Raw genomic sequence first — 57271 nt, forward strand, 5'->3', positions numbered from 1 at the left:
GTTTTGCGATACCGAGCTAAGCTCCGTCAGGCGCGCCATCACCGCAAACTGTGTCGGCGTCAGGTCCTGGACCTTCTCTGAAAACAAAACCGCGTTGCGCTGGTAGGCTTTGCGCAACAGATAGCCGATCTGGTCATCCAGGACATATTTCTCGTCCTGAGTCACATCCGACCCGGTTGCCGGATCGGATCGGGTGACAGTCTCTGGTTTTTTCTCAGCCTGATCGCTCAATTTCAAGTTCCCGGATGCGCTCACGTCTTGCGGGCGTAGCTTGCCCGTGCCTCACGTTTCCCTCGGCTCTTTTGCAGCTTCCGGTCGGTCTTGTCGAGGGCGAGCTTTGGTTCGGCGCGCCGGTGTTCTCACCGGTGTTAGATGGAGAGATAGGCGTCGCGAACCTCCGGCTGCTGCTCCAGGGCGTCAAAACTGTCATCAAACTTCTTTTGTCCACCTTCAATGATGACTGCCCGGTCGGCGACGATCTTCGCGAAATGGAGGTTCTGCTCCGAGATGATCACCGTGAGACCCTGGGATTTGAACTTCAGAATTGTTTGCGCCATCTCTTCGACGATGACCGGCGCGATGCCTTCGGAGGGTTCATCCAGCAGAAGCAGGCTCGGATTGCCCATGAGCGTCCTGGCGATGGTCAGCATTTGCTGTTCACCGCCTGAAAGGGCCTTGCCACGGTTGGCGCGGCGTTCAGACAGGTTCGGGAACAGGTCGAAAAGGGCCTCAACGGTCCAAACGGGTGCTCCCTCCCGCGGCTTTTGACGGCCTACCTCGAGGTTTTCAAGGATTGTCAGGTCGGTGAAGATCCTGCGCTCCTCAGGGACATAGCCAAGGCCGAGTTGGGCGACCTTATGGGGCGAGACGCCGGTGATATCCTTGCCGTTGAAGAGGACGGTTCCTGAGCGGGGGCGAACCAGCTGCATGATTGACTTCATGGTTGTGGTCTTGCCGGCGCCATTTCGTCCGAGAAGGGCGACAACCTCTCCCTTGCCAACGGAAAAGCTCAAGTCATTGAGGATGTGCGCTTTGCCATAGAAGCTGTTGACAGCATCGATCTCAAGCATCTTCAGTCTCCGCGGCATAAAGGGTGCCACCGCCCAGGTAGACCTCCTGGACGCGCTCGTTTTCGCGCACTTCTGCAGCTGTGCCTTCGGCGATCAATTCGCCGCGATTGAGCACCATGATGTGGTGTGCATGGGCAAAGACCACATCCATATCATGTTCCGTAAAGAGGACACTGATGCCTCGGTCGCGGACGATGTCGGCTGTCAACTGCATGAGGTTGATACGTTCCTTGGGGGCCATGCCCGCTGTTGGTTCATCCATCAGCAAGAGCTTCGGGTCGTGGCTGAGAGCAATTGCGAGCTCAAGTCGCTTCAGGTCGCCATAGGCAAGAATCGCGCAGGCGCGGTCTGCCTGCTCTGCCATTCCGACGACATCCAGCAGTGCCAGTGCTTCCTCGCGATAAAGCGTATGCGCGTAGGGCAACAACGAGAACAAGCGGCGATTATGGGAAATCAGTGCCATCTGAACGTTCTCTGCCACCGTCATGCTTTGATATGTGCCGGTGATCTGGAAGGTTCGCCCGACACCTCTGCGCCAAATCTTGCGCGGCGGCACGCCGGTGATCTTTTCCCCTTGCAGGCGAACGGTGCCCGATGTGGGCTCCAGCTGGCCCATCAACATGTTGAAACATGTGGACTTGCCGGCGCCGTTCGGACCGATCAGGGCTTTCAGCTCTCCGGGTGCAACGTCGAAGCTTACGCCATTGACGGCCTTGATGCCGCCAAAGGATTTTGAAAGGTCTCGGACCTCCAGGATCGCGGTCATTGCATGCTCTCCTGTTCTTTCACAAGGCCGACCCGTTCGCCGAACTTCCGCAAGGAGCCGACAATACCTTCTGGTGCGATGATCACGACTGCGATGATCAGCAGGCCGAGGATCAGGCGCCAGTATTCCAGACGGGTCAGCCAGTCCTTGACGCTTTCCAGGAAGACGGCCCCAACGACGCCGCCAGAAAGGGTTTTGACGCCCCCAAGGAAAACAACAATCAGGGCGTCGAAGCTCTTGGCAATTTCGAGTTCATTCGGGAAGATCGATCCCTTTGAGAAAACGAACAGGCCACCGGCAAGGCCGGCCATTGCGCCTGCAAGCGCGAAGGCAAGCCATTGAACCTTCTTGACGTCAATGCCGGTCGCTTCCGCCTGACGTGCGCTGTCGCGTGTCGCACGCAATGTATATCCAAACGGAGAGTGAATGATGTGGCGAAGGACGAGTATCCCGCCGACCCCGAGTGCCAGAGTGAAGTAATAGTAGGCTGTGGTGCCCGACAGCCACTCAGATGGCCAGATGTTGACCAGGCCGTCGTCACCACCGGTGACCGAGCCCCACTGGAACACAAGCGACCAGACTAACTGGCTAAACGCCAGTGTGAGCATGGCGAAATAGACACCGCTCAGGCGAATGCAGAACCAGCCGATGCCCAGAGCCAGCAATCCTGCGCCTAGTGGTGCGAGCAGGAAGGCGACTTCCATCGGCGTTTCGGAATAAGTGACGAGCAGCGCCGAAACATAGGCACCGCCGCCAAAGAACACGGCGTGGCCAAAGCTGACCAGGCCGCCGGAGCTGAGGATGAACTGAAGTGAGGCTGCGAACAGACAGAAGATCACGATATCGGTGATCAGAACCTGCATGAAGGTCGACGCGAAAAACGGCACCAGAGCCAGTACTGCCAAGAGTGCAACAACCAGACTACGGCCGACCAGACCTGCAGGCCGGATGGGGCGTTCAACTTCGCCGACCTGGCCATGTTCACCAGCTTTTTCCTCGCGTCCGAGAAGGCCGTAAGGTTTGACCATGAGAACGACTGCCATGACCACATACATTAGTACCAGGGTGCTTTGAGGCACATAGGCGACGCCAAAGACGTTGAGAACAGAGATGAGGACTGCCGCGATGAAAGCGCCGGGAATGGAGCCCATGCCGCCAACCACTACCACCACGAAGACGGCGGAAATGATGTTCAGATCCATCAACAGGTCTGCACCGCCCTTGGGCAGCTGAATTGCGCCGCCAAGGCCGGCAAGGGCGGAGCCCAGAAAGAAAACACCGGTAAAGAGCCAGGACTGGTTTACGCCAAGAGCCCCGACCATTTCACGGTCCTGGGTAGCGGCACGGACCAGAATGCCGGTGCGGGTCTTGGCGATGAACCACCACAAGCCAAACAGAATGAAGGGGGTGATCGCGATCAGGGCCAGATCATACTGGGGGACAGGCTCGCCAAGAATTCTGACAACGGACCGCAAACCAGGCGCGCGCGGCCCTAGTCGGTCTTCCGCGCCCCAGATCATGAGTGCCAGGTCCTGGATCACAAGGATGACGCCGAAGGTGGCGACAAGCTGGAACAGCTCGGGTGCCCGATAGACCGGACGCAGGACACATACCTCAATCACGACACCAATCAGGCCGACGATCAGACCTGCCAGGACGATCGATCCCCAAAAGCCGAAGTGCCCCGGCAAGTGGTTCATCAGCGTTAGGCCGACGTAGGCTCCCAGCATGTAGAGGGAACCGTGTGCGAAGTTCACGATCCGGGTAACCCCGAAGATCAGCGACAATCCGGAGGCAACCAGAAACAGCGCTGCCGCATTTGCAAGCCCGGTCAGGAGCTGCGCCACAAATAGGCCCATAGCTTAAAAACGTCCGATAGAGCAGGGAAGTCTGCTCCATCGCTGCGCAGTTTATGTGCAAGCGATGGAGCGTTTGACGTTTGGAACGATCAGTCGGCTGGCCGCATGGCCTTGACCTCATCGTCGCTTGGCATGTAGGCGGCCGGATCCTTGTAGGACCAGTCAACCATCACGCCCTTGCCATTTTCAAGGGCCGTGGTGCCGACATATGCGCCCATCGTGGACTGGTGATCGAGGGCACGATAGGTGATCTCGCCCATTGGCGTGTCGACCTTGAGGTCCTTGAACGCGGCCAGCAACGCATCGGTTTCCGTGGAGCCTGCATCGGTGATCAATGTGGCAATGCTCTTGGCGGTCATGTAGCCGACGAGGCTGCCGATCTTTGGCGTTTCGTCCGGGAATGCCGCGATATAGGCATCTACGAATTCCTTTTCAGGACCGGACGTGAAACCGTACCAAGGATAACCGGTAACGAACCAGCCTTCTGGCGCTTCGTCCTTGAGCGGCTCAAGGTACTCCGGCTCACCTGTCAGAAGGCCATAGACCTTGCGGCCTTCAAAGACGCCACGGGTGGTGCCTTCGCGCACGAATTTCGCCAGATCAGGGCCGAATGTGACGTTGTAGATGGCGTCAGGCTTTGCAGATTCGATGGCCTGAACTTCGGATCCGGCATCGATCTTGAAGAGTGCCGGCCACTGCTCGGTGACGAACTCGACCTCCGGCTTGAGCTTCTTCAGATTGACTTTGAAAGCCTCTACAGCAGCTGTGCCATAGGCATAGTTGGGAGCGATTGTTGCATAGCGGATGGCATCGGTCTTGGCAGCTTCCTCGGCCAGCATGGCTGCCTGAACCCACGTCGAGGTGCGCAGACGGAAAGTGTATGGATTGCCGGAGGTCCAGACCAGGGCATCTGCCAGCGGTTCAGCTGCCAGGTAGATGTAGCCCTTCTCGGCGGCAAAGGACGAGATCGCAAGACCGACGTTGGACAGGATTGTGCCGGTCAGCATGACAGCGCCGTCGCGTGTCATCAGCTCTTCAGCGATCTTGACCGCTTCGCCTGGTTTGCCCTGGTCATCGCGGAAGATGAACTCGAGATCCTTTCCCAGAACCCCGCCGGACTCATTGATCTCGCTCAGGGCAAGCTCGACACCCTTCTTGTAGGGTTCTGCGAATGCAGCGAGCCGCTTGTAGTGGTTGATCTCGCCGATCTTTATTGTGTCTGCGGCGTAAGCCGATGAACCGAGAACGGCAATCGCCGCCGCGGCCAAGAGTGTTTTTACCTGTTTCATTTGTCCCTCATCTGGTTGGAAGCTTGGCCGACTTTGCCGGTCCATTTTATTCAATTAAGCCTTTGGCAGCTCTTGTTATTCAGTCGTGATAAACGAAAGCGGGACTTGGATCGGAGGCAACATCATGCGTGCGTTCCAACTCCAGCATTTCGTTGATGCGTTTGCGGTAGACCATCGGTCCCTTGTCGATGGCAATGCGGATCGGTCGCCGTTTCGCCGGCCGCTCCTCTTCTTTTTGCACAGCCTCCAGAATGGCCCTGTCCTCATCGAATGCGATTCGGAACATGGCGTCCATATTCTCGGCAGCTTCGTCGTCGCCCAGAGCTGTATTGCGCAGATGCATCCAGCGGTCGATCGTGTAGCCGCCGGTCACAGGGGTCATGAAATGCAAGGCAAAGATCCGCACGCCCTTGTTGCGGTCGTCCTCGGCAATCGCGTCTTCGGTCGGTGCGCTGCCAAAGTCGATAACGGCGGTGCAGGGCAGGTGCAGATAGTAGTAGTGCCACCGATCGACGTTGCCATTGAAATCACCGAATTTCTTGAAGAAACCGATCGGTTCGGAATCGCGGATCCAACGCCAGGCCACAATGGCCTTGCCCTCTGTGGAAACATGAACAGGCACGTTTTCCGAAGCCGAGTTACCCAGTGTCGTGGGGTGAACGAAAGAAACGTGGGCAGGATCTACGAGGTTTTCAGCGACATTCAGGTAATTGGATTTCAGATGCAGCGCGTCACCCTGATGGGCTTCCCAGGCCGGATCGGAAAACTCGGCGAGATCAAAGATGTCAGTGGGGTCGGCCTTGTCCTGATCGCCCATCCAGATCCAGACAATGTTGTGGCGTTCTACGGTCTTGAAGGCATCGACATAGGCGGAGGCGGGGAGGTTATTCTGGCCAGGGACACGAACGCATTTGCCGCTGCAGTCGAAGGTCAGACCATGATAGCCGCACTGGATGTTGTCGCCGACGCGTTTTCCCAGCGAAAGGGGCAGCAAGCGATGCGGGCAGCGATCCTCGAGAGCCACGACATCGCCATCCGCCTTGCGGTAGATGACAATGTTCTCTTCAAGGATCGTGAAACGTCGCAATTCCTGATCAATCTCGGAAGACCAGCCAGCGACGTACCAGGCATTTCGTATGAATTCCATCTTGGCTCTCCCTCGTTGTAAGCCCAGATTCAAGACACCTATCTCAAACCATCGTCGCCCTTTGCTGTCTCATGGGTCAATCCACCAATCCTTGGCAATGGTCTGCCACCTGTCGCCAAAGCAACGGCGATGACAATTTCATCTGCATGGGGTGCGTCCGTGCAGTGCAACTCCATCGCATCGAAATGCGAACGCACATAGGCCGCGTCCTTGTGGCCCAACGGCACGTCAATCGTCTGACCCGGGGCGGCCATCTTTTTGGATGATGGAACCAGTGCCTTGCCGCCACCCATAACGTTGCGCATGGGCGCTCCCAGCCGCGGGTGCAAAAGAGCAGCTGCGTGTTCCAGTTCACCGTTTTCGCCCACTGCTGCAGCCTTGCCGAAACTTTGGACAACAGATGGCTCGCAGCCCAGTGCTTCGATTCCGCGCCGGGTCAAAAGATCGCCGAGCTCTGCGCCAATGGTCATCAATTCGTCGAGATCCGCAACAAACCGCCCCGCATATGGATTTGCGATGACTGCCGCAGACATGACGCGCCTGACAGGTGGTGAAATCTCCTGGCCCATTTCGAGCCGGAGTTCTTCCTCAGCGGTCATGAGTTTGCGGATCCTGGCGATCATCTAAGGCCGTCCTCTCCCTTTATTTCGGATGCCTTCAGGCCACCAACGCGAGCGTGGATACGTGATCCGGTCGTCATCACTAGAACCAAGAGTATTTCATCAGCCTTTGGAGCGTCGTTAAGGCCGACTTCCATGGCGTCGAAGTGGGAGCGAACGTAGGACGCATTGCAATGCGTGATCGGCACATCCAATCGTGTGCCGGGTCCGCCAATTTTCTTGGTGGAGGGAACGATGGCCGCCGAGGAAGGCAGGATTTCGCGCATGGAATAGCCGCCTGGCACGTGCCAGAGTGCTCCGTGCTCCAGTTCCCCAGCTGCGCCGACGATTGCGCCCTTGCCATATCCTTCAACCACGCTGGCGTCACCACCGAGTGCCTGGACAAGAACCCTCGCCATTTCAATGCCGAGGGGCTTTAGATCATCCATGAAGCCTTCGATGTCGGCGACATACTGACCGGAGAAGGGGTTCTTGATCACGACAAGTGCGGCCGCCCGGCGCAGAGGCTGCTCCGCGACGGGGCCGCCTTCGTGGAAGATCTCTTCCACAATCATCGCCTTTTTGCGAACGATTGGTTCAGGCATGGGCTAGGTTCCTCGAAATTTCTGATTGTTGTGTTTGTGCACTTGAGACCCGGCGTTCACCGGCCAGCGAAAGATAGGCAGCCTTGATTACCCCAGAGCGGCGAAGGCTGTCAGCCTTGGCGAGGCCTGCGCCCAGCGCCTCAAGTGTTTCGGCAGGAGAAAGGCTCCCAACGTCTATCGTCACAAGCCGGTCAGCAAGATCGCTGTCAGGCGACAGCGAGTTTGCTGGCGCACGGCGTACCTTTGAAGACTTGGGCAGATCAACTGCATTGGCAATCATGGTTGCTGCCGCATCCGCAGCAGCGGCAGAACCCGCCAGAACGGTGACCGCATCGGCAATTCCGAGTGAATGAGACCGCCCGCGCCAACCGCTTGTGGCGATGCCACCGACCTCATCGCCGTGCTGAATGTCAATCACGCCGCCTGCCGTCCCGGTTACCGGATCGTCGCAGATTCCGATGCGAAAGCTGTCTTCTTCCAGATGCAGCGCAATGTCACCGCCATTGTTGACATAGGCTCGCGTTAGATTGCGGCCCTTGATCAGATGCGCCAACATGTGATCGGCCACGCTTCCTGCGACTGCCGCCATCGGTGTAATGAACTCAGGTCCATAAACACGCGTGGTGTCATACATGCGCTGCGCTACCGCCCCTCTGGGCCGCGCAGCATTCGGGGATTTCAGGCCGGGCAGTTCTGCGACCAGATCTGTCAAAACCGCCCCAAATGCATCGCGGGCCTGATCAAAGGCCTGCCGAATGTCCTCGGGAGCACCGGTCACGCCAATGATCAGATCGATCGGTCCATGCTGCAAATGCAGCCTTTCACCGTCCGGCAGCAGGGCGGCCGCGGGCCACCATGACGCTTTTTGATCTGAATGTTGGCGGGGCGCGCTCATGGGTTGGCTTTTCTCCAGGGATAATTGTCCGACCCGGCAGGCCATGGGTTCCCTGACGAAGACGTCACGGCTCTGCGACCTTTCAGAAGGTGATCATTCTGGCGGCCTGTCTTGCCCTCGACAGCCTCTGCGAGTGGAACCACGTAATCCATATGACCGCCCAAGGCACGATAGTCATCTGCGCGCATTGTGAACTCAAGAGGTGCAACAAGCGCTGGCGTTGGAACATAGCCGAAAGCGTTTTGAGGCAGGCGGGTAACATCAGCCATAAAGGTGATTCCACCGCCCGGCCAGGTGTAGACGGGCGCTCCACCGCAACTGACGTAAGTCAGGGAATTCTGGACTGAACGGGTTAGGCCCACCGGATGTTCTGTAACGCCGGAACGCAATGATCCACCTGCGCCGGCCATAAACAGAACCGAAGTCAGGGCGGGTTCGCAATTCTCTTCAATCCGGCGCACCGAGGGAAGGAGCCGCTCTGGCATCTCCTGCTGAACCGGAAGCAGCTCGTCGTCGAGTTCGAAATAGGCGGCATGTTCGCCAGTGGTCGAGACCATAAGGATCGACAGGCCCGGGCGCGCGGTTTTGGCGTCGAACTTGCTGATAATGGCAAGCGGATCGGTCAGATTGGTACCGCCCCAACCGGTCCCAGGTTCGGCCACCTGGAAATAGCGCCCTGGCGTAGAACGGCGGCCGTTGATCTTGATCCCGGTTGGCTCCCAGCCGATGACTTTACCAGCCTGGTGCTCAGACATGACGCCAGTGATATGATCATCAACCACGACCACTTCGTCGACGAGGCCCTTCCACTGGGCGGCGAACATGCCAACCGTTGCGGAGCCACAGCCAACCCGCATTCGTTCTTCCAGCGCGCCGTTGATCGTAGGTGCCTTGCCTGCCTGAACTGTCAGCTCTGCGCCACCATCGATCGTCAGGTCAGCGGTTTCGCCATTGCAGAGCGCAAGCATGGTCGAGCAGGTGAGCCTGCCTTCCTTTTTTGACCCGCCGGTCAGATGATGTACTCCGCCCAGCGACAGCATCTGGCTGCCATACTCGGACGTGGTGACATGACCGATGACCTCGCCCGCAGAGCGGACGAGCGCGCATTCGTCGCCCAGATGCCGGTCGGTGTCGATTTTCAGTTTTACACCGCAGTAGCTGAAAATCCCTTCGGTGACGACGGTCACCATGTCCACACCGTCGACTTCCGAGGCCACTATAAAGGGCGCTGGCTTGTAGTCGGGATAGGTTGTTCCCGCGCCGATGGCGGTCACGAAGGTCTCAGGGCCTGCGACTATGTCGCCATTCCATTCCCGCTCCAGGAACGGCACGACATTGGTGTCGGTGTTTTCGCGGTTCTCGAGAATGGTCAGAGGATCCAGACGGATCAGATTGCCGTTGTCGTTGGCGTAGCGATCACAGGCTCCAGAGCGTCCCTCGGCGATGTAGCACATCACCGGACACGCGTCGCAGCGGATCTTTTCGGGCTTGCCATCGGTTGCAGTCAACGTCCGAGCTCCTCATATGCTGATTGCGCATCAGCAATTGTTAGTATGCAAACATGTTTAGCGAAAATCTGTCAACTTGGTTGGCGTATCAGTTTCGCTGAATTGATATGCAGGCTTGGTGAATTTCCATGCATCGAAACAGCCCACGCGGGCGTTAGTCGACAAATGCACGTTCAACGACAAATTCGCCGGGCTTGTTGTTCGCGCCTTCGGTCAGCCCGTGTTTGATGCATAGTTCCTTGGTGTCGCGCAGCATCGCCATAGAGCCACATATCATGGCGCGGTCCTCCTCAGGCCCCATGCGTGCCAACCCGAGATCATCGAACAGCTTGCCCGAGGAAATCAGGTCGGTGACCCGGCCCTGGCGGTCAAAATCTTCGCGAGTCACCGTGGTGTAGTGGAACAGGTGGCCGTCTACCATCTCGCCAATCAAGGGGTCGTTCCTGAGAGAGGCAACAAGATCCTCGCCGTATTTCAACTCTGCCACTGTACGGCAGCCGTGAACCAAAACGATGGTCTCGAACTTTTCGTAGGTATCCGGATCGCGGATCAGGCTCGCAAAGGGTGCGAGGCCGGTGCCCGTCGAGAACATCCAGACCCGCTTTCCAGGCAGAAGGGCGTCATTTACCAGCGTGCCCGTCGGCTTTTTGCGCATCAGCACAGTGTCGCCGGGCTGAATCTTCTGAAGATGTTCGGTCAAGGGTCCGTCCGGCACCTTGATGGAGTAAAACTCGATCTCTTCGTCCCATGACGGACTTGCAACCGAATAGGCGCGGAAGACCGGCTTATCTGCATTCGGCAGACCGATCATGACGAATTCGCCAGAGCGGAATCTGAACTCCTGAGGTCGAGTGATGCGGAACCGGAACAGGCTGTCCGTATAGTGCTGGACCTCTGTTACAGTCAGACCGAAGCAGCCTTTTGGCATGTCGAACGGAGAGGGCGAACCGCCCAGGATAAGGGGTTCAATGGCAGTCGTGTCCGACATTCTGGTCTCCTTCGTGAAATCCCGAATGAGGTTACGCTGGCAGAAAAGTCGTTAGTATACAAATGAAAAATGCGGCGTGATGATAATTTGATATGCATGGCGTAAATTTACGCAAGTCACCGAACAGGGGCTGCTTGACAGTGGCGTCAAATTGGCTTCAACTTCGTTAGTATGCAAATGAAATGCATTGAGGACGCCGATGCAATTCCACCGACCTGAAACTTTGGATGATGCGCTTTCGCTTTTGAGCGGAGAGGGTGCGCGGCTGCTTGCTGGTGGCACAGATTTCTATCCTTCATTGATGGACGCACCCGCGTCCGGACCAATCCTGGACTTGCGCCAAGTGGCAGCGCTGCGCGGAATACGGCGTGAAGGCGATGTTTGGCGCATAGGCGCGACGACGACTTGGCGCGAGATCGCCAAAGCGGATCTGCCACCTCTGTTCGACGGTTTGAAACAGGCTGCCAGAGAAGTTGGATCGCTCCAGATTCAAAACGCGGGGACGATTGCAGGCAATCTTTGCAATGCATCTCCTGCCGCCGACGGTGTTCCGCCGCTTCTGACACTTGATGCTTCGGTCGAGATTGCGGGGCCTCACGGTCTTCGCCAGTTGCCGCTCTGTGATTTTATCACCGGCGTGCGCCGAACTGCTCTGGCCTCTGACGAGATTGTCACGGCGATCCTAGTGCCAAACCGAACCTCTGCGACCTCCAGCTTTTTGAAACTGGGAGCGCGCCGGTACCTGGTGATTTCGATCACTATGGTGGCGGCGCAAATCTCAATTGATGAAAGCGGTGTCATTTCGGATGTGCGTCTTGCCGTTGGAGCATGTTCTGCAGTCGCTCAGCGCTTGCCGGACATCGAAGCACTGCTCATCGGAGTCGTTCCAGGTGACGACGAGATCAGGGCACGGATTGGCGGTGCTGAACTTCTCGGTCTGGCGCCGTTGAGTGATGTGCGCGGCAGCGCTGACTACCGGCTCGAAGCAGCTCGCGAGCTGATTGTCCGGGCAATTCTTTTGGCTGCTCAAGGGCAGGAGGGATAACCATGGCTCTTTTAGATGTTGATGACTTGCCCGGAATTTCCTTTCAGCTGAATGGGTACGCGGTGACCCTTCAGGCGCCGCCGGCTGAGCGGTTGTCGAGCGCATTGAGGGAGCGCGCGGGCGCGCGGGACGTCAAGGTCGGCTGTAATGCGGGTGACTGCGGTGCCTGTACGGTGCTGGTGGATGGTCTGGCTGTCTGCGCCTGTACGACCGCCGTTGGCCAGGTCGCGGGCGGGACTGTTGAGACCCTGTCGGGTCTGGTCGAAGCAGATCCTCATGCGAAGGCGCTGGTGAGTTCGTTTCAGAAATACCAGGCCGCTCAATGCGGGATTTGCACTCCGGGCATGATGGTTTCCGCGGTTGCCTTGCTGCGCGAAGACGAGGCGCCGGATGAGGCCGAAGTCCAAGATGCGCTTGGTGGTGTGCTTTGCCGGTGCACGGGCTATCGCAAGATCATCGATGCCGTAATGGACGCGGGTGTTACCGGGCTGCCCGAAAGTGGCGGCGTCGGCACGGCTATGGCGCGGATTGACGGCCTTGCGAAGGTCACCGGCCGCGAATTGTTTGGCGATGATGTTGCCCCGGCGGACGCCTTGGCGCTGCGTGTCATTCGCTCGCCCCATCACCGCGCAGGGTTCAGCTTCGGTGATTTGGAAGGCTTCAAGATAAAACACGGTCTCGACCTTATCCTGACATCCGCAGATGTGCCTGGAGAGAATGTTTTCGGTGTTATCCCGGGTTTCGAGGATCAACCGATGTTCGCGCAAGACGAAGCCAGGTTTCGCGGCGAGGCCATCGCCGCGGTGGTCGGTGATTCAGAGCTCGTCAACGCGATTGACTTGACCGATTTCCCTGTGACCTGGTCGCCGCTGGCCGAAGCGCTCGTTCCAGCAGATGCCGTCTCCATCGATGATCTTCACGAGCGTCGGGATGGCAACATCATGTGCCGTGGTTTCGTGCGTAGAGGCGAACCCGAAGAGGCTCTTCGAGATGCTTCGGTGGTCGTTGAAGGTGATTTTTCGACCGGTTTCATTGAACATGGCTATATCGAGCCGGAGGCTGCCTTCGCTGAACGCGTCGGGGACCGTTTGGAAGTCCATTGCTGCACCCAGGCACCCTATATGAACAGGGATGGCCTTGCCCGGCTTCTCGGTCTGCCGACGTCATCGATCCGGATTGTGCCAACGGCGACGGGCGGGGGCTTTGGATCGAAACTGGATCTCACCACCCAGCCGTATGTTGCGCTCGCATCCTGGAAGCTGAACAAACCAGTGCGGGTGACTTACACGCGGACTGAGTCCCTGGCATCCACCACCAAGCGCCACCCATCTGAAATCAAAATGAGAATTGGTGCAGATTCAGATGGAAATATCGTAGGCGCGGTGTTCGACGGCGTGTTCAACACTGGCGCCTATGCAAGCTGGGGTCCTACGGTCGCGAACCGGGTCCCTATTCATGCGTCCGGTCCTTACAGGACGCCGAATTACGTTGCTCGCAGCGCCGGGGTTCATACCAATTGTCCTCCTTCTGGTGCGTTCCGAGGTTTTGGCGTTCCGCAATCTGCCCTGGCGCAGGAGCCGCTCTACGATGATCTGGCGAATGCACTTGGTATCGATCGCCTCGAATTCCGGCGCAAGAACGCCTTGCGCAACAGCGACTCAACGGTGACCGGCCAAGTCTTTGAGACGGGAATGGGGATCGTTGAGTGTTTCGAAAGTCTCGAGCCGCATTGGCGCCGTGCACTTGAAGATATCGCGGAATTTAATGCCTCCAGCACATCTGTGAAGAGAGGCGCTGGCATAGCGGGGGGATGGTATGGCTGTGGCAACACGTCCATGTCGAACCCGTCGACAATCAGAGCCGGCGTCACGGCTGATGGACGTGTGGTTCTGCATCAGGGCGCGGTTGATATCGGCCAGGGTTCTAATACGGTTATCTCGCAGATTTTTGCGACCGCCCTTGGTATCTCCATCGACAAGATAGAGATTGTTGGTGCCGACACGGATCTGACACCGGACGCGGGCAAAACCTCCGCGAGCCGTCAGACTTTCATTACAGGTAATGCTGCCCGGCTCTGCGGGGATAGCCTGCGCGCCAAGATCCTGCGTTTGGGCAATGTCTCCGATGCGGCGCAAATCGATATCCTCGATGACGCAATTCACCTTCGCGAGGAGGGTGAGCAAAGGGTGGTTGCGCTTTCTGAGCTGGGCGGCGGAGAGTACGTTGTCGAGGCCACCGAAAGCTATGACCCGCCAACGCTGCCTCTTGATGAAAATGGTCAGGGCGATCCCTACGCTGTTTTCGGAACGACCGCCCAGATGGCGGAAGTCGAGGTTGATCTGGCGCTCGGGACAGTGAAACTGCTCAAGATCACCGCTGCTCATGATGTCGGCAAAGCCATCAATCCGCTTCTTGTTGAGGGGCAGGTACATGGAGGTGTCGCGCAGGGCATTGGGCTGGCCATGATGGAGCAGTTTTTGCCCGGACGGACGGAAAACCTGCATGACTATCTGATCCCGACCATCGGCGATGTGCCTCCGATCGAGACCATCATCATCGAAAGCGGCGATGCCCACGGACCCTATGGGGCCAAGGGGCTTGGGGAACATTGTCTGATCCCCACGGCTCCGGCGATCCTGAATGCGATCAAGCATGCGACCGGTGCGCGGGTCAGCGATTTACCGGCAACGCCGGACAAGGTTCGCGCCGCCATCCGGTCTCTTGAGGCCAAGTGATGCCTGCACCTACTTCTTTCGTGCATAGCTATAAAACAGTCAGCGAGACGTGATTTCCATGAATGCTCCCCATTCCGGCCCAGTTGTTTCGGAAACCGCCGCCGCGGCAGACAGTCTGGTGGCAGGTGTCGATGTGGGCGGTACCTTTACCGACCTGGTGTTGTTTGATGCCGGCGCGCGAAAGGTCCGTCTCGCCAAGACGCCGACCACGCTGGACAATCAGGCTTCAGGCGTTTTGAACGCGCTACACGCTGCCGAGGCGGACCTCGCAGCCATAGATCTGATCGTCCATGGGACGACGACGACCACGAACGCGGTTCTTGAACGGAATCTCTGCAAAACCGGGCTGATCACGACGCAGGGCTTCCGGGATGTTCTGGAGCTTGGCCGGCGCACACGGCCGCAGCCCTATGGAATGAAAGGCGAATTCAAGCCGGTCATCCCGAGAGATTTGAGATTGGAAGTGCCGGAAAGGTTCAATGCTCTTGGCGAAGAGCTCGTGCCACTCGACGAAAAGGCTCTGCGAGCTGCTTTGCAGACGCTGATTGACGCCGGCTGCGAGGCGTTGGTGATTCACTTCCTGCATTCTTATGCAAATCCGGGGCATGAGCTTCGCGCTGGAGAAATCGCTGCAGAGATGTGGCCGAATGAAAACATCACGCTTGGCCATGCGCTTTTGTCTGAAAGCCGCGAATTCGAGCGCGGCGTGACGGCGGCGATCAATGCCTCGGTTCAGCCGCTCTTGCGCCGCTATGTCGAGCGGTTGGCTGACCAGTTGGCCGGCGAAGGCTACCGACATGACGTGCTGGTGATGAACGGTAATGGTGGCATGGTTTCGGCCCGGCGGGTCGCGATTGAAGCCGCCAAGACGGTGATGTCCGGCCCGGCGTCCGGTGTTATGGCTGCTGCCTATACCGGGCGGCGCGCGGGCATCCCAAACCTTCTCACCTATGACATGGGCGGAACATCGACGGACGTGGCGCTCATACGCGATGCGGAACCGGCGGTCTCCAATGAGATCGAGATCGAATATGCCATGCCGATCCATGTGCCCATGGTTGACGTGCGCACGGTTGGTGCAGGCGGTGGATCTATTGCGCGTGTTACCGATGCCGGTCTTCTTCAAGTCGGGCCAGAGAGCGCCGGATCGTCTCCTGGGCCGATCTGCTATGGCCGAGGCGGAACACAGCCGACGATTTCAGACGCCAATCTGCTGCTTGGCCGTATGAACCCTGACAAGCTAAACTCTGTGGCGAACAAGATCTCCCTGAAAGACATTGAAGTGATCTTTGCCGAGACGCTAGGCCAGCCGCTCAAGGTTTCAGCGATTGAAGCTGCATCTGCGGTTCTGCGGATCGCCAATGCCAGAATGGCCGACGCTGTCCGTATGGTTTCGGTCAGCCTTGGTGAAGACCCGAGAGACTTTGCGCTCTTTGCCTTTGGCGGCGCTGGTCCCTTGCACGCGACAGCGATTGCCCGCGAGCTGGGCGTACCTCGTGTTCTGGTTCCCTCGCGTCCAGGCATCACCAATGCCCTTGGATGCGTGGTTGCAGATCTGAGACATGACTTCGTAAATACGGTGAACAGACCGCTGGATCATGTTGATATCGAAGCCGTTCATTCGCTTTTCGATCAACAGTCTCTCGATGGAACAACCTTGATCGAAAAGGAAGCCGTGCCAATCGAGGAGGTCAAGGAGATCCGGTCTGTCGACATGCAATTCATTGGACAGACACATCTCTTGCGGGTTCCGCTGGAGCATCCGCGTCCAACGAGAGAAGAGCTGCAGCGCCTGTTTGAGGAAGCCTACTTCAATCGCTTCCACGTAGAACTTCCGGAAATCAAGGCGAGCCTTGTCAACGTAAATACCTCGGTGATTGGCCGACGGCAGGAGATCGACCTGTCCATGCTGATCGACCCTGAAGGGCGTAAAGCCTCAGTTGAAGAGGCCGTTACTGGGCATCGCCAGGTTTGGTTCGACGGATGGAGCGAAACGCCAATCTACTGGCGCGATCACCTGCCGCTGGATGCAGTGCTTCAGGGACCAGCCATCATTGAGCAGATGGACACCACGGTGGTCATCGAACCGGGCGATACTGCGTCGCAGGATCAGGATGGCAACATTATCATTACCCTAGGCAGGACCTCTCAGGGAGCAGGCGCATGAGCATTGACCCGATCACCCTCAGCGTCATTCAATCCGGGCTGCAACAGGTCTGCGACGAGATGGACCTGAGCTTTTCACGAGCTGCCTTTTCTCCCGTGATTGCGGAAGCAAACGACCGTTCGGATGGCATCTATTCGGCGGAAGACGGTTCTCTGATCGCCCAGGGCGCAGGCGGTCTGCCGGTGTTTGTCGGGACGATGCAGTACTCGACACGCACGCTGATCGAGATGATTGCTGCGGGCACCGCCGCGGCGCCCAAGCCCGGCGATATCTATATCGTCAACGATCCATACCTAGGCGGCACGCACCTGATGGATGTGCGTTTTGCGATGCCGTTCTACCGGGATGGCGAGATATATTGCTGGCTTTCCAATACGGGGCACTGGCCGGATACCGGCGGTGCCGTGCCTGGCGGCTTTTCCGCGTCGGCCACATCTGTGGAACAGGAAGGTCTGCGTCTGCCGCCGGTCCGTCTGTTCAAGGAGGGGGTGCTTGATACTGAAATCTATTCGATCATTTGCTCGAACATTCGCGTTTCTGAACAGCGCATAGGCGATGTGAAGGCTCAAGCGGCTGCCTTGCTTGTCGGGCAAGAGCGTCTCAATCGCATTCTGGATCGCTATGGCGATTATGTGGTGAGCGAGGCGATCGCCGAGCTGCGCCGTCGTGCCAGCGATCAAATGCGGGCCAACATCGCCTTGATCCCGGATGGAACCTATACATCGACCGCCTATGTGGACAGCGACGGTGTCGTGGATGAGCCGCTTGAGATCAGGCTGGCGGTTACAGCTCGTGAAGGCGAACTCACATTCGATTTCAGTGGGTCGTCCGAGCCTTGCATGGGGCCGATGAATTCCGTTCTCGCGACTACACTTTCCTCTGTCTACCTGGCGATGAGGCATATCTTCCCAGACGTGCCGATCAGCGCCGGTGCCTTTGAACCGCTGAATGTGAAGACGCCGGAAGGCACTTTTCTGGATGCCCATTATCCGCGACCTGTTTCCGGTTGCGCGGCCGAGGTCAGTCAACGGATCGCTGAGGCTGTCTTTGCAGCGCTTGTAGAGGCCTTGCCGGATCGTGTAACGGCAGCTCCTGCCGGCAGCTCAGGCAACTTCGCGCTTGGAGGTCATGACCCCGAGCGGGATCGGAACTTTGTCATGTATCAGATCTCCGGCGGTGGCTATGGCGGCAACAGCGATCATGATGGTTTGGTCAACGGCTGCTCGACCATCGGCATTTCCAAGGCGCCTCCGGTCGAGATCATGGAACAGCAGTTCCCCGTGCTCTATCACCGCTATGCCCTTCGGGAAGGTTCGGGAGGTGCAGGCAAGCAGCGCGGCGGGTTCGGCCTCGACTACGAGATTGAGCTTCTGCGCGGCCATGCAACCGCCAGCTTCGTCATGGATCACGGCCGCTTCGGGCCTCAGGGCGCACTCGGCGGAGAAGACGGCATGCCCAATTCGGTCGTCGTCTGGCAGGGGGGCAAGGCGATTGTTCCCGAGCACCTCTCCAAGGCGCAGGACATTCCCCTGAAACCTGGCGACCGCGTTCGTGTTGGCACACCGGGTGGCGGTGGCTATGGCGATCCGACGGAAAGAGATCCCAAGCTCATCGCTGAAGATGTTCGGCTCGGACGCTATAGCGCAGCACAGGCCGCAGAGCTTTTTGGTGTGTCTTCTTCCGAACTTCCAGGCGACTGAGTTGGGGTTCGTCTCACTTTCCTTGTCGGCGAGGAAATGAGGATCACGGCCTGAGCCAGGTAACGTCGAGAGTAGCAATCAAAAAAGCCCGCTTCCTAAGGAGCGGGCTTTCTCGTTTCAACAAGTTCTTCGATGTTCAATCGGTCTTGGGACCAAGCGCGCCTGATCCGAAGGCGTTGCCAAAAGGTGAGGGGCTCTTTTTCACCGTGGTCCCGGTTTCCGTCGCTCCTGCGGCTTCCTTTTGCGCCTTGATACGCTGGCGCTGTTCCTCAAGGAGCTGCCTCTGGCGCGCGCGCTTTTCATCCAGCACCTGGTGCTTGCACACCGACGCGTCAATTTGGCTGCCTTGATAGGTCAGGAAGCCAATGGAACCGATCAGGATGGCAAAGACGCAGAGTGGATGAACAACGACCCGCAACACCGGGTTGCCATAGATCCTGGAGCGGGCCGCAGACCCGTCGCGCAGCGCCTGGCGGCGGCGTGTGTGTGCCTCATGGACCATCGCGCCAACCAGTGTGATCGCGATGATGATCACCGCGAGCGCGGACAAGGATGGATCCGTGCCGTGACGCACTTTGGAGGCGAGGGTTGTGGTGAACGTATTGCCCGAGAGGATCGTGAAGACCGTGGTGTTGTAGTTCTCAAAAGAGGCAAGGAATGTCAGAAAGGCTGCTGATCCGATCGCCGGGCTCAGGAACGGCAGCAGGATCTTGCGGAAAGCCTGACCGGGCGATGCACCCAGATCAAGAGCGGCTTCCGTCAATGTCGGATCGAAGCGTTGCAGCCGCGCCAGGAAGACAAGCATCGCGTAGGCCGAGACGAAGGTGACCTGACCGGCAAGTGTCAGGAACATGCCGTCGTAAAAGATCGAACCGTAGTCAGCTCCAACGCCCCGTCCAAGTGCGCCCCAAAAGACGATTGTCGAGATGCCGAGCACGACACCGGGAATAAGGATCGGTGTGATCAGGACCGTGTAGAGGGCGGCTCTGAGGCGTGGCCCCATTTCTGACAATGCGAGCGCACCAGCCAGGCCGATGGGCACGGAGATGAGCACCACGCCCACCCCGATGAACAGACTGTTGGCGAGGCCATTCATCAGGCGATCATTGCCGATTAGAACCGCAAACCATTCGGTCGTGAAACACTCCCAGGGTGTGATCCTGGGAAAGGACGAGGAGTTGAAGGCCGTGATCACCATGATGATCAGCGGTCCGAAAAGGAAGCTGAAGAAAAGCAGGGAGAACCCCGCCGCGATCACGCCGCCGCCAGTGCCCTTGTTCATCGGCCGATCTCCCCGATGGAAACCTTGAAGATGCGCATCATCATAGTCACGAAGCCGATGCAAACGAGGAGCAGGATCACGGCATAGGCCGATCCGCGCTGCCAATTGGCCGATTCATTGAACCACTGATAGATCAGCTGGGTGAACCAGAGGTTGGAGGGCCCGCCAAGGATCTGCGGAGCGGCCAGGGCGCCTGCAGTCAGCATGAAGACCATGGTTGCGCCTGAGGCAATGCCGGGTTTGGCGATGGGCAGGACGACGCGCCAGTGAACGCGCCACCAGCTGGCTCCCATGTCGCGAGCGGCTTCTATCTGATTGCGGTCAAGGGCCTCCACCGCGTTGAAGATCGGGAAGACCATCAGCAGGATATAGGCGTAGGTCAGACCCGAGTAGAGCGCGATATCGGCTCGAATAAAGTCAATCGGCGTATCCCACAGACCGATTTCCATGCCGATGCCGTTGATCATGCCGGTCGCGCCGAAAAGAATGCGGAAGGCGAAGGCCCTCAGGATTTCGTTGACCCAGAAGGGAACGATCAGCCCGATCACCATGAGTCGTGCTGCGACGCCGGTTGCCGAATGGGCGAGGATGTAGGCGATCGGATAGCAGATCATGATGTCGATGACGGTCACAAACACCGCAGCCACGAGCGTCTTGAACAGGATGCCGACATCCAGTGCGTTGAAGCCGCCATCATTGCCGCTGAAGAAATAGGTATAGTTCTCAAGCGTATAGACGTCGCTTGGCCCGCCGATTTCTGCGCGAGGCAGATTGAACCGAAAGGAGTAGTCCAGCATTGCGATCTGGGGCAATGCGATCAGGAAAAGCGCCCAGAAGAACACGGCGAAGCCGATGAAGCATGCGACGCCCAAGCCGTGCTTGTTCCTGAATGTGTCAAATATGGTGCGCAGAGCCAGCATGGGTCAGGCTCCCGCCAGAGCGCTGTGCGGCAGGACAATGGCGTTGGCCGGGTCGAAACCGACATGAACAGCCGTGCCGGCGAGATCTGCCGGACGTTCGCCCGTGTTGATCCGGGTGAGGCGCAGATCGATGCCATTTGCGCCCAGGAACAGAAGGCGGGCGTTGCCTTCGAATTCTGCCTTGACGGCTTGTGTCGTGAAGGCGTTCTCACCTGCGGGGTTATCTCGCAGTTCAAGCTGCTCCGGACGGATGAAAATATAGCAATTGTCGCCTGCCTTGTATTTTCTGCCGCCGGCGGCCGTCCCTTTGAGCGGACCTAGTGGTGTGTCGAGAACCACAAGTTCGCCTGTCTGCGCGGTAACCTTGCCTTCGATCGCGTTGGTTTCGCCAACGAAGGAGGCCACAAAGGCGGTCTTGGGGCGGTTGTATATGGCCTCTGGATCGCCGATTTGTTCGATCACACCTGCATTCATGACCGCAATGCGGTCGGACATGGTCAAGGCTTCGCCCTGATCGTGCGTTATGTAGATAAAAGTCAGCCCGACCCGCTGCTGGATGGTGCGCAATTCGGTGCGCATATGATGGCGCAGCTTGAGATCAAGTGCGGACAGGGGCTCATCAAGCAACAGAATATCCGGCTCAACCGCAAGCGCTCTTGCGATTGCAACGCGCTGGCGCTGACCGCCGGAGAGCTCATGGACTTTTTTCTCGCCGACGCCGGGCAAGGCGATCATATCCAGAAGTTCGTCTGCCTTCTTGCGTCTGTCTTTCTTGCCGACGCCCCTCACTTCGAGCGGAAAGGCGATGTTTTCAGCAACTGACATCAAAGGGAAAAGAGCAAGGTTTTGAAATATCAGTGCAGTTGGACGTTTGTTTGGGCCGACGCCCCTCATGTCCTTGCCACCGATGAGGACACGTCCTTCGGTCGGCTCGCTGAAACCGGAGACGCAGCGCAGCATTGTGGTCTTGCCACAGCCAGACGGCCCGAGAAAGGAGAAGAACTCGCCACCGTTGATGGTGAGATGTGCATTGTCGACCGCAGTGTAGGATCCAAAGCGGATCGAAACGTGGTCAAGCACGATATCTTTGGTGGTCATGGAGTTCTCATGCAGCTGGAGCCGTGCGGTGCGCCGGACAATCTCTGACTGAAGCCCGGGCGAAGTTCGCCCGGGTTCCGTTTCCTGTTTGCCTGGTGGGTTTAGGCAGCCAGGAACTTGTTGGTGAATTCGGAGCGTTTTTCCGAATACCAAGGTGCTTCCGCCGGCCAGGCATTGAGATTTGCCAGAGCCTCGCCCGGATAAGCGTCTGCGAAGTTCTGGGCGTAGACGTCGCCGCCGAACTCGGCCGCGCCGATGACCGGAGAGTTGTAGCCGTGGGTCTTGATGGCTTCACCGGCAAGCTTGGCGTCATAAGCTGCTTCGATGAAGGCGTAGATCTGGTCGATGTTTTTCGCACCGGTCGGCATGGACATGCCATCGACCCAGGCCATGGCGCCTTCTTTCGGTGCACGATACATGACCGGCTCGCCTGCGGACTTGAGGGCGATCGGAGGACCATCCCAAGTCTGACCGACAATAACGCCTTCGTTCAGAAGGCCGTTTTTCTGGGCATCGGCATCGTTCCAGATCAGCTTGATGTTCGGCTTCTTGGAGATGGCGATGTCGACGAGCTTGGACCAGACTTCGTCCATTTTCTCAGGCGTTTCATAAGCAGCCCACATGGAGCCTGCATCCATCTCGCCGCGGCCTTCGAGGCCAAGGCCAAGACCGAGCAACATGGAGTGGCCACGGCCCATGGTCTTGCCAGCGTTTGCTTCGTCCCAGACGTCGTAATAGCTCGGGAACTCACCTGCTGGGGTGAAAGCATCCGTGCGCCAGGCAATGCCTTCCGTGCCCCAGATGTGAGGCAGCCAAAACACGCCCTTGCCACCGAAGTTCCAATGGGTTTCACCCAGAGCCATGGCCGGGTTGACCTTGTCCAGCTGGACCTTGGACATGTCGAAAGGCTGCAGGAGGCCGAGGTCGGCCCAGAGCAGGTTGCGGTTGACGGTCGGAGACACAATGTCGAAGCCTTCGCCGTTGGTGGCTTTGAGCTTGTTGATGATCTCGTCGTTGGAGCCGATGCCGGTGAAGTTGATCTTGATGCCGGTCTTGTCGGTGAAGCCGCTTACGAAGCTTTCAGGAAGGTAATCCGACCACATCATGATGTTGATTTCGCCGGAAGACGCCAGCACGCTGTTGCTGACGATGGCCGGCATGGCAAGACCAGCGCCTGCTGCAGCTGTCGTCTTCAGGAAATCCCGCCGGGTTGCATTCATGCCCTTGGAATTTTTCATAGTATCATTCCCCTCTGTCGTCCGGTCTTCCGGACGGAAAAATCTGGAACGATGTCGGCCACAATTATGGTCTGGGTCTTGAAACGCCCACGGATCTGACAACGTCGGGAACAAAGACTATTGCGGTGCAAAATAGCCTATTAGAGCCAGAGGGATAAAACTATGGGGCCAGTCCGGTGATTTGCCTATGAATTCAGCGGTAATAGCGCGATGATTGCGCTATGTGAGATGGCTCGTTGTCGTTACGATCGGATTGGCAAAACAGCATGTTAGAAACCTATTTTGACAAACCATTCGATCCGGCACGTCGGCTTCAGCACCAGATTCAGGAGCGGTTGATCGAGGCGATACTGGCAGGTGTCTGGCCGTTGCATGATCCTCTTCCGGCAACCCGCAACCTGGCCGAAGCAATCAATGTTTCCCGAAACACGGTATCGCTCGTCTATGAGCGCCTCGCCGAGGATGGGTACCTGACACCAGTCAATCGTCGCGGGTATTTCATCAATGAGCGCACCATCCGGGAACAGCTCAATATTCGTCAGGATGCAAAGCTCAAGGCGGGCTTGCCCTCCCAGGCGAGGCCCTTCGATTTGCAGCAGCGTTTGAAGTACAGTTACGCCGGTCAGCGCAATATCAACAAGCCGTCAGATTGGCGGTCTTATGACTTTCCATTTGTCTACGGTCAGATTTTACCGGACAAGATTTCTGTCGCAAGATGGCGTGACTGCGTAAGGCTGGCCGGGACGGCGCAACATGCGCCTAGCTGGATCTCTGACCTTGTTGACGACGATGACCCCATGCTGGTGGATCAGATCATCCGCCGGATCTTGCCGCAACGGGGATTTCGTGCCGATCCGGACAGCATTCTGCTGACGGTTGGCGCCCAGAACGGGATCTATCTTGCGGCGACGCTGTTCTGTCACGAGGGCATGCGTGTCGACGTCGAGGACCCTGGGTATGTCGACGCGAGGAACATCTTTGAATCTCTTGGGGCAACATTGACAGATCATCGGGTCGATGCGAATGGCATGCGCGTGAGCGATGACCTTGAAGGCGCAAGTCTTGTCTATGTGACGCCTGGGCACCAGTCGCCGACCAGTGTGACCATGTCGATGGAGCGCAGGCTGGCACTGATCGCTGCCTCGGAGAAGCATGACTTTGTTATTCTTGAAGACAATTACGAGCACGAGCTGAACTTCGTCGGTGCGCAGAGGCCTGCGTTGAAGTGCTTCGACCGATCAGGGCGGGTCGTTCACATCGGCAGTCTGTCAAAGCCGCTCTTTCCGGGGCTACGTGCCGGCTTTATCGCTGCGAGCCCCGAGATCATCAGCGAATTGCGCGCGCTGCGCCGTTTGATGTATCGCCACCCGCCTGCGCAGGAGCAGAGGGCGCTGGCTCTGTTTCTCGCCGAGGGGCACTATGACGCCCACATCCGCCGTCAACGCAAGGTGTTGTCGCAGAAATGGAAAGCGGCGTTTCGTGCGCTCGAGCGCCAACTGCCAATGTGCGATGTCACCCAAACGACTGGCGGATCGGCGATCTGGCTGGAACTGCCGGACAAGGTTGATGCGCGCGAACTGCAGGCCAAGGCGGCAGAGCAGAGTATCCTGATTGAGCCCGGAGACGTGCATTATTTGAACGGCAAGGCCCCGGGCAATTGTATCCGCCTCGGATTTGGTGCCGTGGGTCCTGAGCAGATTGCGGAGGGATTTGAGCGTCTGGGCCAACTTGTCCGGCAGCTCGACAGGTCGACATAACGAACTGCCTGCCTGTTTGTGCTGCCGAACTCAATGTTGTTTTCAGTTTATGCAAGTTCCGCGTCACCGAGGGTCTTTTGCAGGATCGCTGTCATCTGCGTCAGGTCTTCTTCCGTTGAGACCAGCGCAGGGGCGAAGATGACCGCATCGCCCGTTGCCTTTACATGCAATCCTTCGTCAAAGAGGCGGCGCTGGACAATCGAGCCTTTTGCGCCCGGCGTTGCGCCGGGCTTCAATTGTATGCCCGACATCATGCCATAGCCTCGCAAGTCGGCGACCTGAGGCAGGTTGCGCAATGAAAACACTAGGTCCAGAAAGGTGTCTGAGAGGGCTTTGCCGCGCTCGAACAGCTGGTCGTCCTCATAGATCTTCAAGGTTGCCAATGCGGCCGCACATGCGACGGGATGGGCCGAATAGGTGTATCCGTGCATCAGCTCTGGCCGGTCGGCGGTGATAGACTGAATTACCCGATCCTGGATTTCAGTCTTGACTGCGACAGCGCTCATGGGAATTGCGCCGTTGGTCAGTGCCTTTGCCATGGTCATGACGTCAGGGGTCACGCCGAACTCCTGGCTTGCGAAGGCTGAGCCGGTCCTTCCGAAACCGGTGATGACCTCATCAAAGACCAGCAGGATGCCGTATTTGTCCGCTATCTCGCGCAGTCGCTTCAAGTAGCCAACCGGCGGTACGACGGTGCCGATGGAGCCGGCAATTGGCTCGACAAAGACGGCCGCGATGGTTTCTCCACCGTAGGTCTGGCAGATCTCTTCCAGGTCGTCCGCAAGGTGAGCGCCATCTTCGGGCTGGCCGCGCGTGTATCTCTGGTCTTCGTTCCAGGTGTGGCGCATATGGACGACGTCGCAGGTGATCCCGCCGAAATCCCGGCGGTTGCCGACCATCCCCGCGAGTGATGTGCCGCCAAGGTTTACACCGTGATAGCCCCAGGCGCGGGAGACCAGCTTGGTGCGCTGAGGGTCGCCATTTGCCTTGTGATAAGCGAGGCAAATCTTGATCGCGCTGTCGACTGCTTCCGATCCCGATGAGGCGAAGAAGATACGATCCAGGCCCTCTGGCAGCAGGTCGCTGAGTTTTTCCGCAAGTTCAAACGAGATTGGCGCAGCGCGCTGGAAATGGGGCGTATAGTCGAGCTTCTGGATCTGCTCATAGACCGCTTCGGCGATCTCGCTGCGACCATGACCGGCGGCACAGGTGAAAAGCCCGGAAGAGCCATCCAGAACGTCACGGCCCTCCGGTGTCCAATATTTCACGCCCTTTGCGCTCTCGAACATCTGGGGTTCGGCATGGAACAGGCGGTTGTTGGAAAACGGCAACCAGTGGTGATCCATGTTGATGGGCATCTGGGTCATGGCGGGTATCCTTTGAACAACACTCTTTGCCCCAGTTAGAACTCTCTGGTCTGTCGACTTTAGATCCAGAAGACAGATTCATAAGGGCCAGAACGCGTGTCGAGACTTTTGGGTATTGTCTGCATTGGCGTCGGGACTAAGGTGCGACAAACTTTGCAACCACGCAGGAGCTTCGCCATGACTGGCACTATTCTCATCACGGGCACCACATCCGGTTTTGGTGCGGCCACGGCGCGGCTCTTCGCGCAAAATGGCTGGCAGGTGATCGGGACGGGACGCCGGGCGGAGCGCTTGGACGAATTGAAGGCTGAGCTGGGTGAGAGCTTTTACGGCCTCGTCTTCGACATCACAGACGAAGACGCGACCAAGGCTGCGCTTGAAAGTCTGCCTGACGCGTTCAAGGAGATTGATGTTCTCGTCAACAACGCCGGCCTTGCGCTTGGAACAGCATCTGCACCGGAGACCAAGCTTTCGGACTGGAAGACCATGGTCGACACGAATGTCACCGGCCTTTTGACGATCACGGACCTGATGTTGCCGATGCTTATCGCGCGCAAGGGAATGATCGTGAACCTATCTTCTATTGCCGCCACCTGGCCCTATCCGGGAGGGAACGTCTATGCAGGCACCAAGGCATTCCTGCGTCAGTTTTCTCTTGGTCTGCGGTCGGACCTGCATGGCAAAGGTGTGCGCGTGACCTCGATTGAACCGGGGCTCTGCGAAAGCGAGTTCACGATGATCCGCACGGGAGGCAACAAGGAAGCTTATGACGCGCTTTATGGCGGTGCACATGCGATCCAGCCTGAAGACATCGCCAACACGATCTATTGGGTTGCGACCCAGCCCAAGCACATCAACATCAACTCGCTTGAAGTGATGCCGGTCAGCCAGTCCTGGGGTGGATGGCAAATTGCCCGCGACCCAAATTAGCGCCCACTGACCCATGGGCTGATGACAAGGTTTCGCGTCAGCCCTGGATGTTTGACAATTGTTCGCAATCTAAAACGCTCGGTTTCGTGAATTGTTGAAACTTTTGGCAAAATAGAATGGAAGCTGCACAGTTTGTGATCGTACGTTCGGGCTTGAATGCAATTCTACCCGCACCAGCTTCACCAACAAAATGGTGCTAAGCTTTGATCTTACTGCGTTAAATTGGCGCAAGTCGAGATCTGGCACAGTTATTGCTTTTATCAAACCGTGCAGCGCGCCTAGGGATCCGGTTTGTTCTTCAACTGTTAGAAGATCATGCATAGGACCGAGAGGTGCACGCCGGACATTTGATCTTAGATCACTCATAGTCTGGTGACACGGCGGGACAAAAACCCGGGAGACCACTGCACAGGTTTGCGCGCGCAGACCTTCTCCCGGATGTGCGCGAAAGCCTCTTTCAACGGCTGCCCGATGAGGCGGCCAAGACAGGAGACGCGTACAGCCATGATCCGGACTTTCGCCAAATCCCTCTGCCTTGCCGCGGCAGTCGCCATGCCGCTTGCCACGCCATCCGCCCTTGCTGCGGAAAAGACCGAGTTTTCGGTCTGCTGGTCCATTTATGTCGGCTGGATGCCCTGGGGCTATCTTCAGGACAGCGGCATCATGAAAAAATGGGCCGATAAATACGATATCTCCGTCGATATCGTCCAAATCAACGATTATGTGGAATCGATCAACCAGTACACGGCCGGTCAATATGACGGCTGCTCCATGACCAACATGGATGCGTTGTCCATTCCTGCCGGCGGTGGTGTCGACACAACGGCGCTGATCGTGGGCGACTATTCCAACGGCAACGACGGCATCATCCTGAAAGACAAGACGGAACTTGCCGAGATCAAGGGCCAGACCGTCAACCTCGTTGAGCTTTCGGTGTCTCACTATTTGCTCGCTCGTGCGCTCGATACCGTCGGGCTGAGTGAGAAAGACCTGACCGTCGTCAACACGTCCGACGCGGACATGATCGCGGCCTATGCGACGGATGATGTGACGTCGGTTGTGACCTGGAACCCGCTGCTTTCCGAAATTGAAGCGGAAGCCAATGCGACCAAGGTCTTCGACAGTGCCGGTATTCCAGGTGAGATCATCGACGTCATGATGGTCAATACCGAGACGCTTGCGGACAATCCGGCGTTCGGCAAGGCGCTCACCGGCGCCTGGTATGAGCTTATGACCCTGATGTCTTCAGACAGCGACGATGGAGCGGCTGCACGGACCGCCATGGCCGAAGCGTCTGGCACTGACTTGCCAGGTTATGACGCGCAGCTGGCGACAACCAAGATGTTCTATGCGCCTGCCGAGGCCGTCGACTTTACTGAATCCGCCGAGTTGCCGGACACAATGAAGTTCGTCGCCGAATTCCTCTTCGACAAGGGGATCCTCGGTGAGGGGGCTCCGAGCCCTGAGTTCGTCGGCGTGGCTTTCCCGGACGGATCGGTCTTCGGCGACGAGGGCAACGTCAAACTGCGGTTCGATACATCCTTCATGAAGATGGCTGCTGACGGCAGCCTCTAAGCCCATTCCATGAAACCGGTACCCGGCTTGGCGCCACAGCGCTGAGCCGGGTCAACGGAAAGGCTTTCTCATGCGGATCATCAATCTGAGACCCGGTCGGCTGACGTCTCTTGCGCTCGGCATTGTGCCTTTCGCGGGCGTGATCATTGCCTATGCGGTAGCGAGCCACTATCGACGCCTGGAAAATCCGGCAGACAAGCTGCTGCCGTCGCTGGAGAAGATGGGCGAAGCCTTCTGGCGAATGGCCTTTGTGCCGGACCGGCGCTCAGGTGATCTGCTTTTGTGGGTCGACACGATCGACAGTCTTTGGCGGCTCGGCATGGGGATCGCGATATCAACCGGCCTCGCCATCTTCCTGGGGATCGCCTTCGGCTTCATTCCGCACGTGCGCCGGTCGCTTGCGCCGTTCTTCGCCACGTTCTCGTTGATTCCGCCGATCACGGTTTTGCCAATTCTCTTTATCGTCTTCGGTCTCGGCGAAGTTGCCAAGATTGCCCTGATTGTTGTCGGCACTGCGCCTGTCATGATCCGTTCCACGGCGCAGGCGGTCATCGACATTCCACGTGAGATGATCATCAAGGCTGAGACACTTGGTGCATCTGTCTGGCAGATGATCACACGTCTTGTTCTGCCGCAGGTCCTGCCGAAGCTGGTCACTGCGATCCGGTTAGGGCTTGTTCCAGCCTGGATTTTCCTGATTTCCGCGGAGGCGATTGCCTCTACATCCGGCCTTGGTTACCGGATTTTTCTGGTGCGTCGCTACCTGGCCATGGATGTGATCCTGCCGTACGTGTTTTGGATCACGTTGCTTGCGTTTCTTCTGGACCGGCTTCTTCTCGCGCTGTCGAAACGCGCTTTCTCCTGGAACCATCTGGAAGGAGACAGCCTGTGACCCAAGAGCCTAAGCTGTCCGTCCAGAATTTGTTCATGAACTACGACGGCGTTCCGATCCTCGAACGGGTGAGCCTCGATGTCAGCGAAGGCAGCTTTTGCACCATCGTTGGTGCATCCGGCTGCGGCAAGTCGACCTTTTTGAGACTGTTGCTTTCGCAGGAAAGGGCCTCTCGCGGGACGATCCTCCTCGATGGTACGCCATTGCCGGAGGAGCCGACACCTGACCGGGGTATCGTCTTTCAGCGCTATTCCGTGTTTCCGCATCTGTCGGTCGCAGAAAACCTGATTTTGGCGAGCGAGTTCGAGGCCTCTCCGTTGACGGGACGACTGTTCGGTTCAGCCCGGAAAGACAAGTTGCGCGAAATCGAACCTTTGCTTGAGCGCATCGGTCTTAGCCAGGCGGCCAGTCGCTATCCGGCGCAGCTTTCCGGGGGCATGCAACAGCGTCTCGCAATCGCCCAGGCACTCATCAAACGTCCGAAAGTCCTGCTTCTGGATGAACCCTTCGGCGCGCTCGACCCGGGCATTCGCGCCGACATGCACGAGCTTCTTCATGATCTCTGGAATGAGCTCTCTATGACGATTTTCATGGTGACGCACGACATCCATGAAGCTTTCAAACTCGGAACCAGGCTTCTGGTCTTCGACAAGATACGCCACGACCCGCAGGCCCCTGAGGCCTATGGCGCGACCATCACCTACGACTTGCCGATCAAGGCCAATGACCAACGCGACGCAGATCTGGTCGCATTGGTCTCCGGCGAGAAACCAAACACTGCTGCAAACAGCTGAGAAAGGGAGAACCTTCATGACCACGTTCGACAACCAGGGACCCATGACCCGAAGCAGGGCCGCTGGCCAGATAGGTGTTCACGAGCCTTCGCGGCAGCACCACCCCGACTTCGACAAGCTGCAGCTGCGTGGTTGGAAATCGGCAGAAAAGGAAGCTTTGCTGCCATCCGCCGCCTGGGAGAAGGAGAAACAGTGGGCTCTGAGGATGGGGCTTACGGGGGCCGAGTCCATCAACGACAAGTCGATCCCGACATTTGCCCGGGGCGAGCTGCCGCACTATGCCGGCATCAACACGTTTTTGAAGGCGCCTTACATCGAGGATGTCACACAGGTTGGTGCCTATGATGCGGCGGTCATCGGCATTCCTTTTGACGGCGGTACGACTTATCGGCCAGGCACGCGGTTTGGTCCGCAGGGCGTGCGCAAGATTTCCGCGCTTTACACGCCGTATAACTACGAGATGGGCGTGGATCTGCGCGAACAGATGACACTCTGTGATGTCGGTGATGTCTTCACCATCCCGGCCAACATCGAAAAGACCTTTGACCAGATTACGCGCGCGGTGTCCCATGTGGTGTCGTCCGGGGCGCTGCCGATCATGATCGGTGGAGACCATTCTATCGGCTTTCCATGCGTGCGCGGGATCGCGCAGTGCACCTCCAAACGTATTGGTATCGTCCACTTCGACCGTCATATCGACATCCAGGAGAAGGACCTTGATGAGCGGATGCATACGACGCCATGGTTCCACGCAACGGATCTGGCGAATGTGCCTGCGGTCAACCTTGTTCAGGTGGGCATTGGTGGCTGGCAGGTGCCGCGCGAAGGCGTCGAGGTGGCCCGTGAGCGCAACACCAACATCTTCACCATGCGCGATGTCGAGGAACTTGGCCTGGCCGAAACGGCGGCCAGAGCGTTGGAGCTGGCCTGGAAGGACGCGGATGCCGTCTATATTTCGTTTGATATCGACAGCGTGGATTGCGGTTTTGTTCCGGGCACGGGTTGGCCGGAACCGGGAGGGTTCCTGCCACGGGAGGCGCTTGAGCTCGTCTCTCTTGTAGCCAAGGAGGGGATCTGCGGGCTCGAAGTCGTTGAGGTGTCGCCTCCCTATGATTGCTCCGATATCACCGCGCTTCTTGCGACGCGTGTCATCGTAGATGTCCTTGGAACGCTCGTGTCCCACGGCAAGATGGGCTCGCACAAATCAATCATCGACAAGCCGGTGTCCATTCCAGCCGGTCCGGACGTGAGGTGACCGTCGTGGCACATCCTCATCACCACCATCCGCATAGCCATAGCCATGAGCACCACGATCATGGACCGGGTCACAACCATAGCCATGGACATGATCATCTGCATTCGCATGTCCATGGCACGTCAAATCATGAAAAGATCGAAGAGCTTCAGGTGCTGGCGACAAGCTTTGTTGATGGCTTCAGATCGGCTGAAGACAAGATCAGCTACCTGCGTCTTTCGGGCATTCCCTTTCAGAAACCAGGAAGCGATGGCCTGACGCTCAATCTCGTTGACGCGGCTATTGCATCCAACTGGCAGATCGGCACTGCATCGCCAGCTTTTGCATCGCGTGAGCTGGTCTATATGCCGTTCCCCGGCAACATGGTCTCCCAGCGTGAGACCATGACCTTCACCTATGTGTCTTTGAGCGAACGCGCAGATGTTGATCTGGTCGACATTCTGCGGGAGCGCATTGCAAGCGGAGAAACAAATCCATGAAAACGGTTACGACCCAGCTCTTGACCGCAGCCGCCAGCCTTGCGGCAATCTCGCCAGCCCTGGCGCATTCGGGCGACCATGGCGAGGTGAATTTGCGTGAGGCCGCGACGCATCTCCTTTCATCCCCCTTCCATATGGCGGTGGTTGCCGCTGGCGGTGTGCTTTTGGCGACACTCATCTGGTGGCGGGTTTCCAAACGATAAGCGTAGTTCCCGCCGCAGTTTTCAAGACTTGCGGCGGGAACGCATGACTTCAGACTTGTCTATTGGCGCTCGAAGAGCGAGATTGCGGTATCGGGCTTTAGCCTCGATTCCCGTGGTCTCCTTCGAACATTTCAGAGCAAGTCATGAAAACTGCAGATGTCATCATCATCGGCGGTGGTATCGCCGGGATCGGGGCCGCAGCGCGCATCGCTCCTGAGGCATCAGTTGTCATTCTCGAAATGGAGGATGCGCCCGCACGGCATGCAACGGGGCGGTCGGCGGCGATTTACATCCGCAACTACGGCAACGCCACGCTGCGGGCTCTGAATGCGGCCTCTGAGCCGGTCCTGTTCGAGCCCGAGGGCATCAGCGACAGCTCACTGCTTACGCCACGCGGCGAAATGATCGTCGCTGATGAAGCCGGTGTCGCAAGTCTTGAAACCTATCTGGAGGGTTCTGACGGTCTTGAGCGCCTCGAAGCTTCCGAAGCGATCGAGCTTTTCCCTCTTTTGCGACGCGACTGGGTGCAGGCTGCCGCTTTTGAAAAAGCCGCGCAGGACATCGATGTCGACCGGCTCTTGCAGGGCTTTCTCAAACTTGCCCGCAGGCATGGAGCCGAACTCGTTACAAATGCGCTGGTGACTGGAATTCTACGTCATGAAAGTGTCTGGCAAGTTGAAACACCGGTAGGCCGTGTTGACGCACCTGTCATCATCAATGCGGCAGGGGCCTGGGCCGATCAGGTCGCTGCACTCGCCAAGGTTGGCATGGTTGGTCTGTCCGCATTGCGCCGGAGTGCGGCAATCATTGCACCGCCCGCCGGCCTTGCGCCCAATCATTGGCCGCTTGTGGCGAGTGCCGCCGAGGACTGGTACATCAAACCGGATGCGGGAAAGTTCATGGTTTCGCCTGCGGATGAAGATCCCGTGGAACCACATGATGCCTGGCCGGACGATATGGTTCTCGCCGAGGGGATCTATCGCGCCGAACAGGCGGTTGATTTGCGGGTGAAACGTCTGGAGCACACTTGGGCGGGGCTGCGAACCTTCGCGCCGGACCGGACCCCAGTGGTTGGCTTTGCACCTGAGGCTGACGGATTTCTCTGGCTTGCAGGGCAGGGCGGTTACGGCGTGCAAACGGCCCCCGCTTTGTCGCAGCTTGCAGCCGATCTTTGTCTTGGGAAAAGTCCTTCCCTGTCTTCCGACATTTTGAACTCACTTCACCCGATCCGGCTCCAGGGCTGACGCCTCCCGGACGTGTTTCATGAAAGGATACCAAATGACTGATATTCAACGCCTCGACAAAGGCCCGCGCATGAGCCAGGCCGTCATTCACAACGGTCTCGTGTGGCTGGCCGGCCAGGTCGGGACGCCGGGTGAGAGCGTTACAGACCAGACCAAGACTGTCTTGTCGAAAGTTGACGATCTGCTTGCTCAGGCGGGCACCGACAAATCCCGCCTGCTGCAGGCAACCATTTGGCTTGCGTCAATGGATGACTTTGCCGAGATGAATGCGGTTTGGGATGCCTGGGTTGACGCAGACAATGCACCCGCGCGCGCGACTGGCGAATCCGCGCTCGCGACGCCCGATCACAAGGTCGAGATCATCATTGTCGCTGCATTGAATGACTAAGGCGTTTTGACCAAAGGGCCGGGGCATTTTTTGTCCCGGCCTTTTCTATATGGCGAATTGCTTAAGCTGCTGGCGCGCAAACGCATTAGCCGTCGCGCAGCGCCTTGGCATCACCTGCGGCCTTTCGCATAGCATCTGCGAAGCGAAACACATCAACGTCTGTCGCAACAAAGCTGGCACCGAGATCCAGACAGCTTTTCTGGAATGCAGGATCTGTCGTCAGGATGCCAGGGGCTTTTCCGGCGTCCTTGATGCGGGTTATGGCATCATTGATCGTTGCGACGACCTTCGGATGCATCGCGTTTCCGAGGAAGCCCATATCGGCTGACAGATCGGCAGGCCCTATGAAGACCCCATCCACGCCCTCGAGCTTCAAAATGTTGTCCAGTTCGGCGAGTCCCGCCAGATTTTCAACCTGCAACAGTAGACAAATCTCTGCGTCTGCTGTTGTTGCGTAATCCTCAATCGCCCCAAAGCGGGAAGCGCGACCGAGAGCAGCACCGACCCCGCGCGTGCCTTCGGGAGGGTAGCGGACAGCAGCCACAAGTTCTTCGGCTTGTGCCAGGCTCTCGACCATGGGGATCAGCAAGGTCTGGGCACCAATATCAAGGGCTTGCTTGATCATCCAGGTTTCGCCGACCGGAAGACGAACAACCGGATGACTGCTGCTTGCCTCAACGGTTTTCAACTGGCTCAAAATGGAGCGCAGATCGTTGGGCGCATGTTCGCCATCGATCAGCACCCAGTCGAAGCCGGCTGTTGCCGTGATCTCGGCGACATAGGCGTCTGCGAGGCCCATCCAACATCCCATTTGCGCTTCACCGCGTTTGAGGGCTGCCTTGAAGGTGTTCTGAGGAGCGGGCATGTCGGTCCTTTTCAAATAGTCTGATCTAGGCGGATGATCCTCGCCTTGCCCCTGAGCATAGCTCATCAGAGACGCTAATCCAGTTCAGCGAGAGAAAGACATTTCAACTTTTTCTTCTCGCCCTTGATGTTCGCCGAGCGACTATCACCTAATTTGCATACGTATGCAAACGATGTTAGCTCTCAATCAATCAATCAAGGGTTCTGAGCTTTTATGCGTTCTGGCAGTATCTGGGGGAGCATCGCATGGGTGTCGAATATCTGAAGACGGGCAAGCCGGAGACCGAACGGTCTGTGGATGATGCCAAGGTTCGCGAGATCGTGGAGACGGCCTTGGCGGACATTGGCGAACGCGGTGACGCTGCTGTGCGGGAACTCGCGGAGAAGTTCGACGGCTATGTGCCTGCGAGCTTTCAGCTATCTCAACAGGACATTGACGCTTTGATCGCGCAGGTCAGTCCGCGTGATCTCGAAGACATCCGTTTTGCCCAGGCTCAGGTGCGGCGGTTTGCCGAAGCGCAGCGGGCGTCGATGACCGACATTGAAATCGAGACGGAACCAGGGGTGATCCTGGGGCACAAGAACATTCCGGTCCAATCGGTCGGCTGCTATGTGCCGGGTGGAAAATTTCCAATGGTTGCCTCGGCTCACATGTCCGTTCTGACTGCATCTGTGGCAGGTGTTCCGAGGATCATCGCGGCGACACCACCCTTCAAGGGCAAGCCCAATCCAGCCGTGATCGCAGCCATGCATCTCGCTGGAGCGCATGAAATCTACGTGTTGGGCGGCATTCAAGCGGTTGGTGCCATGGCATTGGGGACAGAAACAATTGCGCCAGTGCACATGCTAGTGGGACCGGGGAACGCCTTCGTCGCGGAAGCCAAACGTCAGCTCTTTGGGAAGGTCGGCATCGACCTGTTCGCCGGCCCGACGGAAACCATGGTGATCGCCGACGAGACGGTTGACGCAGAACTCTGTGCCACCGACCTTCTTGGCCAGGCGGAGCATGGCTACAACTCGCCAGCGGTTCTGGTGACAAACTCTCGCAAACTCGCAGAAGGGACGCTGGCAGAGGTTGATCGTCTTTTGAGTATTTTGCCCACCGCCGAGACGGCCGCCGTGTCATGGAGGGACTATGGCGAGGTAGTCCTGTGTGACACCTATGAAGAGATGCTTGATGTGGCGAACGAGATTGCGTCCGAGCATGTCCAGGTGATGACTGATCGGGATGACTGGTTTCTTGAGAAAATGACATCCTATGGTGCGCTGTTTCTGGGACCGCGTACCAATGTGGCCAACGGGGACAAGGTGATTGGAACCAACCATACGCTCCCGACCCGCAAGGCTGGTCGATATACAGGTGGACTATGGGTCGGCAAGTTTCTGAAAACGCATAGCTATCAGAAAGTCCTGACGGATGAGGCTGCCGTGAGGATCGGTGAATACTGTTCCCGACTGTGCATGCTGGAAGGGTTTGTCGGACACGCGGAGCAGGCCAATGTGCGTGTGCGCAGATATGGTGGCAAGAATGTACCTTTTGGGGAGGCGGCTGAATGATTGAACTGCCAAGAACACCGTCCTTCAGCCTTGCTGGCAAGAAGGCGCTTGTTGCGGGTGCTTCCTCGGGGATCGGGCTCGGCTGTGCCAGCGCCCTTGCAGAAGCGGGCGCGCATGTTGTGTTGGGCGCTCGCCGGGTTGAAAAGCTTGAGCAGGTCGTTGCCGCGATGGCCGACGAGGGTTGGTCTGCCGAGGCGCAGCTGCTCGATATCGCCGACGTTGAAGCGACAGCTGCGACGGTCGCTGCAAATGGGCCTTTCGACATTCTGGTGAACAGTGCCGGACTTGCACGCCATTCGTCCGCCGCGGAGACCTCTCCCGAGGACTTCGATGCCGTAATGGACGTGAATCTGCGCGGTGCCTACTTTCTCGCACAAGCCGTTGCCAAGGGATTGATCGCGGCCAAACGTGCCGGATCCCTCATTACGATTTCGTCGCAAATGGGTCATGTGGGCGGTGTCGATCGCGCGGTCTATTGCGCGTCCAAGTTTGCGGTCGAGGGGTTTACCAAGGCTATGGCGCTGGAGTGGGGAAGCTCGCAGATCCGCGTCAACACGGTCTGCCCGACCTTTATCCGAACGCCCTTCACCGAAGCGACGTTCGACAATCCGGAACGGGTCAAGTGGGTCAAGGAAAAGATCAAGCTTGGCCGGACAGGTACGGTCGCGGACATCATGGGTGCCGTGCTTTATCTGGCCAGCGATGCGTCGTCCCTGGTGACCGGCACGGCAATGATGGTGGATGGTGGATGGACGGCTGACTGATGCCGGGTGGCGTGACGAAGGGTGTGCGGGTCACCGCACATGACGTTGCCAAGCGGGCAGGGGTCAGTCAGTCGGCGGTGAGCCGCGTCTTTACGCCGGGCACCTCTGTCTCGCCACTTATGGCGGAAAAGGTTCAGAAAGCGGCTGATGAGCTTGGCTATCGGCCGAACGTGCTTGCGCGGTCACTTATTACTGGGCGATCCCGCATTATCGGCCTTTTGGTGTCCTACCTGGAGAACCAGTTTTATCCCGAAGCGCTGGCCCGGCTGTCCAAGGCATTTCAGGCCAAGGGCTATCGTATCCTGGTTTTTATGGTGTCCCGGGAGGACGGTGAAACCGATCGGGTTGTGCAGGACCTGCTGGACCATCAGGTCGACGGCATTGTTGCAGCCTCTGTCGGACTTTCTGATGACGTTGCCTTGAAGTGCGCGCGGTCTGGCGTTCCGGCGGTCCTTTTCAACCGGGGACAAGGGCATCGGGACCTCTGCGAGGTGACCTCTGACAATCGCGAAGGCGCAAGGCAGGTTGCCGACCTCTTCGTGACGGCCGGGCGTGAGCGGATTGCACATATCTCCGGGTGGTCGGGGTCGTCGACAGCACGGGAAAGGGCCGCAGGCTTCAAAGGGCGACTGGCGGAGCACGGCTCCAGTCTGTTCGCTGAAGCCAGTGGCGATTTTACCCGTGATGGGGCTTCCGATGCTGCTCGAAGCCTCTTTGACGTGTCGCGAGCAGAGCGGCCCGATGCAGTCTTTGTCGCCAACGACCACATGGCGTTTGCCGTCATGGATGTCCTTCGCTTCGAGCTGAAGCTCCAGGTTCCAGATGAGGTGTCCGTAGTCGGCTATGACGATGTGCCGATGGCAAGCTGGCCGTCCTACAATCTGACGACGGTCAGTCAGCCGTTGGACGAGATGGTCTCGGCTACGGTGTCCCAGTTGTTGGCCAGGACCCAAAAGGACCAGATTCCTGCGCTCCACGAACGTTTGCCGGGACGGCTCATCCGCCGGGGATCAGCCTGACCCCCGGCTTTTTCTTGGTGATCGTCCGGCCCTAGCGCGCAGGCACAATGTTGTGCTCGGGACCGAAGGGGAACCCGGTGATGTTGTCGGCGCCATCCTCGCCGATGATCAGAATGTCGTGTTCCCGATAGCCGCCGGCTCCTGGTTCTCCCTCAGGGACCATGATCATCGGCTCCATCGAGACGACCATCCCGGGCTCTAGAACTGTGTCGATGTCTTCGCGCAGCTCAACGGCGGCCTCGCGGCCGTAGTAATGCGAGAGCACGCCGAAGGAGTGGCCGTAGCCGAAGCTGCGATACTTCAGAAGATCGTGGCTGAGGTAGATCTCGTTCAGTGTCTTGGCGATATCACTGCATTTGGCGCCCGGCTGGATCAGCTCAAGGCCGGCACGGTGGACATCGCAGTTGATCTCCCAAAGTTTCAGTTCCTGAGGAGTGGCACGTTCGCAAAAGAGGGTGCGTTCGAGGGCAGTGTAGTAACCGAAGATCATCGGGAAGCAGTTGAGGCTGAGAATGTCGCCAGCTTCAATGCGCTTGTTGGTGACGGGGTTGTGTGCACCGTCCGTATTGATGCCGGACTGGAACCATGTCCAGGTGTCCATAAGCTCGACATCGGGGAAGCTGGCGGCGATCTCGCGGATCATCGCGTTGGTCGACGCGATGGCGACTTCATGCTCGGGAACTCCTGCTTGAATGGCGTCATAGACCGCCTGTCCACCCAGATCGCAGATCCGTGCGCCTTCGCGGATGAGAGCGTGTTCTTCGGTGCTCTTGATTGTTCTTTGCATCATGACGTTGGCTGCGATGTCGACGAGTTCCACACCCGGAAGTGCGGCTTCCAGCTTGGCCTTGAGGTCGAGCGAAACATGGTCGAACTCTATTCCGATACGGTGAACCTTTGAACCCGGCAGCTTCAGCAGAGACTGGATCGCGTAAAAAAAATTGTCCTTGCGCCAGTCAGTGTAGGTCAGCGCATCGCCGTGGGTGCGCCTCCAGGGCTGGCCACCATCGATCCCGGCGGAGATGGTTGTCGCCTCATCAGCCGTAACAAGGAAGCCGTAGTTGCGCCCAAAGGCACAGTAGAGGAAGCCCGAGAAATAGCAGATGTTATGGTAGGACGTGAGGAGGCAGGCATCCAGTTTGCGCGCCTCCATTGTCTTTCTCAGTCCTGCCTGACGGCTGTCCATTTCGCCGTGTGAAAAGGGGGAATAGGCCTTCGCGCCATTTTCCATTTCATAAACGCGGATCATATCAACACTCATTTGCCACTCCTTGCTTGGGGCCGAAAACGGAAAACGGGCCGGCTTCCTTGCGAAGCCGGCCCGCCAGGCCCTGATTGAATTGTCGGTCCGCCGAAGTTGCGCCTCTCGCGCTTCTTCCCGATAGCTGGCGTTCCGCCATCGGTCCCTGAGGGATACGGAGATAGGTGTTTAACCTGGGGAAAGACCCCGCAGACGCTCAGACCGCCGTCTAAGGCCCTCAAGAACGGTCAGAAGGACGATCGAGATGGCGACCATAAGTGAGGCAACCGCCAGAATTGTCGGTGATATCTGCTCTCGCAAGCCGGTAAACATCTGCCAGGGCAAGGTTTTTTGGCCCGCCGATCCGAGAAACAGAACGACGACTACCTCATCGAACGACGTGATGAAGGCGAACAGGCCGCCAGAGACAACGCCTGGAATGATCAGCGGCATCTGCACCTTGAAAAAGGTTCTGACGGGATTGGCACCCATGCTGGCAGCCGCCCGGACCAGTGACTGGTCAAAACCGACAAGTGTCGCCGTGACCGTGATGATCACGAAAGGTGTGCCGAGGGCTGCGTGGGCAAGCACGACGCCCCAGTAGGTGCCCTGAAGACCGATGCGGGAATAGAAGAAGTACATTCCGGCCGCTGAAATGATCAGCGGAACGATCATTGGTGAGATCAGGATTGCCATGATGGCGGAACGGTAAGGTACATGCGGACGCGACAGGCCGATTGCGGCCAGTGTTCCAAAACCGGTCGCCAGGATCGTCGCGGCAGGCGCGATCATGATCGAGTTTTTCAATGCCTGCTGCCAGTCAGGATTGGTGAAGAAGTCCTGATAGTGCTTGAAGGAATATCCCTCCGGGTTCAGCGCCAGCATCTCCTTGGTGAAGGTGAAGAAGTCCTGCGCATTGAAGCTGAGCGGGAGGATCACCAGGATCGGGAAGATCAGGAAGAAGAAGATCAGGCCGCAGACAACGCGGAAAGTGTAGTGCCACAATTTCTGGCCCGTGGAGGCATAGGGAGGTAGTGCGCTCATGGTTCTCTCCCTATCCGAGCTTCACGTTGTCGATGCCGACGATCTTGTCGTAGACCACAAAGAGGATCATCACGGCAGCCAGCAGAAGGGTGCCGAGGGCCGCCGCCAGGCCCCAGTTCAAGGAACTGGAAATGTGGTAGGCGATGCGGTTCGAGATGAAGATCCCTGAGGTGCCGCCCACAAGTTCCGGCGTGATGTAGTAGCCAATCGCGAGGATGAAGACGAGGACTGCGCCGGCACCAATTCCGGGAACCGATTGCGGGAAATAGACACGCCAGAAGGCTGTCCAGTCGGTGGCGCCAAGGCTCTTGGCCGCGCGGACGTAGGATGGCGAGATGGTTTTCATCACCGAATAGAGCGGCAGGATCATGAAAGGCAGCAGAATGTGAGTCATCGCAATGATCGTGCCGGTCTGGTTGTTGATCATGACGAGGCGATTGGCATCGGAAATAAGTCCGATCCAGACAAGGAAGTCGTTGATCACGCCCTGCTGCTGCAAGAGCACTTTCCAAGCTGACGTTCTGACCAGAAGCGATGTCCAGAAGGGCAACAGCACAAGGATCATCAAGAGGTTGGAAGTACGTAGAGGTAGCTGTGCAAGAAGGAAGGCAACCGGATATCCAAGCAACAGGCAAGACACGGTTATCGCGATGGACAACATCAAGGTCCTGCCAAAGAGCAGCAGATAGATCTGCTCGTCCTCGGGCTTCATTTGGAGCCCTTCCGAGGTGCGCTCCGCATCAAGCGAGGACAGGAAGTAACCGTCAGTGTAGCGCGGAGAAAACTGTTTCAGGGTTTGCCAGGTATCGACCTGACCCCATTTCTTGTCCGCCTTGAGGAACTGCTCCTTGTAGGGCGGTTCAGCCATCTTCTTGACGCGCCGTCCCGTCTTGCGGAACAAACTGGAAATGCCGGTCTTTTCATAGTTCAGGCGGGACCCGAGACGTGTATGGGTCTTCAGATCGACCGCCACTTTCAGATCGGCAGCAAGCGCTGCAAAGACCGGTTCACCTGGTACTTCGCCGGAAGACGGATCCCAGTCCTGCAAGGCGTTGACCGTCTGCGGCAACGTGTCTTCGACGATGCTGTTCTCGACCGAGCGAAACAGCATGTCGGCGATCGGCGCGACAAAGGTCAGAAGGACAAATATCAAGAGCGGCGCGATCAGAACGAGGGCTCGAAGCTTCTCACGGCGCAAGGCCTTGGCGAGGCTTGCTTTCAGGGGCCTGCCGTCCTTGGTTGTCAGAACCTGCTCTGTGGCGGTTTCGCTCATGAATTCAATTCTTTCAGCTCATAATGAGGAAGTCCGGACGAGGGGCACGCCCTCATCCGGATGTTTTTGCGAGACTTACTTGGCGAGCCAAGCCTGGAATTTTGCGTCCAGATCGTCGCGGTAATCAGCCCACCATTCGTAGTTGTACAGGAAGGTGTTCTTGGCATTGTTCGGATCGGTCGGCATATGCGGTGCCATGTCGATGCCGAGGTCAGCATGCTTGCCGACGAGTGGTGCGGAGGACGCACGTGCAGGGCCGTAGCTGATGTATTTTGCCTGGTCCGCAAGGCGCTGTGTGTCCGTTGCGAACTTGAGGTACTCCATCACGGCTGCCTTGCGGTCATCCGGCAGACCGGCAGGAACAATCCAGCCGTCCAGATCGAAAACCTGTGCATCCCAGAGCATTTTGACTGGCTGCTTCTGCTCTTCGATCAGAGCGAACAGACGGCCGTTGTATGTGGAACCGATCACGACTTCCTTATCGGCCAGGAGCTGGGGCGTTTCCGCACCAGCAGACCACCAAACGACCTGATCCTTGATGGTGTCGAGCTTGGCGAGTGCGCGGTCGAGACCTTCTTCGGTTTCCAGAACGTCATAGACGTCTTCCTTCGCAACGCCGTCGCACAGGAGAGCCCATTCAACGTTGTTGATCGGACGCTTTTCCAGCGAACGCTTGCCAGGGAACGTTTCCAGGTCGAAGACGTCACAGATGTCGTCCGGCTCCTTGCCGTTCCACTCAGCAACATCCGAACGGTAGCCGAATGTCGTGGAGTAAACGATCTGCGGAATGAAGCACTCGGAGACAAGTAGATCGCCGAAGTCTTCAGAGGCAGGTGTGCCGTCTGGAGCTGCAGCGAGATCGGTGTCCGGGTTGATTTCCAGCGCGAGGCCTTCGTCACAAAGACGGATTGCGTCGGATGCGACGACGTCAACCAGGTCCCAGGTGATGTTGCCGGCTTCGTTCATGGCACGCAGCTTGGCGACAGCTTCAGCAGACGATTCATCATTGATGATGTTCACGTCCGGATTCAGTTCCATGTAGGGCTTGTGGTAGGCGTTGTTCTGCGAAGCAGAGTATGCACCGCCCCAGGAAACAATGGTCATGTCTGCTGCGAAAGCAGAGGAACCGAGCAGGGCCACTGCGGTGCCTGCGAGAATTGTTGACTTGAGCTTCATGATAGTTAGCTCCCTCTTTCTGGTTTGAACGGACGTCGTACGGGTCCGTCTACTCACTGCCGAAGCCCGAATTGTTCGGGCCTGCCTGTGATCTTCAAGCGACGGCGTCAAGCGCCTTGCAATCGTTGATGGCCCAGCCAATGGGCACGGTTTCGCCGGTTTCCAGCTTGCGCCGCTCACCGCGGTTTCTCACCTTGACGATGAATTCGTCATTGCCTGCGACATTCATCCGAACCCGGATGTGATCGCCGAGATAGATAAGTTCCTCGATGCGGCCCTGGACGAGATTTTCCATGGATGAGGCAGGCTCGAATTCGACCCGCTCCGGCCGAAGCGACAAGGTGGTGCGATCGCCAACTGCGTTGACGTTGACCTTGTCCGCTTTCAGCTGCGTGCCATCGTCAAGTTCTACAAGGCACTCATCGCCTGATACGCCAATGACTTTGCCACTCAGCTTGTTGTTTTCGCCGATGAACTGGGCAACGAAGGAATTCTGCGGGTCTTCATAGAGGCTGTCTGGTGTGGACAGCTGCTGGATGACGCCATCGTTGAATACGGCGACCCGGTCAGACATTGTCAGTGCTTCGGTCTGGTCATGGGTCACATAGACCACGGTCACGCCGAGGTTTTCATGAATGTGCTTGATCTCGTACTGCATCTGCTCGCGCAGCTGTTTATCCAGCGCGCCCAAAGGCTCATCCATGAGCACCAGTTCCGGATCGAAGACCAATGCACGCGCCACAGCGACACGCTGTTGCTGACCACCGGACAGTTGGGCAGGACGACGATTGCCGAAATCGCCAAGCTCGACCATCTCAAGGGCACGTTTGACCTTTTCTTCCTGCTCTGCCTTGCCGACGTTTCGCACCTGAAGCGGGAAAGCGAGGTTCTCCGCGACGCTCATGTGCGGGAAGAGGGCGTAGTTCTGGAACACCATGCCGATGCCCCGCTTGTGCGGCGGAACGTTGTTGATGGGCCGGTCATTCAGAAAAATCTCGCCATGGGTCGCGGGCTCAAAGCCTGCCAGCATCATGAGGCAAGTGGTCTTGCCCGAGCCTGACGGCCCAAGCATCGTCAGGAACTCTCCGGGGGGTATGTCGAGGTTGAGGTTTTTTACGACCAGAATTTCGCCGTCATAGCTTTTTTGGACGTTCTCATAGCGAACGGACGCGCCTCGATTTGATGGCATAAGATCCCCAACACCCTTTTCATTTTTATTTGCCGTAATGCAAATTTTCCTCTGGGACGCACTGGTGCGACAGCGGCGTTCCTCGAAGTTGTCATGATCAAAACAAATTAAAGTGCCGAGGAAAAGGGGGGGCGAGCGAATTGATGAATAAATATTGGACAGCAGAGCGCAAGGAATGTTCACATTCAAACATCTGAACTTGCAGCAATTAATTGAATGACGTCGCTCAGCTTGGCTCAACTTTGACCTGCTTTGAACAACGCCAAAAAAATGCGCAAATGACGTTTTTATTGAACTGGTTGTCGTTTTTGTCTTCCTCACGCCGTGCGCTTTGTTTCCCACTGAGGCTTGGAATTTTTCATCGAGGATATTTCGTAAATTGGACGCGAGCGTCGTCTATGGCGCAGAAGCCCGCCGTTTTTCGTCTGATTTTCTCACATCCATCAAATTGACCTGCGGAAGCGACGAAGATGAGCGCAAGTGTTTTGCCATTCACCAACCACGAGTATCAGCGGCGACTTAAAAAAACGCGCGATGCGATGGAAACCGCCGGAATTGACATCCTTTTCCTGGAGGATCCATCCAATATGGCTTGGCTGACCGGCTATGACGGCTGGTCATTTTATGTTCATCAGGGCGTCCTTATTTTTCCGGATGAGGATCCGATTTGGTGGGGGAGGCGCCAGGATGCCAATGGCGCACATCGCACTGTGTGGATGGCTCGCGATCGGGTTACGTTCTATCCGGACCATTTTGTCCAGTCGACCGAGCGCCATCCGATGCAGGTTCTGGCGGAGCTGATCCGCAGCAAGGGCTACAGCGGGAAGCGCATTGGTCTCGAACTCGACAACTACTATTTCTCGGCCAAAGCCTATCTAACGCTTCAAGCAGAGCTCCCGAATGCAACCTTTGTGGATGCTACGGCGCTGGTAAACTGGCAGCGATCAGTGAAATCAGACGAGGAGTTGGTCTACATCAGGAAAGCCGCTCGCATCTCTGAAAAGATCATTGACGGGGCATTGGAGCGTGCCGTTCCGGGCATGAAAAAGGTGGATCTCGTAGCGGACATGTACTCCGATGCGATTCGCGGTGTCGACGATGCCTGGGGGGACTATCCGGCAATTGTCCCGCTGCTGCCGAGCGGATCAGATGCGGCGGCTCCTCATCTGACCTGGGACGGTCGTGAGCTGCAGTCCGATGCGGCAACATTCTTCGAGATTTCAGGCTGTTATCGGCGATATCACGCGCCTCTCTGTCGGACGCTTTACTTTGGAAAACCGCCTGAATTCATGCTTGAGGCGGAAAAGGCGCTTGTGGAAGGCCTGGAGACGGGCCTTGAGGTTGCGCGCGCTGGAAACCGGGCCTGTGACATCGCCCTCGCGCTGGCCGCTCCCTTGGAACGCGCTGGTATCGACCGGGGTGCACGCGCCGGCTACCCGATTGGATTGTCCTATCCGCCCGATTGGGGCGAGCGGACGATTTCGATCCGTGAAGGTGACGAAACGGTGCTCGAACCCGGCATGACCTTCCATTTCATGCCGGGACTATGGATGGATGACTGGGGTCTGGAGATCACCGAGAGTATTTTGATCCGCGAAAACGGTGCAGCTGAAACTCTGTGCGACCGGCCGCGCAAGTTGCATATCAAGGATTGAACCGGTGGTTGACCTGAACAGAACCAAAGCAATCCTGGGCGATCTGATCGCCTTTCCAACCGTTTCTTCCGACAGCAACCTTGATCTGATTTCCTACGCCGCGAATCTGTTGGAGCGATTGGGTGCGCGCATTGAACTGACGAACGACCCAACCGGGCGTAAGGGCAACCTGTTTGCCAGCTTCGGTCCGGAAATCGCAGGTGGGATCGTCCTGTCCGGCCATACGGATGTCGTGCCTGCGAATCCTGATGAATGGGTCGGCGACCCGTTCGAAATGCGCGAAGCCGATGAGCGTCTTTTTGGGCGCGGCGCCTGTGACATGAAGGGATTCATTGCCGCTGTTCTGGCCAAGGCGCCAGAACTCGCCGCAGCCGCCGAAAACAGACCCTTGCATATTGCCCTGACGTTTGACGAGGAAGTCGGCTGTCTCGGTGCACAGCAGCTGGTCTCCACCCTGGAAGGCCGCGACGCGCTGCCGTCGCTCGTGATCATCGGAGAACCGACGATGATGGGGGTGATCGATGGCCACAAGGGATGCTGCGAATACGTCACACGCTTCCAGGGACTGGAAGGACATGCGTCCAATCCAGATGGAGGGGTGAACGCCATCCATTTTGCCAGCCGGTATGTCTCGCAGCTGCTCGCACTTGGGGAGGAGTTAAAAAGCAGGGCAGACGCAGATAGCGTATTTGACCCTCCTCATTCGACACTTCAGGTCGGGCGGATAGAAGGGGGAACGGCTCGCAACGTGGTCGCCGGCTCTTGCGAGATCGACTGGGAGATTCGGCCGGTCAAGCGCGGTGACGAGGTGCACGTCAAAGACCAGCTCGGGTTTTACTGTGAGGAGGTGCTTCTTCCGGAAATGCGCACCATCTCGCCATCGGCGGCGATTGATCTGGAGGTTGTCGCTGAAGTTCCCGGGCTTGAGCCGGTGCCGGACAACACGGCGCGCAAGCTGTTGTTCGAACTCACGGGCGAAGAAACATCTGACGTTGTGGCTTTCGGCACCGAGGCGGGATTGTTTCAGTCTCTCGGCATGCATGTTGCCGTTTGTGGGCCAGGATCAATCGATCAGGCGCACAAGCCCGACGAATTCGTCAGCCTTGAACAGCTGTCGTCCTGCCTCAAGATGCTTGACGGTTTATGTGTCAAACTTCGCGGCGGGACCTGAGCGTCGGCGCGCTCAAAGCTTGAGAATTGGAACCGATGTACCGGCCGGCAATGGCTTTGCGTGGGGTGGCCGGATGATCAGCGCACCTGACCGCGCCAGCAGAGCCAGCATTGAGCTGTCTTGCTTGGCAAAGGGAGTGACCATGAGACGGCCGTCGTCGGCTTCGCCGAGTTCTGCGCGCACGTAATCCTGACGCCTGTCGTTTTCACCTATTGGGCTCGCGAGGATGGCCTCTGCTTCAAGGCCGGGCCCAACGTCTTTTCCGAGCATTGCACCGATCAGGGGCTTTAGGAACAACAGGGCACAAACGAGGCTGGACACAGGATTGCCTGGCAGCCCCAGAACCTTCATTGGGCCGAGATGGCCTGCCATGAGCGGCTTGCCCGGTCTCATCGCGATGCGCCAGAATGCCAGATCCATGCCTTGAGCACCTAGAACGTCCTGAACGAGATCATGATCGCCGACGGAAGCTCCGCCCAGGGTGACCAGGATATCGGCCTTGGCTTCTATCGCGCGGCGAACGTGTCCTGCCATGGCAACAGGTTCATCCGGCGAAATTCCAAGATCTAGCGCCACTCCGCCGCAGTCTTCGACGAGGGCTGCAACACCGGCGTGATTGGAGGCAATGATCTGGTCGGGACCGGGCTCGGTTCCCGGGCAAACCAGCTCATCCCCTGTCGCCAGGATAGCAACAACCGGGCGGCGACGGACAGGCAGTTCAGCATGGTTCATGGCCGCAGCCAGTGCCAGGTCGCGATAACAAAGCGCCGTGCCGCCGACAATCAGAACTTCGCCCTTGGAAAAATCCAGTCCGGCTGGGCGTACAAAAAGACCGCGTGCGGGACACTCGTTCGCCGTGACCTTATCACCGTCACGGAGCGCATCTTCCTGAATGAGGATCGTATCGGCGCCCTCGGGAACAGGTGCGCCTGTGAAAATTCTGACGGCCTGTCCGGGGCCAACTGCGCCCTCGAAACCATGTCCTGCCGGTGCTTCGCCAATAACAGTGAGTGTCGCCGGGGCATTGGCCACGTCCTCGGCGCGGACCGCGTAGCCATCCATGGCCGATGCGGCAAAGGGAGGCTGGGTGCGCGTCGAGGCAAGATCCCGTGACAGGATTCGGCCGTTTGCATCAGCCAGCTCTACCGTTTCGGTTTCTCTCGGTGAGACGCCCTTCAAAAGCTCTGCAAGAGCTTCTGCAACCGGCATGAGGGGCTTGGGCGAGGGGTTCTTCACTGGCTCAGGTGCCGCCTGTGCCGTCGTCGGCGGAGGTCCAGTGACCTGACTTGCCGCCTGCCTTTTCCAGCAAGCGGATATCGCCGACAACCATGCCTCTGTCCACGGCCTTGGCCATATCATAGATGGTCAGGCAGCAGACGGAGCAGGCGGTGAGGGCTTCCATCTCGACGCCGGTCTGCCCGCTCACCTTGGTCGTCGCCTTGACCCGCAGGCCAGGCAAATCGGCGTCGGGCTCTATGTCGATCGTGACCTTGGACAGTGCAAGCGGATGGCAGAGCGGGATCAGTTCGTGGGTCTTTTTCGCGGCCATGATGCCTGCGATACGTGCCGTCGCAATTACGTCGCCCTTTTTGGCATTTCCCGAGACAATCAGTTCGAGCGTCTCCGGGCGCATTGTCACAGATCCCTCTGCGACGGCAATACGAGCAGTCACATCCTTTTCGGACACGTCGACCATGTGAGCTGCACCAGCAGCGTCAATATGCGTCAGCTTTGGATCGATGTCAGGCACGCGGCGTTCCTACTCGGCTGCGTCGGCTTCGGCTGCTGATCGGTCGAGCAGCGCTCGCGTCGCCGCGGTGACATCGGCTTGGCGCATCAGGCTCTCACCGATGAGGAAAGTCGAAATGCCGGATCTCGACATTCTGGAAAGATCGGACGGTGTAAACAGTCCCGACTCACCGACGACAATACGATCGTCCGGCACGAGTGGCGCAAGCTCTTCGCTGGTTTCAAGACGGGTTTCAAAGGTCTTGAGATTGCGATTGTTGATGCCGAAGAGCCGCGATTGGAGCTTTAGTGCCCGCTCGAGTTCTTCGCGGTTATGAACTTCAAGCAAAACATCCATACCCAGCTCGAACGCACTGTCTTCGAGAGCCTTTGCGGTGTCATCGTCGACGGCGGCGAGGATGATCAGGATGCAATCGGCGCCCCAGGCACGGGCCTCATGCACCTGATAGGTGTCATAGAGGAAATCCTTGCGCAGGGCCGGAAGGGAGACCGCATCGCGGGCGGCGTTCAGGTATTCCGGTTTGCCCTGAAAGGAAGGCGTGTCGGTCAGAACGGAGAGACAAGCGGCTCCACCGGCCTCATAGGCACGTGCCAGAAGCGGGGGATCGAAGTCCTCGCGAATGAGACCTTTCGACGGGCTTGCCTTCTTGATCTCCGCGATCAGAGCGTAATCCCCGGCGTCGAGCTTGCGTTCAATCGCGTTCTGAAAACCGCGCGGCGGCGCTATGTCCGCGATGACCGCCGCAAGATCTCTCAGAGAGACCTTTGCCTTGGCGGCGGCAATCTCTGCGCGCTTGTATTCTTCGATCTTCGTCAGAATATCAGACATCGGACTTATCCGTTCGAGGTTGCGACGAGGCGCTCAAGACGATCAGCGGCGGAGCCACTGTCGAGAGATTGAGCGGCCATGGCCAGGCCGTCGGTTAGCTCATCGCATTTTCCGGCAATCAGCAGGGATGCGGCCGCATTGAAAAGTACCACATCGCGGTAGGCATTCTTCGCACCGGACAGAACTTCGCGGAGCGCGCGGGCATTCTCCGCAGGCTCGCCGCCCTTGAGGTCGTCGGATTTAACGAGCGGAAGACCGACGTCCGACGGGCTGATCTCGAAGGAACGGATCTCGCCGCCCTTGAGTTCTGTTACATGGCTCGGCCCGGTCGTGGTGATTTCATCCATGCCGTCGGAGCCATGGACCACCCAGACGTGATCCGATCCCAGACGCTGAAGGACCTCGGCGATGGGCTCAACCCATTCGCGGGCATAGACGCCCAGCAGCTGCCGCTTCACGCCCGCCGGGCTTGAAAGCGGCCCGAGAAGGTTGAAGATCGTACGTGTGCCGAGCTCAACCCTGGTCGGGCCCACGTGTTTCATGGCCGAATGATGCAGTGGTGCAAACATGAAACCGATACCGGCTTCCTTGATGCATTCGGATATCTTTGCAGGGCCAATGTCGATGTTGACGCCGAGCTGCGCGAGGGCTTCTGCAGCGCCGGATTTGGACGACAGAGAACGGTTGCCGTGTTTGGCAACAGGCACGCCACACCCCGCGACAACGAGAGCGGTACACGTCGAAATGTTGTAGCTGCCAGAGTTGTCGCCCCCGGTGCCGACGATGTCGATCGCATCTGATGGCGCGCTTACGGGCAGCATCTTGGCGCGCATTGTCTCAACGGCTGCCGTGACTTCGTCAATCGTCTCGCCGCGAACCCTGAGCGCCATCAGGAAGCCGCCGAGTTGCGACGGCGTTGCTTCGCCGGACAAGATAATCTCAAAGGCTGCCCGCGCCTCGTCACGCGAAAGAGCGCTCCCGGTCGAAACCTTGGCGATGAAGTCCTTGAAGTTGCTCATGTCCGGTCCGCAAGTGTCGTGGCGGTGGCCTGTCGGCCACCGCGTTTAGATGGATCGCCTCAGTTGGTGCCGACGCCGATGACCTGGGCAATTGAGGCCTGATTGACCTCGACGCCCGCCTTCTGTTCGATGTCGCTCACATACTGGTTCAGGAGAGAATCCTGCAATTGCTGCGACAACTGGGTGCGCAGCTGGCGTACGTCCTGAGCCTCGGCGAAGAACGCGGCTGAATTGACCGCATCCACCTTGAGCACGAGGCGATTTGTGCCATCCGATGAAGGTGCCGCAGCCGTGATGCCGGAGGGGCCAGCAAACGCGGCAACAACAGCGTCCCGTCCAAGATCACCTTCGGAACCGGAGCGTCCGAGACCGGCGACGAATTTCACGTCCGTGCCAAGCTCTTCCGCCAGAGTTGCGAAGTCCGCGCCAGTTCTGGCGCGCTCGGCCAGGTCTGTTGCGAGTTCGGTCAGCCGCTTTTCCTCTTCGGCTGCTTTCCAGGCAGCAACAACCCGGTCACGGACTTCAGACAAATCGCGGTCACGAGAGGGTATAACCTTGGTGACCTCATACCAAAGGAAGCCACGATCACCGAGTTGCAACGGATCGTTCTCGACGCCGACATCGCTGTCGAAAGCACCTGCCAGGAGGCCATCGGCCTCCGGCAGAACAACGCTCGCCTCGTTCTCATCATTGCCCTGTGCGTCAAAAGCAGCCGGTGTGATGGTCTCGAGAGAGAATCGGGATGCGATTTCGGTGAGGCTTGCGCCGCCTGCACGGGCGTCTTCAATCTCATCGAGAAGGTCCAGAACTTCCCGTTCGGCCTGGTCCTGGGCGAGCTCCTCACGAATCTCGCCGGCGACTTCTTCAAGGGACTTGACGGATTCAGGTTCGACGTCAGCGACATTGACGATCACGGATGAAAAGCGGCCTTCAACCACCCCGCTTGTTTCGCCCTGCGCGAGGGAGAAAGCCGCATCGCCGATGGCTTCATCCAGAAAGTCCGACTTTGCCATCAGACCGAGGTTGACGTCATTGGCACCGAGCCCCTGTTCGGCCATCAGTTCATCGAATGTCATGCCGCCAGCAAGTTTTTCTGCAGCGGCTTTTTCATCGTCTTCATTTTGAAATGACATCTGGCGGACATCACGGCGCTCTGCCTGGAAATAATCGTCCTTGTTGCGATCATATTCGTCGGCGACGGCATCTTCACTGATGTCGTCCGGGCGCATGAGCTTGGTCGGCGACAATTCAAGGATCGCGATTTCGCGATATTCCGGAGCTTTGAAATTGTCTTTCTCGGCGTCGAAATAGGCGGTGAGATCAGTCTCGGACGGATCTTCAATTTCGCCAAGAAGAGCGGGTTCCAACAGCAGATAGCTCACATCACGTGTCTCTGCTTCGAAGGAATGAAGCGCCTCAAGGTACGTGATCGGCGTTGCCATGCCACCTGTCAGGCCTTCTGCGAGCTGCTGGCGTTCGGCAAGCTGGCGGCGCTCGACGACATATTCGTCTTCGGTCATGCCGTTGTTACGCAGGACCTGAGCGAGCTGAGAACGGTCATAGCCACCACTTGGGCGCTGAAATGCAGGATCCGCCTGAATGAGAGTTGCCAGCCTCTGATCGGAAACGCCGAGGTTCATGGACGTTGCTGTCTCATTCATGGCGGCTTCGGCGACCAGTTTTCCAAGGGTCTGCTGAGGAATGCCGAACTGCGCGCCCTCGACAGTGGAGAGCGGGCGTCCGATTTGGCGGCCCAGGTTGTTCAGATCCCGGCGATAGGCCCGGTCAAACGAAAACAGAGAGATCTCGGTCCCGCCGACCTTCGCGGCGACGTTCTGGCCGAAGCCCTGGAAAATATCTGCGACACCCCATACGGCAAAGCTCATGACGAGCAGTGCGATAAACAGTTTGGCAATCCAGGTGCCGGCGCCCTTGCGCAGCGCGTCGAGCATGTGTTCTCCCGTCCTTGTCCGGTCAGATGGCCTTGGTACTAAAGGCCCAATTTGCTTTTTGGCTCCCTTGCGGAGCGGGCGGATAATAGAGAGCCATGCCGAGCGCTGCAAGGCGGCCAGTCAAACATCCGCGAACCTTTTTTCGCGGCTTTAAATTTGCAAGTGCAGCGTGGTTTTGCGCTATAGAGCTTCGAATATTAGAAATTACGCCGTCAGGAGGACAAAAGGCATGTCGCAGACGATCAAGCCGCTGGTAGCCGGTAACTGGAAAATGAACGGCCTCAGGTCTCATCTTGATGTTGCATCCGAAATCGCAGACGGCATCTCATCCGAGTTGGCGGGCAAGGTCGATGCCATGATCTGCGCCCCAGCGACGCTTATTCAGCTTCTGGCGCAAACGACGAGTTCCACTGCGCTGCGGATTGGCGGTGAAGACTGTCACAGTGCCGAGAGCGGAGCTCATACAGGCGACATTTCAGCGGAAATGCTTGCAGATGCCGGGGCGACTGCCGTGATCGTCGGTCATTCTGAGCGTCGGACGGATCATGGTGAGGGCGACGCAACCGTCAAGGCGAAGGCAGAAGCTGCATGGCGAGCTGGTCTTGTCGCCATTGTTTGTGTCGGTGAGACAGAAGCAGAGCGCAAGGCGGGCAGGGCGGTTGACGTTGTCTCCGGGCAGCTGGCCGGGTCGCTTCCGGAAGGAGCAACCGCGGAGAACACGATTGTTGCCTATGAACCAGTGTGGGCCATCGGCACAGGCCTGACGCCGACCTCTGGGGATGTTGAGGAAATCCACCGCGAGATGCGTCAGGTGCTTACAAAGCGCCTTGGTTCTCATGGAGAGAGCATGCGGCTTCTCTACGGTGGTTCCGTGAAGCCTGGCAACGCGGCAGAGCTCATGGGCGTAGAGAACGTCGACGGTGCACTGGTTGGGGGCGCGAGCCTCAAGGCGGGCGACTTTCTCGGAATTTTGGCCGCCTATGCCTGATGGGGGCTGAAACTGCTGTCAGAAACACCCACATCAAGACTGGTACGGCCGCCAATAGTGGTGTAGAAGGCCGCCAATCTTAAACAAAAAGAATGGGCCACGATGGAAACCGTAGTCATCGTAATTCATCTCATGGTCGTGCTGGCACTTGTGCTGGTCGTCCTCCTGCAGCGCTCCGAAGGTGGTGGGCTCGGAATGGGCGGAGGTGGCGGAGGCGGACTGATGTCCAGCCGCGGCACAGCCAATGTTTTGACCCGCGCGACGGCGATTCTTGCTGTTGCGTTCTTTATCACGTCTCTCGGTTTGAGCCTGATCGCCAAGATGGGTGATCGTCCGGCGTCGGTTCTTGACGCTGTACCGACCAGCCAGGATCTTCCGAGTTCCGGTGAAGGGTCGACCGGAAACGGCATCCTTGATGCGCTTAAGCCGCAAGAAGAGGCGCCTTCGGGCCCGCAGGTGCCGGCCGCGCAATAAGCAGATGGATACCCGGTCCGACTGCTAAACTCGTATCGACATTATGCCCTGCGTCTCCCGCAGGGCATTTTTGTTGTGTCTAATCAAAACTCCCGTGTGGCCAAACGCCCCTCGGCAAAGATATGGTATTGCTCCATGGCGCGATACATTTTCATCACTGGCGGCGTGGTTTCCTCGCTTGGCAAAGGTTTGGCTTCCGCAGCCCTTGGAGCATTGCTTCAGGCGCGGGGCTACAAGGTTCGGCTTCGTAAGCTCGATCCCTATCTCAACGTCGATCCGGGCACTATGAGCCCGTATCAACACGGCGAATGCTTCGTAACGGACGATGGTGCAGAGACGGATCTGGACCTTGGACATTACGAACGCTTCACCGGCCGTCCTGCGAACAAACAGGACAACATTACAACTGGCCGGATCTATCAGAACATCATCGCCAAAGAGCGGCGCGGGGATTACCTCGGCGGCACGGTTCAGGTGATTCCTCATGTGACGGATGCCATCAAGGCATTCGTGCTTGATGGTAACGAAGACTATGATTTCGTTCTCGTCGAGATCGGCGGTACTGTTGGCGATATCGAAGGTCTTCCGTTCTTCGAGGCGATCCGCCAGCTGGGCAATGTCCTGCCGCGCGGTGACGTGGTTTATGTCCATCTGACCTTGATGCCGTATATTCCGGCCGCGGGCGAGATGAAGACAAAGCCGACGCAGCACTCGGTCAAGGAGCTTCGCTCTATCGGCATCCAGCCGGACATTCTGATGATTCGTTGCGATCGACAGATTCCCGAGTCGGAAAAACGCAAGCTTTCCCTGTTCTGTAATGTCCGTGAAAGCGCGGTCATCCCGGCCTATGACGTCAAGTCGATCTACGATGTGCCGATTGCCTATCATCAGGAAGGCCTTGACGACGAAGTGCTTTCAGCGTTCGGGATCAAGGGTGCGCCAGCACCTGTTCTGGACCGTTGGGAAGGTATTTCGGGCCGGGTTGCCAATCCCGAAGGCGAGGTCAACATCGCGATCGTTGGCAAGTACACCGTGTTGAAAGACGCCTACAAGTCGCTGATCGAGGCGCTTGTTCATGGCGGCATTGCCAACCAGGTCAAGGTCAACCTGCAATGGATCGAATCGGAGACCTTCGAGAAGGAAGACCCGTCACCTTACCTTGAGGGCGTCCACGGTATTCTGGTGCCCGGCGGGTTTGGTGAGCGTGGCGCAGAAGGCAAGATTGCTGCGGCTCAGTTCGCGCGCACGCGCAAGGTTCCCTATTTCGGGATTTGCTTTGGCATGCAGATGGCTGTCCTTGAGGCTGCACGCAACCTTGCGGGAATCACCGAGGCCAACTCGACAGAATTCGGCCCTGCGAAAGAGCCGGTTGTCGGCCTCATGACCGAGTGGACCCGCGGCAACGAAAAAGAAATTCGGAATCAGGATGGCGATCTCGGTGGTACCATGCGCCTTGGTGCCTATGCCGCAGCGCTCAAGCCTGGATCACGGATTGCCGAGATTTATGGCTCGACCGAGATTTCCGAGCGTCATCGCCACCGCTATGAAGTGAATATTGGCTATCGTGACAAGCTAGAGGCTTGCGGGCTGGTTTTTGCCGGAACGTCTCCCGATGGTGTCCTGCCGGAAACCGTCGAAATCGAGGAACACCCCTGGTACATAGGTGTTCAGTACCACCCGGAGTTGAAGTCACGTCCGTTTGAGCCGCATCCGCTGTTCGCGTCTTTCATCAAGGCCGCCATGGCGCAAAGCCGGATGGTCTGACCTTCTGAACTGCGGCAAGGGGAGTTTGTGATGGCTCGAGGTCTGGATCATGTCGTGGTGGCGGTGCGCGATTTGGACGCTGCCGCCAAGGCGTGGGCAGAGCTCGGCTTCACGGTCACCCCGGAAAACCGTCACGCTTGGGGAACCGCCAATCGGCTGGTTCAACTCGACGGGTTTTTCATTGAGATCCTCACGGTGGCGGATGAAAGCCTGATTGTGGAGGCATCAGAAGGCGACTTTTCCTTCGGCGCCTTCAATCGGAATTTTCTGAAAACGCGCCAGGGTGCGTCGATGCTGGTCGCAGAAGGCGTTGATCCTGACCAGGACAGAGCGGATTTTCAAAGACTTGGGCTGACCACCTATGCGCCCTTTTCCTTTGAGCGTGTGGCAAACTTCAAGGACGGTTCTACCGGCAAGGTTGGCTTTGATCTGACCTTCCTGACTGATCCGTTGATTCCCGATCTTGCCTTTTTTACCTGCCGAAACCGATATCCGGAGACGTTCTGGAACTCTGACTTTCAGCGCCACGACAATGGCGCGGCTGCAATCGGTGCCATCTACATGGTGGCGTCTGACCCTTCCGATCACCATGAGTTTCTGGGTGGTTTTACTGGCCAGCGGGAAATGCGGGCAACCAGCCTTGGGCTCGAGGTGCAGACCCCGCGCGGATTGATTTCGGTTCTCAATCCCGACGCCTATCGCCACCTTGTTGGCGATGCGGCTGCGAATGAAGTGACGTCCAGCTCCCCGCAGATTGCGGCAGTGGAGGTCGTTTGCGACGGTCTTGTGAGCCGAAAAGTGATTCCCGCGGATGAGGCCCTGGGGATTACTGCGATCCTGACGCCAGCTGTCTAGAGCTTGCGAGTTCTGGTCGGGCGTCCCCCGCTTTTCCTTCCTTAACGGAACAAGTTTTGCGACCGGCCGATAAGCGCTTGGCGTTGCGCCGAATTTGTCTGTAATCTGCATGTCAAAGAGTGAGCCGTAGTCTGAACAGGCGGCAGAACTCGTGACGGGAGATCAGACTGTATGCCCTTTCAGACGAAACCCAGACGTCTTGCGCGATTGTTGATTCTTTCCGGCGTCGCGTTCGCCCTCGCCAGCTGTAACGACAAGAGCGAAGAAACGGCCGCGCCGCCGCCTCCTTCCGTGACCGTCGCCGTCGTCCAATCGAAGGACATCCGTCAGAGCGAGAGCTTCGTAGGAGAAATTGCCGCGGTCGATCAGGTCGGGCTGGTGGCTCGGGTCAGTGGGTTCTTGGAAGAACAGCTCGTCAAGGACGGGGCGATCGTCAAAAAGGGCGATCTGATTTTCAAGATCGAGAAGCAGCAATACGAGGCCGCTCTGCAGTCCGCAAATGCGGATCTTGCCAGCGCCAAGGCTGATGCTGCCTTGAAGGCCGCGGACGAAAAACGCGACAAAGACCTTCTCGACAAGGGGCACGTTTCCGAGGCCGCCTACGAGTCCACACTTGCTCAGAAAGAGCAGGCAGAGGCGTCGGTTCTCTCAGCCGAGGCCGCGATTTCCCAGGCGAAGTTGGATCTGAGCTACACGGACGTGAAAGCTCCCTTCGATGGTCAGATCGGCAAGGCCGCCTACAGCGTCGGTGAGGTGGTTGGTCCGACCGCGGAGCCTCTCGCCACGCTCATTCGCCTGGCGCCGGTCTATGTGAATTTCTCGGTCAGCGAGGCGCAGTTCCTCAATGCGGTCAAGGAACATGGGATCGACCCCGTCGACCTCGACCCGGACAAG

Annotated in this window: 51 protein-coding genes (2 of these 51 running past the window's edge); 24 read left to right on the plus strand and 27 right to left on the minus strand. The window is 57.8% G+C overall.

Annotated features, from left to right (window positions below):
- The 11 genes from ABJZ52_RS19600 to ABJZ52_RS19650 all read right to left on the minus strand — a co-directional run.
- Positions 1 to 231, minus strand: the beginning of a protein-coding gene (locus ABJZ52_RS19600) for a MarR family winged helix-turn-helix transcriptional regulator (RefSeq protein WP_348189802.1). It extends 255 nt beyond the left edge of the window; only the first 231 of its 486 coding nucleotides appear in the window; its start codon is at positions 229 to 231; its stop codon lies beyond the left edge, outside the window.
- 137 nt (positions 232 to 368) lie between these two features.
- Positions 369 to 1070 (minus strand): ABC transporter ATP-binding protein, encoded by a 702-nt coding sequence (locus ABJZ52_RS19605; protein ID WP_348189800.1) that lies wholly within the window; start codon positions 1068 to 1070, stop codon positions 369 to 371.
- Complete coding sequence (locus tag ABJZ52_RS19610; protein WP_348189798.1) at positions 1063 to 1836, minus strand: ABC transporter ATP-binding protein; 774 nt, start codon at positions 1834 to 1836, stop codon at positions 1063 to 1065. The genes ABJZ52_RS19605 and ABJZ52_RS19610 overlap by 8 nt, the downstream gene beginning before the upstream one ends.
- Positions 1833 to 3695 carry an ABC transporter permease gene (locus ABJZ52_RS19615; RefSeq protein WP_348189796.1) on the minus strand — a complete coding sequence of 621 codons (1863 nt, stop codon included), beginning with the start codon at positions 3693 to 3695 and terminating at the stop codon, positions 1833 to 1835. Before ABJZ52_RS19615 ends, ABJZ52_RS19610 begins: the two co-directional genes overlap by 4 nt.
- 89 nt (positions 3696 to 3784) lie before the next feature.
- Positions 3785 to 4984, minus strand: coding sequence for an ABC transporter substrate-binding protein (locus ABJZ52_RS19620; RefSeq protein ID WP_348189794.1), 1200 nt, complete (start codon positions 4982 to 4984; stop codon positions 3785 to 3787).
- Between the two features lie 79 nt (positions 4985 to 5063).
- Positions 5064 to 6131, minus strand: coding sequence for an aromatic ring-hydroxylating dioxygenase subunit alpha (locus ABJZ52_RS19625; protein WP_348189792.1), 1068 nt, complete (start codon positions 6129 to 6131; stop codon positions 5064 to 5066).
- 38 nt (positions 6132 to 6169) lie between these two features.
- Complete coding sequence (locus tag ABJZ52_RS19630; protein ID WP_348189790.1) at positions 6170 to 6754, minus strand: amino acid synthesis family protein; 585 nt, start codon at positions 6752 to 6754, stop codon at positions 6170 to 6172.
- Positions 6751 to 7335: an amino acid synthesis family protein gene (locus tag ABJZ52_RS19635; protein WP_348189788.1), complete on the minus strand. Its 585-nt coding sequence runs from the start codon at positions 7333 to 7335 to the stop codon at positions 6751 to 6753. The genes ABJZ52_RS19630 and ABJZ52_RS19635 overlap by 4 nt, the downstream gene beginning before the upstream one ends.
- Entirely contained in the window at positions 7328 to 8230 is a 903-nt protein-coding gene (locus ABJZ52_RS19640) for a UPF0280 family protein (protein WP_348189786.1), read from the minus strand. Before ABJZ52_RS19640 ends, ABJZ52_RS19635 begins: the two co-directional genes overlap by 8 nt.
- Positions 8227 to 9684: a 6-hydroxynicotinate reductase gene (locus ABJZ52_RS19645; protein ID WP_348189907.1), complete on the minus strand. Its 1458-nt coding sequence runs from the start codon at positions 9682 to 9684 to the stop codon at positions 8227 to 8229. The genes ABJZ52_RS19640 and ABJZ52_RS19645 overlap by 4 nt, the downstream gene beginning before the upstream one ends.
- Before the next feature lie 208 nt (positions 9685 to 9892).
- A complete protein-coding gene (locus ABJZ52_RS19650; protein WP_348189905.1) occupies positions 9893 to 10666 on the minus strand; it encodes a ferredoxin--NADP reductase in 774 nt (257 codons plus the stop codon).
- A gap of 259 nt (positions 10667 to 10925) precedes the next feature.
- Here ABJZ52_RS19650 and ABJZ52_RS19655 point away from each other — a divergent pair, with 259 nt between their 5' ends.
- Genes ABJZ52_RS19655 through ABJZ52_RS19670 form a run of 4 tightly spaced genes read left to right on the plus strand, consistent with a single transcriptional unit; the run spans position 10926 to position 18373 of the window.
- Complete coding sequence (locus tag ABJZ52_RS19655) at positions 10926 to 11771, plus strand: xanthine dehydrogenase family protein subunit M (protein WP_348189784.1); 846 nt, start codon at positions 10926 to 10928, stop codon at positions 11769 to 11771.
- 2 nt (positions 11772 to 11773) lie between these two features.
- A complete protein-coding gene (locus ABJZ52_RS19660) occupies positions 11774 to 14506 on the plus strand; it encodes a molybdopterin cofactor-binding domain-containing protein (RefSeq protein WP_348189782.1) in 2733 nt (910 codons plus the stop codon).
- Positions 14507 to 14564: 58 nt separating this feature from the next.
- Positions 14565 to 16673: a hydantoinase/oxoprolinase family protein gene (locus tag ABJZ52_RS19665; RefSeq protein ID WP_348199901.1), complete on the plus strand. Its 2109-nt coding sequence runs from the start codon at positions 14565 to 14567 to the stop codon at positions 16671 to 16673.
- Positions 16670 to 18373, plus strand: a complete 1704-nt coding sequence (locus ABJZ52_RS19670; RefSeq protein WP_348192904.1) for a hydantoinase B/oxoprolinase family protein — start codon at positions 16670 to 16672, stop codon at positions 18371 to 18373. Before ABJZ52_RS19665 ends, ABJZ52_RS19670 begins: the two co-directional genes overlap by 4 nt.
- 136 nt (positions 18374 to 18509) lie before the next feature.
- On the opposite strand, the gene ABJZ52_RS19675 is transcribed toward ABJZ52_RS19670, so the two are convergent.
- The 4 genes from ABJZ52_RS19675 to ABJZ52_RS19690 all read right to left on the minus strand — a co-directional run bounded on the left by ABJZ52_RS19675 (position 18510) and on the right by ABJZ52_RS19690 (position 22911).
- On the minus strand, positions 18510 to 19655 hold the full coding sequence (locus tag ABJZ52_RS19675; RefSeq protein ID WP_348192906.1) for an ABC transporter permease: 1146 nt from the start codon (positions 19653 to 19655) through the stop codon (positions 18510 to 18512).
- The gene (locus ABJZ52_RS19680; protein WP_348192909.1) at positions 19652 to 20575 is read right to left on the minus strand and encodes an ABC transporter permease; all 924 of its coding nucleotides are present in this window, start codon (positions 20573 to 20575) and stop codon (positions 19652 to 19654) included. Before ABJZ52_RS19680 ends, ABJZ52_RS19675 begins: the two co-directional genes overlap by 4 nt.
- Positions 20576 to 20578: 3 nt before the next feature.
- Complete coding sequence (locus ABJZ52_RS19685; RefSeq protein ID WP_348192911.1) at positions 20579 to 21673, minus strand: ABC transporter ATP-binding protein; 1095 nt, start codon at positions 21671 to 21673, stop codon at positions 20579 to 20581.
- A gap of 101 nt (positions 21674 to 21774) precedes the next feature.
- Positions 21775 to 22911, minus strand: a complete 1137-nt coding sequence (locus tag ABJZ52_RS19690; protein ID WP_348192914.1) for an extracellular solute-binding protein — start codon at positions 22909 to 22911, stop codon at positions 21775 to 21777.
- A gap of 266 nt (positions 22912 to 23177) precedes the next feature.
- Here ABJZ52_RS19690 and ABJZ52_RS19695 point away from each other — a divergent pair, with 266 nt between their 5' ends.
- A complete protein-coding gene (locus ABJZ52_RS19695) occupies positions 23178 to 24668 on the plus strand; it encodes a PLP-dependent aminotransferase family protein (RefSeq protein ID WP_348192917.1) in 1491 nt (496 codons plus the stop codon).
- A 47-nt stretch (positions 24669 to 24715) separates the two neighbouring features.
- On the opposite strand, the gene ABJZ52_RS19700 is transcribed toward ABJZ52_RS19695, so the two are convergent.
- Positions 24716 to 26035, minus strand: a complete 1320-nt coding sequence (locus tag ABJZ52_RS19700) for an aminotransferase class III-fold pyridoxal phosphate-dependent enzyme (RefSeq protein ID WP_348192920.1) — start codon at positions 26033 to 26035, stop codon at positions 24716 to 24718.
- 177 nt (positions 26036 to 26212) lie between these two features.
- Here ABJZ52_RS19700 and ABJZ52_RS19705 point away from each other — a divergent pair, with 177 nt between their 5' ends.
- The 9 genes from ABJZ52_RS19705 to ABJZ52_RS19745 all read left to right on the plus strand — a co-directional run bounded on the left by ABJZ52_RS19705 (position 26213) and on the right by ABJZ52_RS19745 (position 33795).
- Positions 26213 to 26965 carry an SDR family NAD(P)-dependent oxidoreductase gene (locus ABJZ52_RS19705; RefSeq protein ID WP_348192923.1) on the plus strand — a complete coding sequence of 251 codons (753 nt, stop codon included), beginning with the start codon at positions 26213 to 26215 and terminating at the stop codon, positions 26963 to 26965.
- Positions 26966 to 27472: 507 nt separating this feature from the next.
- A complete protein-coding gene (locus tag ABJZ52_RS19710; protein ID WP_348193193.1) occupies positions 27473 to 28540 on the plus strand; it encodes a putative urea ABC transporter substrate-binding protein in 1068 nt (355 codons plus the stop codon).
- Positions 28541 to 28610: 70 nt separating this feature from the next.
- A complete protein-coding gene (locus ABJZ52_RS19715; protein ID WP_348192925.1) occupies positions 28611 to 29432 on the plus strand; it encodes an ABC transporter permease subunit in 822 nt (273 codons plus the stop codon).
- A gap of 35 nt (positions 29433 to 29467) precedes the next feature.
- The gene (locus ABJZ52_RS19720; protein WP_348193196.1) at positions 29468 to 30226 is read left to right on the plus strand and encodes an ATP-binding cassette domain-containing protein; all 759 of its coding nucleotides are present in this window, start codon (positions 29468 to 29470) and stop codon (positions 30224 to 30226) included.
- A gap of 43 nt (positions 30227 to 30269) precedes the next feature.
- Complete coding sequence (locus ABJZ52_RS19725; RefSeq protein ID WP_348193199.1) at positions 30270 to 31481, plus strand: agmatinase family protein; 1212 nt, start codon at positions 30270 to 30272, stop codon at positions 31479 to 31481.
- Positions 31482 to 31486: 5 nt separating this feature from the next.
- Positions 31487 to 31960, plus strand: coding sequence for a hypothetical protein (locus ABJZ52_RS19730; protein WP_348192928.1), 474 nt, complete (start codon positions 31487 to 31489; stop codon positions 31958 to 31960).
- On the plus strand, positions 31957 to 32163 hold the full coding sequence (locus tag ABJZ52_RS19735; RefSeq protein WP_348192930.1) for a hypothetical protein: 207 nt from the start codon (positions 31957 to 31959) through the stop codon (positions 32161 to 32163). The genes ABJZ52_RS19730 and ABJZ52_RS19735 overlap by 4 nt, the downstream gene beginning before the upstream one ends.
- A 143-nt stretch (positions 32164 to 32306) precedes the next feature.
- Positions 32307 to 33407: an FAD-binding oxidoreductase gene (locus tag ABJZ52_RS19740; protein ID WP_348192932.1), complete on the plus strand. Its 1101-nt coding sequence runs from the start codon at positions 32307 to 32309 to the stop codon at positions 33405 to 33407.
- Positions 33408 to 33441: 34 nt separating this feature from the next.
- The gene (locus tag ABJZ52_RS19745; protein ID WP_348192935.1) at positions 33442 to 33795 is read left to right on the plus strand and encodes a RidA family protein; all 354 of its coding nucleotides are present in this window, start codon (positions 33442 to 33444) and stop codon (positions 33793 to 33795) included.
- Positions 33796 to 33880: 85 nt separating this feature from the next.
- Here the strand turns inward: ABJZ52_RS19745 and ABJZ52_RS19750 are convergent, their stop codons facing one another.
- Positions 33881 to 34660, minus strand: a complete 780-nt coding sequence (locus tag ABJZ52_RS19750; RefSeq protein WP_348192938.1) for an HpcH/HpaI aldolase/citrate lyase family protein — start codon at positions 34658 to 34660, stop codon at positions 33881 to 33883.
- Between the two features lie 245 nt (positions 34661 to 34905).
- Here ABJZ52_RS19750 and hisD point away from each other — a divergent pair, with 245 nt between their 5' ends.
- The 3 genes from hisD to ABJZ52_RS19765 are packed head-to-tail and all read left to right on the plus strand — an operon-like array spanning position 34906 to position 37999.
- A complete protein-coding gene (hisD, locus tag ABJZ52_RS19755) occupies positions 34906 to 36216 on the plus strand; it encodes a histidinol dehydrogenase (RefSeq protein WP_348192941.1) in 1311 nt (436 codons plus the stop codon).
- Positions 36213 to 36980, plus strand: a complete 768-nt coding sequence (locus ABJZ52_RS19760) for an SDR family oxidoreductase (protein ID WP_348192943.1) — start codon at positions 36213 to 36215, stop codon at positions 36978 to 36980. Before hisD ends, ABJZ52_RS19760 begins: the two co-directional genes overlap by 4 nt.
- A complete protein-coding gene (locus ABJZ52_RS19765) occupies positions 36980 to 37999 on the plus strand; it encodes a LacI family DNA-binding transcriptional regulator (protein ID WP_348192946.1) in 1020 nt (339 codons plus the stop codon). Before ABJZ52_RS19760 ends, ABJZ52_RS19765 begins: the two co-directional genes overlap by 1 nt.
- A gap of 31 nt (positions 38000 to 38030) precedes the next feature.
- Here ABJZ52_RS19765 and ABJZ52_RS19770 read toward each other — a convergent pair whose 3' ends face one another.
- The 5 genes from ABJZ52_RS19770 to ABJZ52_RS19790 form a co-directional block, all read right to left on the minus strand.
- Entirely contained in the window at positions 38031 to 39260 is a 1230-nt protein-coding gene (locus tag ABJZ52_RS19770) for a M24 family metallopeptidase (protein ID WP_348192948.1), read from the minus strand.
- Between the two features lie 168 nt (positions 39261 to 39428).
- Positions 39429 to 40283, minus strand: a complete 855-nt coding sequence (locus ABJZ52_RS19775; protein ID WP_348192951.1) for an ABC transporter permease — start codon at positions 40281 to 40283, stop codon at positions 39429 to 39431.
- 10 nt (positions 40284 to 40293) lie between these two features.
- Entirely contained in the window at positions 40294 to 41556 is a 1263-nt protein-coding gene (locus ABJZ52_RS19780) for an ABC transporter permease subunit (protein WP_348192954.1), read from the minus strand.
- A gap of 75 nt (positions 41557 to 41631) precedes the next feature.
- Positions 41632 to 42732, minus strand: a complete 1101-nt coding sequence (locus ABJZ52_RS19785) for an extracellular solute-binding protein (protein ID WP_348192957.1) — start codon at positions 42730 to 42732, stop codon at positions 41632 to 41634.
- Between the two features lie 94 nt (positions 42733 to 42826).
- Positions 42827 to 43921, minus strand: coding sequence for an ABC transporter ATP-binding protein (locus ABJZ52_RS19790; RefSeq protein WP_348192960.1), 1095 nt, complete (start codon positions 43919 to 43921; stop codon positions 42827 to 42829).
- 470 nt (positions 43922 to 44391) lie between these two features.
- Here ABJZ52_RS19790 and ABJZ52_RS19795 point away from each other — a divergent pair, with 470 nt between their 5' ends.
- Entirely contained in the window at positions 44392 to 45576 is a 1185-nt protein-coding gene (locus ABJZ52_RS19795) for a M24 family metallopeptidase (protein ID WP_348192963.1), read from the plus strand.
- Positions 45577 to 45580: 4 nt separating this feature from the next.
- Positions 45581 to 46747 carry an acetylornithine deacetylase gene (gene argE, locus ABJZ52_RS19800; protein WP_348192966.1) on the plus strand — a complete coding sequence of 389 codons (1167 nt, stop codon included), beginning with the start codon at positions 45581 to 45583 and terminating at the stop codon, positions 46745 to 46747.
- Positions 46748 to 46759: 12 nt separating this feature from the next.
- Here argE and glp read toward each other — a convergent pair whose 3' ends face one another.
- From glp to ABJZ52_RS19825, 5 genes are read right to left on the minus strand one after another with little or no spacing between them, the layout of a single operon-like run.
- On the minus strand, positions 46760 to 47956 hold the full coding sequence (gene glp, locus ABJZ52_RS19805; protein ID WP_348193202.1) for a gephyrin-like molybdotransferase Glp: 1197 nt from the start codon (positions 47954 to 47956) through the stop codon (positions 46760 to 46762).
- 31 nt (positions 47957 to 47987) lie between these two features.
- Positions 47988 to 48497: a cyclic pyranopterin monophosphate synthase MoaC gene (gene moaC / locus ABJZ52_RS19810; RefSeq protein WP_348192969.1), complete on the minus strand. Its 510-nt coding sequence runs from the start codon at positions 48495 to 48497 to the stop codon at positions 47988 to 47990.
- Between the two features lie 9 nt (positions 48498 to 48506).
- Positions 48507 to 49325 carry an indole-3-glycerol phosphate synthase TrpC gene (gene trpC / locus ABJZ52_RS19815; protein WP_348192972.1) on the minus strand — a complete coding sequence of 273 codons (819 nt, stop codon included), beginning with the start codon at positions 49323 to 49325 and terminating at the stop codon, positions 48507 to 48509.
- A gap of 5 nt (positions 49326 to 49330) precedes the next feature.
- The gene (gene trpD / locus ABJZ52_RS19820; protein ID WP_348192975.1) at positions 49331 to 50344 is read right to left on the minus strand and encodes an anthranilate phosphoribosyltransferase; all 1014 of its coding nucleotides are present in this window, start codon (positions 50342 to 50344) and stop codon (positions 49331 to 49333) included.
- 59 nt (positions 50345 to 50403) lie between these two features.
- Positions 50404 to 52296 carry a SurA N-terminal domain-containing protein gene (locus ABJZ52_RS19825; protein ID WP_348192978.1) on the minus strand — a complete coding sequence of 631 codons (1893 nt, stop codon included), beginning with the start codon at positions 52294 to 52296 and terminating at the stop codon, positions 50404 to 50406.
- Positions 52297 to 52525: 229 nt separating this feature from the next.
- Here ABJZ52_RS19825 and tpiA point away from each other — a divergent pair, with 229 nt between their 5' ends.
- The 5 genes from tpiA to ABJZ52_RS19850 form a co-directional block, all read left to right on the plus strand.
- The gene (gene tpiA, locus ABJZ52_RS19830) at positions 52526 to 53284 is read left to right on the plus strand and encodes a triose-phosphate isomerase (protein WP_348192981.1); all 759 of its coding nucleotides are present in this window, start codon (positions 52526 to 52528) and stop codon (positions 53282 to 53284) included.
- Between the two features lie 102 nt (positions 53285 to 53386).
- Complete coding sequence (gene secG / locus ABJZ52_RS19835) at positions 53387 to 53758, plus strand: preprotein translocase subunit SecG (protein ID WP_348192984.1); 372 nt, start codon at positions 53387 to 53389, stop codon at positions 53756 to 53758.
- A 135-nt stretch (positions 53759 to 53893) separates the two neighbouring features.
- Complete coding sequence (locus ABJZ52_RS19840; RefSeq protein ID WP_348192987.1) at positions 53894 to 55522, plus strand: CTP synthase; 1629 nt, start codon at positions 53894 to 53896, stop codon at positions 55520 to 55522.
- 30 nt (positions 55523 to 55552) lie between these two features.
- The gene (locus tag ABJZ52_RS19845; protein ID WP_348192990.1) at positions 55553 to 56377 is read left to right on the plus strand and encodes a VOC family protein; all 825 of its coding nucleotides are present in this window, start codon (positions 55553 to 55555) and stop codon (positions 56375 to 56377) included.
- Between the two features lie 171 nt (positions 56378 to 56548).
- Positions 56549 to 57271 carry the 5' portion of an efflux RND transporter periplasmic adaptor subunit gene (locus tag ABJZ52_RS19850; RefSeq protein WP_348192993.1) on the plus strand. The gene runs 429 nt beyond the window's last position, so only the first 723 of its 1152 coding nucleotides appear in the window; it begins with the start codon at positions 56549 to 56551; the stop codon falls past the right edge of the window.

It is taken from the genome of Roseibium sp. (assembly GCF_039982295.1).
In the GTDB taxonomy this organism is placed as follows: Bacteria; Pseudomonadota; Alphaproteobacteria; order Rhizobiales; family Stappiaceae; genus Roseibium.

What these genes read in the sequence shown, in the direction of transcription:
- ABJZ52_RS19605 (WP_348189800.1), bottom strand. Translation starts at nt 1,070, where the DNA reads ATGCTTGAGATCGATGCTGTCAACAGCTTCTATGGCAAAGCGCACATC.
- ABJZ52_RS19610 (WP_348189798.1), bottom strand. Translation starts at nt 1,836, where the DNA reads ATGACCGCGATCCTGGAGGTCCGAGACCTTTCAAAATCCTTTGGCGGC.
- ABJZ52_RS19615 (WP_348189796.1), bottom strand. Translation starts at nt 3,695, where the DNA reads ATGGGCCTATTTGTGGCGCAGCTCCTGACCGGGCTTGCAAATGCGGCA.
- ABJZ52_RS19620 (WP_348189794.1), bottom strand. Translation starts at nt 4,984, where the DNA reads ATGAAACAGGTAAAAACACTCTTGGCCGCGGCGGCGATTGCCGTTCTC.
- ABJZ52_RS19625 (WP_348189792.1), bottom strand. Translation starts at nt 6,131, where the DNA reads ATGGAATTCATACGAAATGCCTGGTACGTCGCTGGCTGGTCTTCCGAG.
- ABJZ52_RS19630 (WP_348189790.1), bottom strand. Translation starts at nt 6,754, where the DNA reads ATGATCGCCAGGATCCGCAAACTCATGACCGCTGAGGAAGAACTCCGG.
- ABJZ52_RS19635 (WP_348189788.1), bottom strand. Translation starts at nt 7,335, where the DNA reads ATGCCTGAACCAATCGTTCGCAAAAAGGCGATGATTGTGGAAGAGATC.
- ABJZ52_RS19640 (WP_348189786.1), bottom strand. Translation starts at nt 8,230, where the DNA reads ATGAGCGCGCCCCGCCAACATTCAGATCAAAAAGCGTCATGGTGGCCC.
- ABJZ52_RS19645 (WP_348189907.1), bottom strand. Translation starts at nt 9,684, where the DNA reads ATGTGCTACATCGCCGAGGGACGCTCTGGAGCCTGTGATCGCTACGCC.
- ABJZ52_RS19650 (WP_348189905.1), bottom strand. Translation starts at nt 10,666, where the DNA reads ATGCCAAAAGGCTGCTTCGGTCTGACTGTAACAGAGGTCCAGCACTAT.
- ABJZ52_RS19655 (WP_348189784.1), top strand. Translation starts at nt 10,926, where the DNA reads ATGCAATTCCACCGACCTGAAACTTTGGATGATGCGCTTTCGCTTTTG.
- ABJZ52_RS19660 (WP_348189782.1), top strand. Translation starts at nt 11,774, where the DNA reads ATGGCTCTTTTAGATGTTGATGACTTGCCCGGAATTTCCTTTCAGCTG.
- ABJZ52_RS19665 (WP_348199901.1), top strand. Translation starts at nt 14,565, where the DNA reads ATGAATGCTCCCCATTCCGGCCCAGTTGTTTCGGAAACCGCCGCCGCG.
- ABJZ52_RS19670 (WP_348192904.1), top strand. Translation starts at nt 16,670, where the DNA reads ATGAGCATTGACCCGATCACCCTCAGCGTCATTCAATCCGGGCTGCAA.
- ABJZ52_RS19675 (WP_348192906.1), bottom strand. Translation starts at nt 19,655, where the DNA reads ATGAACAAGGGCACTGGCGGCGGCGTGATCGCGGCGGGGTTCTCCCTG.
- ABJZ52_RS19680 (WP_348192909.1), bottom strand. Translation starts at nt 20,575, where the DNA reads ATGCTGGCTCTGCGCACCATATTTGACACATTCAGGAACAAGCACGGC.
- ABJZ52_RS19685 (WP_348192911.1), bottom strand. Translation starts at nt 21,673, where the DNA reads ATGACCACCAAAGATATCGTGCTTGACCACGTTTCGATCCGCTTTGGA.
- ABJZ52_RS19690 (WP_348192914.1), bottom strand. Translation starts at nt 22,911, where the DNA reads ATGAAAAATTCCAAGGGCATGAATGCAACCCGGCGGGATTTCCTGAAG.
- ABJZ52_RS19695 (WP_348192917.1), top strand. Translation starts at nt 23,178, where the DNA reads ATGTTAGAAACCTATTTTGACAAACCATTCGATCCGGCACGTCGGCTT.
- ABJZ52_RS19700 (WP_348192920.1), bottom strand. Translation starts at nt 26,035, where the DNA reads ATGACCCAGATGCCCATCAACATGGATCACCACTGGTTGCCGTTTTCC.
- ABJZ52_RS19705 (WP_348192923.1), top strand. Translation starts at nt 26,213, where the DNA reads ATGACTGGCACTATTCTCATCACGGGCACCACATCCGGTTTTGGTGCG.
- ABJZ52_RS19715 (WP_348192925.1), top strand. Translation starts at nt 28,611, where the DNA reads ATGCGGATCATCAATCTGAGACCCGGTCGGCTGACGTCTCTTGCGCTC.
- ABJZ52_RS19720 (WP_348193196.1), top strand. Translation starts at nt 29,468, where the DNA reads ATGAACTACGACGGCGTTCCGATCCTCGAACGGGTGAGCCTCGATGTC.
- ABJZ52_RS19725 (WP_348193199.1), top strand. Translation starts at nt 30,270, where the DNA reads ATGACCCGAAGCAGGGCCGCTGGCCAGATAGGTGTTCACGAGCCTTCG.
- ABJZ52_RS19735 (WP_348192930.1), top strand. Translation starts at nt 31,957, where the DNA reads ATGAAAACGGTTACGACCCAGCTCTTGACCGCAGCCGCCAGCCTTGCG.
- ABJZ52_RS19740 (WP_348192932.1), top strand. Translation starts at nt 32,307, where the DNA reads ATGAAAACTGCAGATGTCATCATCATCGGCGGTGGTATCGCCGGGATC.
- ABJZ52_RS19745 (WP_348192935.1), top strand. Translation starts at nt 33,442, where the DNA reads ATGACTGATATTCAACGCCTCGACAAAGGCCCGCGCATGAGCCAGGCC.
- ABJZ52_RS19750 (WP_348192938.1), bottom strand. Translation starts at nt 34,660, where the DNA reads ATGCCCGCTCCTCAGAACACCTTCAAGGCAGCCCTCAAACGCGGTGAA.
- hisD (WP_348192941.1), top strand. Translation starts at nt 34,906, where the DNA reads ATGGGTGTCGAATATCTGAAGACGGGCAAGCCGGAGACCGAACGGTCT.
- ABJZ52_RS19760 (WP_348192943.1), top strand. Translation starts at nt 36,213, where the DNA reads ATGATTGAACTGCCAAGAACACCGTCCTTCAGCCTTGCTGGCAAGAAG.
- ABJZ52_RS19765 (WP_348192946.1), top strand. Translation starts at nt 36,980, where the DNA reads ATGCCGGGTGGCGTGACGAAGGGTGTGCGGGTCACCGCACATGACGTT.
- ABJZ52_RS19770 (WP_348192948.1), bottom strand. Translation starts at nt 39,260, where the DNA reads ATGAGTGTTGATATGATCCGCGTTTATGAAATGGAAAATGGCGCGAAG.
- ABJZ52_RS19775 (WP_348192951.1), bottom strand. Translation starts at nt 40,283, where the DNA reads ATGAGCGCACTACCTCCCTATGCCTCCACGGGCCAGAAATTGTGGCAC.
- ABJZ52_RS19780 (WP_348192954.1), bottom strand. Translation starts at nt 41,556, where the DNA reads ATGAGCGAAACCGCCACAGAGCAGGTTCTGACAACCAAGGACGGCAGG.
- ABJZ52_RS19785 (WP_348192957.1), bottom strand. Translation starts at nt 42,732, where the DNA reads ATGAAGCTCAAGTCAACAATTCTCGCAGGCACCGCAGTGGCCCTGCTC.
- ABJZ52_RS19790 (WP_348192960.1), bottom strand. Translation starts at nt 43,921, where the DNA reads ATGCCATCAAATCGAGGCGCGTCCGTTCGCTATGAGAACGTCCAAAAA.
- ABJZ52_RS19795 (WP_348192963.1), top strand. Translation starts at nt 44,392, where the DNA reads ATGAGCGCAAGTGTTTTGCCATTCACCAACCACGAGTATCAGCGGCGA.
- glp (WP_348193202.1), bottom strand. Translation starts at nt 47,956, where the DNA reads ATGCCGGTTGCAGAAGCTCTTGCAGAGCTTTTGAAGGGCGTCTCACCG.
- trpC (WP_348192972.1), bottom strand. Translation starts at nt 49,325, where the DNA reads ATGTCTGATATTCTGACGAAGATCGAAGAATACAAGCGCGCAGAGATT.
- trpD (WP_348192975.1), bottom strand. Translation starts at nt 50,344, where the DNA reads ATGAGCAACTTCAAGGACTTCATCGCCAAGGTTTCGACCGGGAGCGCT.
- ABJZ52_RS19825 (WP_348192978.1), bottom strand. Translation starts at nt 52,296, where the DNA reads ATGCTCGACGCGCTGCGCAAGGGCGCCGGCACCTGGATTGCCAAACTG.
- tpiA (WP_348192981.1), top strand. Translation starts at nt 52,526, where the DNA reads ATGTCGCAGACGATCAAGCCGCTGGTAGCCGGTAACTGGAAAATGAAC.
- secG (WP_348192984.1), top strand. Translation starts at nt 53,387, where the DNA reads ATGGAAACCGTAGTCATCGTAATTCATCTCATGGTCGTGCTGGCACTT.
- ABJZ52_RS19840 (WP_348192987.1), top strand. Translation starts at nt 53,894, where the DNA reads ATGGCGCGATACATTTTCATCACTGGCGGCGTGGTTTCCTCGCTTGGC.
- ABJZ52_RS19845 (WP_348192990.1), top strand. Translation starts at nt 55,553, where the DNA reads ATGGCTCGAGGTCTGGATCATGTCGTGGTGGCGGTGCGCGATTTGGAC.